Source organism: Tenuibacillus multivorans (assembly GCF_900103915.1).
In the GTDB taxonomy this organism is placed as follows: Bacteria; Bacillota; Bacilli; order Bacillales; family Alkalibacillaceae; genus Tenuibacillus; species Tenuibacillus multivorans.
In genome coordinates, this window is record NZ_FNIG01000002.1 from 191,621 (window position 1) to 249,291 (window position 57,671).

The window sequence follows — 57,671 nt, forward strand, 5'->3', positions numbered from 1 at the left end:
AGAAAGGGATTAAAACTGGAGATAATAATACTGAAAATAAAAATCCGATACAAATCGTGATGAATATAACCGATTGAGGCATAATATTCCCCCTTCCTTTCTAAACCTTATTTCAATAATTGATTAACGACTTCTTCTAACATTAATCCTCTAGAAGCCTTGAATAAAATAGCTGTATGATCTTCCATTTTGGTCCTTAAGTATGGTATAAGCTTGTTCTTATCGTCAAAATGCATGACTTCACCATTGAACCTATCAGGAATACCCTTTAATATATATTCACTGGCATCGCCAACGGTATAAACGGCATCAATCGAATCATCCATGACCTCTCCTACCTTTTTATGCTCCTGTTCAGAGAATGGCCCTAGTTCAAGAATATCTCCTAATACAACGATTCGTGTTGTATAATTCATATGTTTCAATACATCAATTGATGCCATCATTGATGTCGCAGATGCGTTATAAGCATCATTGATTAGAACCGATCCATTTTCCGCTTTATGCTGTTCAAAGCGCATAGAAGGTAATGTAAGTTGCTCAAGGGCATGTTTGACTTCAGAGATGCTAATTCCAAGCTTATCACTTAAAGCAAAGGCATAAGCTGCATTTTTAGCCTGGTGTTTACCTAAAAGTGGGATTTGTATTGGTTCTCCGTTAAGATTAAACGATGTATGTTCATCCATTTGCTCAACCTCTGAAATATAGTAATCATGTACAGGAGAAAAACCACACGAGACTTGTCTTTCAGCCTCTTTTAATAAAGGTTCATCGCCATCAATGAAAACTAAACCATCATCTTTTAACCCTGAGGTAATCTCCAATTTGGCTTTGGCAATACCTTCTCGACTCCCTAAATACTCAATATGTGATTCACCAATATTGGTTATGATTGCATAATCGGGTTTTACAATGTGAGATAGTTCCTCAATTTCACCAAAATTGCTCATACCCATTTCTAAAATCAATGCTTCCGTATCAGTAGCCATACTTAATACGGTTAATGGTAAACCAATATGATTATTTAAGTTTCCTTCTGTTTTCCACACTTTATAGGACGTTGCAAGACAGTTTGATACGATTTCTTTTGTCGTGGTTTTACCATTAGAACCAGTTATACCGACAACAACGGGATCGACACGTTCACAGTAAAATGAAGCTAGCTGTTGCAATGCCTCAACGGTATCTTCAACAAAAAACACCGGAAAATCCTCTGGAATTCCCTCAAGATCTGTTCGGCTTGAAAGCGTTGCAACAGCACCTTGTTCAATGGCTTGTGAAATAAACGCATGCCCATCAAAATTCTCTCCAATTATAGGGATAAACAGACCATTTGTCACAGTCTGACGGCTATCTCTAAACACTTCTTCAATCACTACATTTGTTTCAGCGTTTTGTTGCTTCGGAAATAGTTGCATTAATTCGTTCGTTGAAAACATGTTCATGGTTTTACTCCTTTAATCGATCTTCAATATATGCTTTAGCGATTTCTCGGTCATCAAAATGGTGACGCTGACCATTTATATCTTGATAAGTTTCATGTCCTTTACCTGCAATTAAAATAATATCATCTTTCTCAGCAGACCATATAGCTTGCTTAATCGCCTCTTTTCGATCCGTTATTACACGAAACCGGTCACCACTTAAATGTCCAGTCATATCCTTCAGAATAGCCTTAGGGTCCTCGGTTCGTGGGTTATCAGATGTAAAAAATGTATAGTCGCTATATTTCATCGCAACATCTGCCATTTTCGGCCTTTTTGTTCGATCACGATCCCCACCACAACCAACCACTGTGATAATTTTACATTTTTTAATTTCGGTTATCGACTCGAGTACGTTTTCTAACGAATCAGGTGTATGGGCATAATCAACAATCACGGCAAACGATTGCCCAGCTTTAACTGACTCTACTCGGCCAGGTACACCGTTCGACTGTTCTAAAGCATTCTTGACTGTTTCTGAAGGAATATCATAACATTCTGAAGTTGCAATAGCCGCAAGCATGTTATAAATATTAAATTTACCTGTCATCTTTGAATGTACTTGAAACTTTGAATGAAGTGTAAGGGCTTCAAAAAATGAATCATTCGCACCTAACTCGATATTTTTAGCTCTTACAAAGGCCTCATCGGATAAACCATATGGAACGACGGGAAAACCCGTTGCCTGCATCATCACATCCGCATATCGATCATCGACATTAATAATGGCTGTTTTTCTTTGCTTATAATTATTACCTAGCTGAGAAAATAATAAGGACTTCGCATACGCATAATCATTCATGTTTAAATGATAGTCTAAATGGTCCTGAGTTAAATTGGTAAAGATGACTGTGTCAAATTCAATGCCGAATACACGGCCTAAATGTAAAGCATGCGAAGATACTTCCATTAGGACCGTTTGGATCTGCTTTTCTTTCATCATTTTTAAATGCTTATGCAAAAATAACGCATCTGGTGTGGTATTAGACAATGGATAACGTTCATTAATTATCGTCATATCTATGGTCCCAATAACTGCGGTACGATGACCATGGGCTTTAAAAATGCTGTTTAATAGATACGTCAACGTTGTCTTTCCATTGGTTCCAGTTATACCGATAATATTAAGATCATGACTTGGATGACCATAAAAATAGTCAGCTAATAATGCGAGTGCCTTAACCGTACTCGGAACATAAATGACCGGTAAATTCGTTTTAATATGTTGTTCAGCAACAACTGCATAAGCACCTCGTTTTTCAGCTTCTAAGGCAAAATCATGTCCATCAGATTGAAAGCCTTTAATACAAACAAATAATGAACCTTTTTCAACCTTACGTGAATCCATTTCAATATCAGTTATGTTGATTCGGGTAGGAATATTTGCTGTTTGGTATACTTGGAGTACTTCTAAAAGCTCATGTAAAAACATGGCATCTCCTACCTTCAACGTATTATACTGTACGTCAATATTATAGCAAAACTATGCTTGTATAAGAAAGAAAACTCGTAGATTAACGAGCTTTCTTTCTAAACTCATGTTCTCAAAACACAGAAAAACGTTTTTATACCAATCATTTTTTAATCCGAATCTCCTAGATATACCCGTATGGTGGAACCTGATTCAACTTTTTCACCTCTTTTAGGTGATTGCGATATGACCGTATCCCCATCTCCTTGAACATCAAGCGACAAGTTGTTTAAATAATGTCTCAAATTGTTTTTGCTTTCACCAATTAAATCGGGCACTTCAACCATTGGTACATCAGTCCATTGATATTCTTTTTCCAATCCACCTTCTCGCTTCGGTACATCTTTCGCTCTTAAAGTGTCACCAATAATGGTTCCAACAATTGGAGCCGTTACAACTCCACCGAATTGAACCGTCTCCTTAGGGTTATCAATTGCCACATAGACGACATATTCAGGATCATCCGCAGGTGCAAAGCCCATAAAGGATACGATGTGATTATTCTCCAAGTATCGACCATCAGGACCAACCTTTTGCGCGGTACCCGTTTTTCCTCCTACACGATAACCATCGACATAAGCTCCTCGTCCAGTACCTTTAGCAACAACAGATTCTAATGCACGACGTACCTCTTCTGAAGTTTCCTGAGAAATAACACGTTCTTTCATAACAGGTTCTACATCTTTAATTTTTTCTCCGGTTACTGGATCAACTAAACCATTAACAATCTGAGGTTCGTATAAGTATCCACCATTAATTGCGGCTGATACAGCTGTTATTTGTTGTATTGGTGTCACAGATACACCTTGGCCAAATGAGGTCGTAGCTAATTCAACGGGCCCAATCTGCTCTTCCTGAAACATAATACCTTTACTTTCTCCCTGTAAGTCAATTCCCGTTTTTTCCCCAAAACCAAATTCTTCGATATAAGTAAATAATCGTTCTTCCCCGAGCATCTGACCTAAACTAACAAATCCGGGGTTACAAGAATTTTCGGCTACTTCTAAATAGGTTTGACTACCATGGCCGCCACTAGACCAGCAATGTAATGTTGCTCCACCTACTTTTATGTCACCGTCGTCATAGTAGGTATCTTGATCCAAGTCTACTAATTTTTCTTCTAAAGCGGATGCTAATGTAATAATTTTAAAGGTTGACCCCGGCTCGTAAGTACTAAAAACGGGTAAATTTCGATTGTAAATTTCCGGTGAAACAGACTGGTATTCGGCTGGATGAAAGTTAGGGCGGCTGGCCATCGCTAATACTTTGCCATTATCCGGGTCCATAACAATAGCTAATGCTCCATCTGGATTATACTTCGCCTCGGCTATATCCAACTCGCGCTCAACAATTGACTGAATTTCAGCATCAATCGTTAGTGATAAATGATTTCCGTCTTCTGGGGGCTTATACCTGTTTGATAGCTGACTTAACCGCCTTCCCTTCGCATCTGAGAAGAAGGATAGTGCACCTTGTTCACCACTTAACTCATCATCATAGCTTAACTCCAACCCCATTAAGCCTTGGTTATCGATTCCTGTAAAGCCTAAAACATGGGCAAGTTGTTCCCCATGCGGATAGGATCTTTTCGAATCTTGAGCTAAATATATACCTGGCTCGTTCAACATTCGAATTTGTTCTGCTTGCTCTTCAGACAATTTCCTTCCCTCTGGGTGAATAATTTCAACAGCCGCCACTTTTGTTAAATGATCTAAAGCATCTTCTTTAGATATCGGAATGATGTCAGTTAGTTTTTCAGCAACGGATTCTGGGTTATCAATTTGTCTAGGTACAACCGCCAAGCTTGGCGCTAATTGGTTGTCCACTAAAACCTCACCATTACGGTCTAAAATCTTCCCTCTCTCAGCATAGAGTGGAATATCTCGGCTCCATAATTCTTCTGCCTTTTCAATAATCTCATCTGCCGAAATTAGCTGTACGTAAGCTAATCGGCATACCATTATGATGAAGTAGACAGCAATCAATAAAAAAACAGCGGTCAAGCGTTTTCTCACAGTAATAGCAGCGATTCGTCTCAATGTGTCATTCTCCTTTACGACTATGCTTGTATTAAAACTATGAAAAAACGTATAAAATTAGACCACTGTTTAATGATTACTTATTCCTCTTTTTCGTCTTCTTTGCTCTCATCTTCCTGAGATTTCATTTGTTCCTCCATTGCCTCGTCATGTTGCTTTTGTTTTGATTTTAGTTCAACAATAAGATGACTTTTTTCTGATACTTCGGTTTGTGGGGCTATATTCTGGTTCGTAACAAAGCCATTCCCAACAAAATCGATCTCAAGATCAAGGAGTTCGACTAATGATAAAACCTCTCTGAGCGTCCAATCAGTCAAATCAGGCATCGTTGGCTGGCCATCTGTTTGTAAAATAATATGTTTATTAGGTAAGACCATATCGCCTTCTTTTGGAATCGAATCGACAATTCGATTCCCGTTACCGATAACTGTCACATTAAATCCATCTTGCTTAAGACGATTTACGACTCCATCGGTAGATTGTTCATTAATGTTCTCTAGTTTAACAGAGTCAATATCTTGTTTTGATTCTTGATCAGGCTCAACATCTAAATAATGCAAACTATTTTCCATAACGGTTTTATAAATATAAGATGTTGTTTTCGAACCATTAAAACTGTAATCTATTTCAGGCTGTTTGACAGCAATATACATCGCAAGCTGTGGATCTTCTTTAGGTGCCATTCCCATAAATGAATACGTGTAGTTTTCAGCACCGTCTAAATAACCGCCACCATCCGGATTCGGAATTTCAGCTGTTCCCGTTTTCCCAAACGTCGAAAAATTGTCTAATTGGAAACGTTGCGCCGTTCCAATGTCCGAAGTGACTGTTTTGCCTAATAAATCTTTTAGTTGCTTACCTGTATCTGCAGAAATGGGCTGACCAACGTATTCAGGCTCTTCTTTTTCAAATACAATTTCTTGATTATTAGGGTTGACGATTCTAGATGTAACATAGGGTTTTACCATCTTTCCATCATTAGCAAGCGCTGATGCGGCCTTCATAATTTGAATCGGTGTAAACGTCGAACCTTGTCCAAATGACGTTGTAATTTGTTCCATCGGATAATTGTACAAGATGGAGCCTACTTGTTCACCATTTAAATCAATACCTGTCGCTTCATTAAAATCAAAGGCATGCAGGTATTCTAAGTATTTGTCTGGACCTAAATTTTCCCACAAAAGTTTAGCCATTGCAACGTTTGAGGAGTGTAACACACCTTCTTCATATGTGATTTCTCCCCAACCTTCACCACCATTATGGTCGTGAATATATCTATAGTTCTCATTAATTCGATAACGGCCAGATTGAAAGGTTTCAGATCCGTTATATACCCCTTCTTCAATCGCAGCGGCAAGTGTAAAAATTTTCATCGTTGATCCTGGTTCAAATGAAAAAGAAATCGCATCATTGTACCAGTTTTGCATGTTTTCTCGTGTGTTAGGATCAAAGGTAGGGCGGTTACTCATGGCTAAAACAGCACCTGTCTGCGGATTCATGACGATTCCTATCATTTTCGATGGATTATATTCCTCTTCAACTGTTGTCATAGCATCTTCTAAAAACGTCTGTATTTTTTGATCAATAGTTAAATAGACGTCATGACCATCTAGTGGAGGATTAACTTGTTCGTCAGTATTAAGCAATTTATAACCGTACTTATCCCTTTCATAACTGACAAAACCATTCTCACCTTTTAATTGTTCTTCGTATTCTTCTTCAACTCCGTAGGCACCAACTAGTTGTCCATCCTCATTATCTTGCATAAACCCGATAACTCGTGATGCAAAAGGTCCATTTGGATAATAGCGTTTTAAACGCTCATCAAAATATAAACCTGGTAAGTCTAAGTCCTCAATTTCTTTCTTTTGTTCCTCGGTCAAGTCATTACCAAAGCGTCCAAACTCAACCTGGAATTTATCATTATTTTTTCCATCTTGTAATATGTTTAATAGATTTGATTGATCCATGTCAAGTATAGGAGCTAATTTATCAGCGGTTTGATGTAGGTCAGTAACATGTAATGGTGTTGGGGAATTCCCTGTGTATTCTTCATCTAACACGGCATATAGAGAATAGCTCATCCGATTCCCAGCTAAAACCATTCCTGTACGACCGAGAATGTCACCACGTTCGGCTTCGATGACGCTATCTGTTTGTCTGAATTTCTCTGCATAATCAAGTAAATCGACCGCTTGTACTTCACCAGTAAACTGAATGTACATAAAACGGCCGATGATGATCATAAAAACACTTGTAAAAACGGCGACTAATATAAATGACATGAAGCTTCTCTTTTTAAACTGTTGCACGATTCACCACAACCTTAGTTTGTATGTGATGCTTGTTTGACCTCAGCATTTTTAATGGTTAATCCATGTTCCTCTGCGATTGACCAAATACGGCTAGGTTTACTCATCTGTTTAACTTCTGCTCTTAACGATGTGTTTTCGGATTGTAGTTGTTCAATTTCTTGATTCATTTGCTGAACATCTCGGTTTAAGCTATCTACTGATGACGAATACTGGACAGTGAAGACCATTGCAATCGACACGATGACTAATCCACTTGTGTATAAGACCTTTTCACCTTTTGAAAACCACGACTTTCTTTTAGGTTGCTTCTGTTTTTTCGGTGAAGGAGTCGTACGGACTTTTCTCTCGGGCATCACCGAATATTTTCTAATTTCTTCTGCTGCCATGATTAATGCCTCCTTTGGTCTACTAAGTATTTGTCATCCCATTCCTTAACCTTTTCAGCAATTCTTAATTTTGCTGACCTCGATCTCCTATTTTCCTCTAGTTCCTCTTCACTTGGTACAATGGGTTTGCGTGTAATTAAGCGAAATGGTGGTTCTGCTTCGTCTGGCATAATAGGTATATCCCTGGGAATTGGTGGATTGGAGCTCCACTTCTTCATGGACTGCTTACATATCCGATCCTCTAAAGAATGAAATGTAATGACGACAAGCCGACCACCTATGGATAATTTTCTTGCGGCTTGACCTAACGCTTCTTCAAAAACATTTAATTCATTATTAACAGCTATTCGAATCGCTTGGAAAACTCGCTTGGCTGGATGACCACCTTTCCGTCTTGCAAAGGCTGGAATCGCCTCTTTAATTAAATCAACTAATTCGTAGGTTGTTTCAATTGGTTTGGTCTCTCTAGCCTTCTCAATCTTTCTAGCGATTTGCTTTGAAAACTTCTCTTCTCCATACCGAGAGAAAATTTTAACTAAATCTTCAAAAGCCCAATCATTTACTACCTGATAAGCACTTAGTGAACTTTCCTGATTCATTCTCATGTCTAATGGTGCATTATGTTGGTAACTAAACCCACGTTCGGCCTCATCTAATTGTGGGGAAGATACGCCTAAATCAAAGATGATCCCATCGACTTCTTCAATACCACGTTGATTCAGTTCATTTTCTAATTCCGAAAAATTTTCATGAACTAATGTGACGTGACTTTGATCACCCTTAAATGCTCGTCTCGCATTTTCAATCGCATTCTGGTCTTGATCAAATGCAATGAGCTGTCCTTGATTGGACAATTGCTCGACAATACGTTTAGCATGTCCTGCACCACCAAGCGTACAATCCACATATATGCCGTTTTCCTTGATGTACAAACCTTTAATGGCTTCATCGTTTAATACACTATAGTGCTCGAACATTTAGGCACCTCTTTGTTTTAAATATCAAAATCCATCATGTTTTCCGCTATTTCAGTAAATGATTCTTCGGATTCTTCTACATAGTCTGCCCATTTATCTCTAGCCCATAATTCAATACGATTCGATACCCCAATGACCACACATTCTTTTTCCATATCAGCGTATTTTCTTAGTGGGGCTGGAATATTAATTCGTCCTTGCTTGTCAATTTCGCATTCAATTGCACCTGAAAAGAAGAATCTTGTGAATGCGCGGGCATCTTTCTTTGTTAAAGGTAATTTCTTTAATTTCTCTTCTAATATTCGCCATTCTTCTTGTGGGTATGCGAATAAACAGTTGTCTAGTCCACGGGTCAACACAAATGATTCACCAAGCCCATCACGGAACTTAGCCGGGACTATGATACGACCTTTTGTATCTATATTATGTTGAAATTCACCCATGAACATAGACTTCGCCCCACTTTTTCATATAGTGTACCACAATCCCCCACTTTCCACCACCCATTTTTAAAAATTTATTAATAAAATTAAAAAAGCGTGTTTAGAATTAGCTCTAAACACGCTTCATACCACGTTTTTATATAATTTATAGTGAAGTGGTGAATGGTGGTAAGTAAGTGGTTAAATTTCGACCACAATATGATCCTGTTCCCAATGAGGTGGGACGGTTAACAACTGTTCAGGTAAATCAAGCCCAAAATAGTTTAAGAAATAGACTACATTCCACGTCCGCTCCTGTAACCCGTTAAATGGATAATAATAATGCTGAATTTCATCAAAACACTTTAACGTATGTTGGTTTTTTCGTTTGACCTCTCTTGTTAATCGTTTATTTAAATCATCAAGTTCTTCCTGCATTTTAACTAAATTAGATTGAGCATAAGTTTCTAAATCATCCTGAATTGTTGATGCAACATCCTGAATTGGTTGATGAATCAATGTTAATTCTTGCTTTATATTATCAATGACTTCATCAATTGGGGCTTGCGTTTGACGCTTTAACCAATTCATCTTTTCCTGATAAGTACCATGATTAATAACCGTTTCCAAGGTCAATCCGTAACGCTGCATCCAAGCGTATTGATTTGAGGTTAGTAACGTCATCGAAATCCTCGGTGTAATTATTGGAAATTGTAAATCAAGTGATTCAAACGATTCTTTAAGTACTGACCAATAAGCTATTTCTCCTGGTCCACCAATAAAAGATAAAACAGGGAAAACCATCTCCTGCATCATCGGTCGGGTTACAACGTTATTACTAAAACATCGAGGATCTTGATGGACTAACTCTATTAATTCTGACTGTGTAAATCTAACTTGTTCATCTTTTGAAACCCAATCCTCATCTCGTTTTTCAAGTAACAAACGTTCTCCATTTAAATGATAAAAAAGATGTCCATCCTCAGTTGTTGCATCCAAAGCAATGGAATATCCTTTGTCCTCCTGGTGTTGTAATTGCCTAACCACGCTCTCCGCGATCGGTTGTTGTTTTTCAATGAGTTGAATCATATAGTCCTTTTCAAGCTCTCTTAAACCCTCATGATTTGAATCGACTAACACTAGCCCTTCATTTCTAAATAACCGGTGAATGATATTGGCAAAGAAATCTACATAAGTCGTGCTTTGCTCGATAGCTGTTATGAGCTCATCATAGAGCTTTTTAGTATATTGTGTTTCTTGAAGTGTCAAAAATATACGATCTAACCAATCTTTTAACTCATTGGAGTCAATTTCACGATTTGAAACGGGTGTTTTCTCAGGATGTTTGGCTTTGACTTTTTCCTTCTTTAATTGGTTGCTGTAATAAGTAAAAATATGATTAATTTCTTCAAAGTCATGGTCCTCTCCCGCAATCCAGAAAACTGGTATAACAGGTTTTTGTAAGTGCTCACTTTGCTCCTTGGTTTGAATTATAATTGATATTATTTTATTAATTGTATACATTGGACCTGTTAATAAACCAGCTTGTTGGCCACCGATAACGACAACGGAATCCTTTTGTCGTATCTTTTCAATATTGTCTTCAGCTTGCTTAGACATTCCCCATTGTCGGTTTTGCTTTAGCAGGACATCTGCTAGGTGATCACGTTTATATTCTTGTTGAACGAGATAGTCGTATCTCTTTCTATAGCTTCTCAATTGATAAGGGTCATAATGAAATTGAGTAAATATAGACTCATCACGATTGCGATAATCATTGATTAATTTTGATTGGCGATTTAATGATAGCGTCTGAACGTTCATTTTTATAATACCTTCCTTTAACGATATATCCTAGACTCTGTTTTGTATTTTATCTAATTTAGTTACAAGTTTCACATCATATGTTTATGATTTAAAAATTATAATAAATGCCGATTGGGACTAATATGATGTATCCAATGGCTAGCACTACAAAACCAGCACGCCATACAATTCGAGCTGCCCGCCAAAAATTAACTTCAGTTTTTATTCTCCACTGAACCGTAATGATGATTAAAGCTGCTACCATGAATGAAATTATCGTCCAACCTAAAAACGAATGCTCAAAAATCAAATATAGAAGTGCATTCACCGCCAAAATAAAAAATGCAGTTGTGATATCAGCCGCTATTTTGGTAGATCGAGTTGATTGGTTGGTCATTTTCTTTAAAATATAAAAAATGATAAAAAAAGTTATGTATGGAATCGTAGCAAAAAACGCTATCACAGTCGATATTAAATTCATCATAATCTCCTTCAACGTTGTTCTTTAGCTTTAACCATATTATACATACATTCATGGTACGGTACTGGTTGGTCCGAAACCTTCATAATATAGCCATTAATATAGTCAATTTCTGTTAACTGGCGCTGCTCAATATCTCGCAGCATAGACGAATGGTTATCCTTTGTGTGAATCGCAACTTCTTTAACCTTTTCCCATAAACGATCAAAATCTAACGAAAGAGCATCCGCGCCCTCTTTCGTTAACTTTTTAGCTAGTTTGTTTAGATATGTATTTTCAACAACTTGGCCATTTGGCACTTCGAAAATAGCTGTTAACGGATTAATTACACTATTTATCATGAGCTTTTCATATAATATGCGAAAAAGTTCAGGGTGAATCTCAACCGGAAAAAAGGAATAATCTAAAGCTTCAACTAATCTCACAGCATCATTCCGATTGCTTTCCCTTAAAGAAGCTATCCGAACCTTTCCCTCTCCTTTATGGCTATATTCATAATCACTTAAGCGCATAACACCATGATCACACGTCCCGAGGAAAACTTTTGGTTTTAGTGACTGAACCTTTTCAACATGTCCTAACCCATTTTGTAAAAAAATAACTTTATCGTCATCTAACAGTTTTTTCAAATAAGGGATGACATCATTGAGATGGGTTTGCTTAACACATACTATATACAACTCATGATGACCAATATCATTAATAAGCTTTGTCGAAACATTATATATATTGACATCGGATATCAGTCCTGATTGTTTAATCCTTTCAATTTGTTCAGGCCTTCTTACATATCCCGTCACGGCATGATTGACCGATAACTTTGAAGCGACTAGCATCCCTAGTGCACCCAATCCAATAACTCCAATATTCATGGTATCACCACTTTACTTTTTTCTTTTATTTTATCATGCCTGGCGAGAAGATTCCCTCCTCAAGGAATGTGTAGGGCGTAGCCCAATGAGTAGGGGGGAGATGAATCGCCAGTCCCTGCTATCAGAACCGAAACGTTAAACATCTCGCTATTCGTGAATGGACATGCCCAGAATGTGGTGTTCACCACGATCGGGACATCGACGCCAGTCAAAATATTCGTCACGAGGCCTTACAATCGGCCAATTAAATGGATCAAAACCGCAGGTCCAGCGGGGTTAGCCTAATAAAATAACTGGCAGATACGCCGGTGTTCTTAGGAATCTCCCGCTTCAAACGGTCCGTAAGGTCGTTAAGTGGCGAGAGGTTCAACAAATTATTGTATGATACACATAATCTTGTCGAATAATATATATTAAGGTCCCATTTTCAATTCGTGTGTATTTATATTATAATGATTATAGAATAAACAAGGGGGTAAAACCATGTCCGGGGAAGTTGAACGACTTTTAATTAATTATAAGACCTTAGAGGAATTTAAAAAGTTTAAAGAATATGGTATTCAAGAACTATCTATGTTAGAAGACCTACAACATAATATGATCGAGAACAATAGTGAATCCCCATTCTACGGCATATATTTCGGAAATTCATTAGTGGCACGGATGAGCTTGTATCAAGTTAATCAAAAATATGATTATTATTTTGATCCGAAACAAGATTATCTAGAGCTGTGGAAATTAGAAGTATTAGAAGGATACCGTTATAAAAAATTCGGAAAGAAACTTGTTGATTTTGCTAAAAGCTTCAAGTTACCGATTAAGACGAACGCTAGAATTAACTCTCAAGGTTTTTGGGAAAAAATGGACTTTCAACCAGCTACATACGACATGGAGCGTGACTTTGGGGAAAATCCATTCATTTGGATGCCACAAGGTGTTGATGAGAAAAACTCTTCTGAAAAGAATTAGAACGTATCAAAAGCGTAAGTGCCCGTTTAGCGACGTATGGACTGGACTGAGCCGCAGGAGATAAAGGAAACACGACGAGGGTACGAGTCGATGTTGACTTATCGTACGGAGGTGAGGGAAGTCTCACTAGTCGCTGGGCGCTGGAGTTAGACGCGTCTAGCGTGTAAGAATAGTTGTTCACATACCATCAATATTATAATTTCCTAGATCGCAAAACAATCCGCTCTTCCATCTACAAATAGAGATGGAAGAGCGGATTTAATTTTCTTGGTGGACGTTTTGTTTAACTTGACTAATTTTTTCATAAATCTCGTCAATTAGGCGCTCATATTGTGTTAATTGTTGCTTAAGTTGTTCACTATGTAGTTGATCCTGATTGTGTTTTTTCGAGCCCTCCTGTTTATAATAGTCGCCTTTCATTTGCTCGAGTTGATTAATCACTTCATCAAGAGCTTTTAAGCGAGGTCTTTCATGTTGATAGGACTGACTTCCCTCTACAGTAAAAATGGGTTGTTCGTTTATTTTTTTTCGACTTTGTTTCGCTAAATCAATCGCTTGACGATATTGTTTTCTCAGATTAGCATTCCAGCGAAACCCGCAGGCCTGCGGTGTTCGGGATAAACGTTCACCGACCTCCTCAAAAGCTTTCATTTGTGTTTTACCTTCACGTATATAACGTAAAACGGTTTCAGCTAAAAGTAAATCCTCGTCTTTCGTCCATGCATCCTGTCTCGTCGACATCACTATACACCCCTTAACTCTATTAACTTTAATATTAATCTATGCAAGGATTAAGGGGGATAGAAGAGTTACTTTCCATTTTTAACGAAAAATTGTTTAACGGCCTGTTTATGATCATCACTTTCCCAAAGTTTACTGCAAGCTTTAACCTCCTGATCCATCTGCTCTTTTAATTGATCAAGGTTTATTTTTTGCAATCTCTGTTGCTTCCAGAGTGTCATTTGTTCATAACTCCTATTAATGAATAGCTCTAATAGACCACAATCCGCTTCAATCTTTTCACCCGTGATGACTTTTTGGATAAAACCGATTTCTTTTAATTGCTGCACATCTCGGATATCAGCCTCCACTAACCACTGAAAGGCATCTTGCGGATGAATGCGTTCGTATAGTAATGTGCCGCCACCCCATCCTGTTGATATGCCAAGCTTTCCTTGCACAAAACCGAAATTTCCTTCTTGTTTGGCAAACCGAAAATCACAAGCTGAAGCGATTTCTAATCCACCACCACGCGCTACACCGTTCATCCATGCAATCGTCGGAAAAGGGAGCGTTGTTATTTTATAAAGCACGTTTTTCATCGGTTCTAGTACTTGATACGCTTGATCTGCATCTAAATCACCATGAAAATCATTAAGATCCCCACCAGCACAAAATGCCTTCGTACCACTTCCCGTTATAATCAAGAATTTTAGACGATAAGATTGTATCTTATCTAACCATCTAGTTAATTGATCAACCACTGATAACGAAATCGCATTCATTTTTTCCGGTCGGTTAATCGTCAAAACAGCAAATCCCTCGTCGTATTCCTCAAACAGCACTTCTTTCTCCATCAAAACGCCCTCCTTTGATATGAAATTGGCAACATTTTTTGAACTTGAACACTTAGTACGTAAACTTGAACACTCGCAGATTGAACTCGGACAATCAGAAACGACTCACACTCTTTAACTACAGTTAAAAAAAAGATGCCTCAAATGAAGACATCTCTTACTTCTCAACAACCTCTTTACCATTGTAACTGCCACATGATTTGCATACGTGGTGAGGTTTTGTATATTCACCGCAATTTTGACATTCTACCATGTTAGGTAAATGTAATTTTTTATGCGTACGACGTTGGCGTTTCACTGTTTTTGAAGTTCTTCTCTTAGGTACTGCCATGTGTTACACCCCCTTAAAGTTGACCCACTGTATATAAAGGATCTCAGTCATTTTTGTCATCAAAATAATTTTTCAGTGAAGATAAACGAGGGTCTACCTTCTCTTTTTCTTCTTCTTCATTTTTAGCTTTCAATTGTTCGTGGTCTTCTTCTTGAAGAAGATCCCAGCCAGTTCCCTCAGAAATGATGTTATCCATCGTTGCCTCATCACTATATACTCTTAGAGGTACTTCCAATAGAATATTTTCCTTGATATAAGGCAGTAAGTCAAGCACTTCTTGATCAATATATTGAATATCTTCATCTTCCCGTACTTCGTATTCGACGGTTGTAAATTGATCAATTGCTTGAGTTGAAAACTCATAAGGAACATCAACTAAAGTACGAGCACAAGGTAAAGTCATCTTTCCTTTAATGGTATAACGGAATATTAACGTATCACCTTTTACCGTTACTTCACCTTTAACCTTAACGTCTGTGATCTCCCGAATATCATTGTCCATACGTTCAAGCTCATCAACATTAACTGTATCGCTAAACTCATATGGAGCTTCTCTTTTGATTTTTTGTAATGAAAATTTCATCATATCACCTCAAGGCAACAAGAGTTATTGTAAAAGGAAATTAACCTTTTGTCAATATTTTTTCTTAACAGTCGTGTTTTAACCACAATGAACTTGATTTTATTGTTCCGACCTTCTAAATTAGACATAGAATAGATTTTTTAGGCGGTGTAAAAAATGAAAGCATGCGGTTTAATTGTTGAATATAATCCTTTTCACAATGGGCACGTCTATCACTTACAGCAATCGCAAGAACATACTCAGGCAGATGTAATGGTTGCAGTGATGAGCAGTTCCTTTCTTCAGCGAGGTGAGCCAGCTATAATGGATAAATTTCATCGTGCGAGAGCTGCATTAAGAAGTGGTGTAGACATTGTATTAGAACTACCTTATGTATATGCTGTCCAATTTGCTGATTTATTTGCAAGAGGGGCCGTTTTAACATTGTCGGGCCTGGGTGTCGACGATGTATGTTTTGGTAGTGAAGCTGGAAAGATTGACCCATTCATTAAAGGTTATCAACATTATAAACAACATCAACAAACATTCCAACCACAGCTTCAGCAATCATTAAAGGATGGCCTATCATTTCCACAAGCTAGTAAAAAAGCATATGAGTCCATTGGGCTTACAACTGGCGAAGTAGATTTAAGCCAACCCAATAATATTTTAGGCTTTAGCTACGTAAAAGCTGTCGAAGAAATTAATTCACATATGAAGCCTAGAACCATCCAACGAACAAAGAGTGGTTATCATGATGAACAAATTGAACACGAGATTGCAAGTGCGACGAGTATTAGAAGGGAAATTTTATCGGATCGATCCATAACTTCTAATGCTTTGAAGGCCTTACCATCAGCGACGATCGAACAGCTTGAGGCCTATCAACGTAAAAGTGTCCTATGGCATGATTGGGAAGCCTATTTTCCGTTTTTACAATTACTAGTTGAGACCCGTTCAATTGAAGAAATAAGATCGATTCATGGTGTCATTGAAGGCTTAGAATATCGCTTAAAACAAACAGTTCACGAGGCGGAAACTTTTGAACATTGGATGCAACTTTTAAAAACGAAGCGCTACACTTGGACAAGGCTCCAGCGTGTCTTTGTCCATTTACTGACTAATACAACAGGTGAAGATATCGAATACTATAAAAATTTAAAAGAAGCTCCTTATTTACGTATATTAGGGATGACCAACAAAGGCCGGGAATATATTCAACAACAGAAAAAACAAATTGACATACCTTTAGTGTCCAATATCCAGCAATTGGATGACCCTCTACTTAATTTGGAGGAAAAAGCAACCGATGCTTACTATGCACCATTAAAACCAACTATTAAAAAAAATTTAAAAAAGCAAGAGCTTACAGGTCCAATTTTGATGTAAAAAAGCTACTAAACCCTCATAAAAAAGACAGGGTACTCCCTGCCTTTTTTATTCTGGTAATTGATTTAAATAGTCCAACGCATCTTGGAATGTATCAATTGGTACAATATCCATATCGGTTCCGATTTCTTCAGCTGTTTCTTTAGCGACCTGGTAATTGGAATTTTCTTTACCCCCTTCATTCGGAGCAAAGAAAATATCTGCACCGTTACGATGAGAGGCTACAACCTTTTTGTCAATACCTCCGATACGATAAACATTTCCATCGTAATCAATTTCTCCTGTACCAGCAATTTTTAAGCCCTTTGTTATATCCTCTGATGTTAGTTGATCATAAATTTCTAATGACATCATTAAGCCAGCACTCGGCCCGCCGATACTACCACTATCGAAGTCAATTTTAGGGTTTTCAGATACTTCACGATCGGTTACTAATGATATTCCCAATCCGACACGATCGGGTTCGTTTGGAAATGTTCCTAAAGGAAAACTTACCTCTACTTCTTCACCCTCGCGTACGACTTTAAGATCAATGACATCACCCTCTTGATAAGGTTCGATTAAGTCAAGTAAATCTTGGGCAGAAGATACGTCATTTCCGCTTACTTCTTTAATTTGATCACCTGGCATAAGATGACCTTTCGCCGGCATATCCTCCACAACAGCCATCACATAAACACCTTGATAGTTAATCGTGATATCCTTGTCAGCCGCCTGATATGCGACAACTGTAGCCGCTTCTTGTGAAGATTCCATGGCATGAAGCTGGAGTTCCATGTATTCTTCTTGGTTGGTCCCCTCTGGACGAATATCTTCTAAATCGTAAATTTGGTAATGCGGTCTTAATTGTGCCCACAAATAGTATATAGGTGTAGCTTGACCACCACGAACGGTTACTAAATGTAGCTCTCCTTCACTATCGAATCTTCCCTCTACTTCAACGACATCATCTAAAGCATAAATATCACCAGGTTGATAAATATAATAATCTAATTTAAAATTTGTTAAGAAAAATATTAGAATTAGTAATATGATGAATAAAATAAACTGTTTCCGTTTAATTTGCATGTCGATCCTTCCAATCTGCAATTACTTTTTTAATTTTATCGATGTGTTGATAAGCCTCTTCCTCACCTTTTTCGATGATTTTACCAATTTGAGTATAATTCCTTGAGCTAAAGGCATACACTTCAGGACGCATGACAACATCGGCATCCATCATCCGGTAATTAGTAATCTCATTTTGCATAATATCAATACTCTGCATAATAATATCATAAATCGAATAAACTTCTGTATTTTTTTCAAATTTTGAACAATCAACTGCAATGATTATGTCCGCTCCCATATCTTTGACAACTGATATTGGGATACGATCAATTACTCCACCATCAACTAATAAATGATCGCCATCTTTTTCCGGAACGAACACACCTGGAATTGAAATACTTGCACGAACCGCCTTTGCTGCATCTCCTTTCTCAAAAACAACTTTTTCACCACTATATATATCAGTTGCGACAATAGCCGTCGGGATGGGAAAGTCCTCTATATTCTTTCCATATGTAAACATACTAATATATGATTTGAGGAGCTCTCCTTGAATTAACCCCTTTTTAGGTACGGTAAAATCCAAAAAGTACTTTCGTTTAAAGGTATTGGCTAGTTGATAAAGGCTTTTGACAGATTGACCCGCTCCATAAAAGGCTCCGACTAATGCACCCATGCTACTACCTGCAATATAATCTATAGGTATTTGATGTTCCTCTAAAATTTTAATCACACCTAAATGAGAAAATCCCCTAGCGCCTCCTGAGCTTAAAGCTAGACCTATCTTAGGTTCGCTCATATTTCTCCTCCTGTTCAACTGTAGCTTGTATGCATAAATAATGGACTACCTAGCGTATAGTGTATAAGAAAAAATTTTATGTTATCCCATTATATTTTACTATTCGATATTCTATTCGTACAGCAAGTGATATCTAGACTTAGGAGGAGAGTTCGTGGCTGATATATTTCGAACGATAGCTTATTCTATTAGTACAATTTTTTTGGCAATAGCCATCATCGTATATCCTGATCAATCATTCGATGCTTCGATTCGCGGTATTACACTTTGGTTAGAAGTGGTCTTTCCATCGCTACTGCCTTTTTTCATTGTGGCTGAACTATTACTTGCATTTGGTATCGTTCGTTTAATTGGAATGATCCTTGAACCTTTAATGCGACCACTATTTAATATACCTGGATCAGGGGGTGTTGTCATCGGAATGGGATTAGCTAGTGGATACCCCTCGGGAGCAAAGATTACATCAAGATTAAGACAAGAAGGTGTTCTGACACAAACGGAAGCAGAACGTCTCGTGTCCTTTACGAATGCTTCTAACCCTTTATTTATATTTGGCGCAATTGCTGTCGGTTTTTTTCACGATCCGAAAACGGGGCTGCTATTAGCCTGTAGCCACTATATCGGAGCTGTACTTGTAGGCCTGTGCATGCGTTTTTATCGATATAACGATGACCATAAAATGAAGAATAATGAAAAAGTACATTCTGATTCATTTTTTAAAAGAGCTTGGAGAACCTTACATGAAGAACGCATTAAAGAGAATCAACCTTTAGGTCAAGTTTTAGGACAAGCTGTTACATCTTCTATTAAAACGTTATGTGTTATCGGTGGATTTATTGTCTTATTCTCTGTTATTAATAAATTGTTATTTGAAACGGGTGCGACGAATAAAATCGGCTATATATTAGGACAACTCTTCGATCTATTCTCAATCCCTGAATCCTTATCCTTACCGTTTATCGCAGGTTTATTTGAAATTACATTAGGTGCTCAAATGATCTCCAATACTGAAAATTTAACATTACTTATTCAACTAGTCTTTGTCAGTGCAATCATGGCGTTTAACGGATTCTCTATTCAAGCTCAAGTCGCCAGTATTTTAGCTCCAACAGATATCCGATTTGCACCTTATTTTTTCGCTAGAATCTTACACATCTTTTTTTCGATTTGGCTAACAATCATTCTTTTTAAACCTTTATATTTAAACCGCAGTGCTTATGCACCACAGGATATTGCGGTCGATTCCGAAGCTGGCTCTATTCCTTCATATTTTTGGATGGATGTTTGGAATTGGCTCGAGCAATATGGCCAATGGATTTCCTTGAGCGCATTATTAGTGGGATGTATCATTCTATTTTCACAATTAAAAAGAGCCTACTAAATTAGGTTCTGTTATGAGATACAATCTTTATTTTGAGACCCGCAAGTTATTTCACGACAATTCACATTAAAGTCACACAAAAAAGGCACTTTGGATAAATTCCTAGTGCCTCTTGAATATTGATCCCTTATTGAACTAATGACTCCGTTGGTATAGTGATTGGTCTCCTTATCCATGAGTTTAATCTAATATACTGATTTTCTAGCCTCTAAACTGCTTTGAACCAACATCTTGCTGAAGGTATTTTCTTGTTCACACTACATATATAAGCTACCTCAATTACTATATCTTATATCCGAAGGCACATCTATAGATTCTTCTAGTTTTTTAGCCTGATGAAAAAATGTTTCCCAATCCTTACTTATTTGTGAATTCATTTTTAACCCCGCCTCATTTAGAGAATCTCTTAATGCTGCATAGTATTCTTTATGTTCATCTGTAAGATTAACAAGCTCATAGGGTTTATCGAATGTAAATTTATTCAATTTATCAGCTAAACTTTCTAGAATTTCACTCTCTTCCTCATTAAGAACGTGTAAATTTTTTCCGTTCATTAAGCCCATTTCAAGCCCATTAACGATTTCTCTCATTTTAACAGCTACGATTTCAGAATCCTCCCAATCATTCTCCTCCTGATAATCGATTAAGCCTTCCAATCTTATTAATTTATCCTGTACTTGAAAAATAAATATATTCTCATTTTCAAGATTAATATTTATATATCCTATTAATACTACAATAACTAAAATTATGTTAAGAATTATAGAACTAAAGAACATAATTTTATGATTGTTTTTCATTATAATTTTTCCCACCTTTTTATAATCCACTTCATGATAAAATATTTAGAAGATAATGAAAAGGGATGATAGGTAATAATCGGCTTTTTTATGATCTATATTTTTGCTTTAAGGCTTCAGCAACTACTTCCGGAACGAGATCGGTGACATCCGACTGATACTTAGCCACCTCTTTTACAATACTAGAACTTAAGAAGGAGTGCTGGTTATTCGTCATCATGAAAAATGTTTCAATATCCTCCTCTAACTTACGGTTCATAGATGTGATTTGCATTTCATACTCAAAATCACTGACCGCACGTAAGCCTCGTAAAATGACATCAACATTTTTTCTTTTGGCATAATCAACGAGTAGACCCTGACTCTCATCACAGGATACATTTGGCAAATCACGCGTCGCTTCTTTTATCAATTCTAAACGCTCGTCCACTGAAAATAAAGGTGATTTCGATTGATTTTTGAAAACTGCGACAATGACGTGATCAAAAATTTTCGAACCGCGTCGAATAATATCTAAATGCCCATATGTAATTGGATCAAAGCTTCCGGGACAAATAGCTGTTTTTGGCATATATGTTCCTCCTATTTTTGGTATCGATAAATGGTTAATTCAGTTTGTGAGCTGTATTCTTCTCGCCTTACCATTGTATATCTATCAAAAGAATCTGGCAATTGTTCATCTTGAGAATGTTCACAAATAATTAAAGCTTGATTTTCTAATAACTCAAATTCATCCAATGCTTGACATAAATCCTCAAAAGATACCTTTCCATAAGGGGGGTCTAAAAATACATATTGAAACGTTTTGCCGCGTTTACTAGCGGCTTTAATAGCACGAAAAGCGTCATTACGGTATATTTGACATTGATTGTGAACGTCGAGTATTCGGGCGTTCTCGCGAATGGTTTGAATAGCATGGTACTGTTGATCGACAAAAACGACGTCGTCCATGCCACGGCTAATCGCTTCAAATCCTAACCCGCCGCTTCCAGCAAATAAATCCAGTGCACGTCCTCCATCAAAAAATGGACCAATCATTTGGAATAAAGCTTCCTTTACTTTATCTATTGTTGGCCTAGTTTTATGATTGGGTACTGCTTTTATAGCGTGTCCTTTATATTTTCCTGCGATTACTCTCATTTTAATCACCAACTTAAAAAACTTTTATATTTTTATGTATAAATTTTAACCTAATTGGTCAAAATTAATTCTAGAACGGAACTAAGAGGAATCCGTTCGATTCGGAGAAAGTCTTATCATTCCCCATAAGACCTTCTTCCGGTTTCTCCTCTCCCTTTTTGTACTCTCTCTGTGTTTTTGCAGAGAGTTGTGGCTCTTCTTTTAATTGAGGATTAAAAGAGAGCCACTTTTTTTACGCTTTTAAAATGGTTTAATTTCATTAAAGGATAAAAGACTTCTCTTAAAGGCCCGTTTTTCCTTATTGATTGATATTGATATTGTTTTGACCTACATCAATTGAAAAAGGAAATATTTGAGACGCAAGTGATGTGTTAATATACAACTTGTTATTAATATCCACCAGTAGTTGTTCATCAATCTGATAATTCGCTTCATTAATAATATATAAATCGCGTTCAGGATAAAAACGAAAACGATTAGTGCCATCATGAACAAGTAGTTCTTCATCATTAGTTTTAGTCAAGGTCATCCCGGTTATTTCGATTAAAGATTCTAACGGTAAATACGACTGTTTTTCGTAAATAATACCCTGCCATTCCTGATCAACTGGTTTTTGATTTAAAGTAATAATTCTTTGGTCCATTCCATAAAACGGCGTAAATTTTTCCTTTGAATGATTCAACGTAAAAAAGTTCGTATGAATGTCTAATGGTAACAATGATTGCTCTAATATATTGGCTAAATGATTATCTGATTGGTCGAGATTTAACAATTCATCTAACCATTCATCTTTTTTGTTACCCGTTACAGATTGTCTTAAACTCTCAAGCATTTGTTTGCCTTTACTCGTTTGTAAATCCGTAGTAAAAAAATAAGCATTAACGACATCTAATAACAAACCGCTTTCTTCTTTCTCATCCGTTAAGCTCAATAATTTTGAGGTCAATAATGATGAGACAATGTGTCTTTTTTCACTACTATTTAAAACAGAAAGGCTTTCTAGCTTTAATGGATCAAGCTTAGGGCTCACAATAAAAATTTGCCTTACATCTTGAAAACCTCGATTTAATAAATCATTAAAAGGCTGGAGTTTTATCGGAATCGATGACACAAGATTAACTCGGTCGTTCAAACTATAGCTATCATATTGTCCCTTTATATTGACCAATGGAATGTCGGTATCGGATTGAAAGGTCCATTCCTGGTACCGAATATGGTCGAGTGTTTCTGAAAAGGTTGGCTGTTGATGCGTAAACCAATGGCTATTAACTCCACTTGGACTAGTTAAGGTTGTTTTTACTGGAGTCTTAATAAGGCCATCTTTATCATAAACCTCAGGTAACCAACTTAAAAAGTAGTTTATCTCTTCGTTCTGTAAAGGAAGATGATAGGATAAGATCACAACTTGCTTTTGTTCGAGCTTAAGTTGGTTCTCATCCTCTAAACACACTTGACCTTCTGAAAGGTTACAGGTGAAATGTTTGGCATGTTCAGGCTGATTAATGGTATATGTATCAGATGGTAGATGTTCAATCAATACCTGAACAGAAAGTTGACTCTCATTCTCTTTTAACTCAATATTTATGGTAGGTTGTTGCTGTTGTTGGTGATCGACTTGGCTAGATTGATAATCAAGCCATTGATACGCCCCTAATACTATACTGACAATTATCATAAATGCTGTCATAACTATCAATCTCATAAGCCATCTTCCTTTAACGGTAGTCGACTCTATTCTATCAAAAGCGACAACAAGTTTCATAAAGAAATCTCATCGAGTGTTAATTTTTTATTGGAGCAGTACTCTACGTGCCAATAACGTCTAATCATGCTACATTTAAACGGGAGGTAAAAACAGTTAACAAATAATTAGAAAAATCTTATAATTTATGGTAATAATTAAAGTAACAATTTTTCCATTATTATGAGGTGAGAGAAATGAATCAGCAAAAAGTAGGCATTGGAGAAGCGGCAAAAATATTAGGTGTTTCAGACCAAACACTTAGGAATTAGGAGAAAAAAGGTTATATTGAGGTTGAACGAACTCCTTTGGGGCACCGTCGTTATTCCATGGAACAACTTCTTCAACACGGGGAAAAATCTAAATCATTAGAAGCGAAACATGTTGCTATTTATGCTAGAGTTTCAACAAAGAAACAAGCAGATGCAGGGAATTTAGTACGACAGAAATAACGTCTAACTGAATATGCTGTTGCTAATAATTACAAAATTAATCATATTTTTGAAGATGCCGCTAGTGGTTTAAATGAAAACCGTAAAGGATTATCCAACCTTCTAAAAGCAATAAAGGAAGAAGAGAACTCTTATCTAATTATTGAATATAAAGATAGACTCGCACGTTTTGGCTATCATTATCTTGAGAATCATTTAAATGGGTTAGGTTGTAAGATTATTATTCTTGAAGAAAAAAGTATAAATGGAGAGCAATAACTAGTTGAGGACTTAATCGCCATTACAACATCATTTTCAGCACAAATTTACGGTAAACGTGTCTCTCAAGAAATAGAAAAAACGTTAAAGCGAGGTGTAAACGATGAAAACAGTTCGGATGATTAAACTTCATCCCAATACAGAAGAAAAGAAGCATTTAGATGATCTGATGCGTGTTTTTTCTTCGATGAAACGATATGCATTTAATCGATTGCTTGAAGGTCAATCTGTTGGCTATTTAAACAAGACCATGCCAGCTAAGTTTAAGGTGAATAAACGGTATGCGGAAGATGCTGTATTGTTAGCGCAATCGATCATTACTAGTCAACAAGAGTTACTACCTCAACGTATCGAAGATACGGAAGCAAAGATTCAAAAAACAGAACGAAAGATTCATGATTATCAAACAGGTCGAAAAACACCTAAAGTGGTGGATTTAGAAACTTGCTTAAAAGGACTAGGAAAGCGCGCCGAAAAACTACAAGCCAAACTTTACGATTTACAACAACATCAAGAAAACAGCACAATCCCTACTGTCATCTTTGGAGGGCGTAAAAACTTCATAGAGCGTAGGAAATGAAATCTGACTAATGAAGAATGGAAAGACCTTCGCACTAACGAATTATATGCTCGTGGTGATAAAAGTAAGAAAGGGAACCTTAACATCCGCTTAGTACATCGTGACGGTACATTTTATTTTGATATCAGTGATCCGTTACGTAAGGAAGAAGGAAAACGACAAGCACCTCGTTTCGAGGTAGAATCTTCGATTCCAGATAAATATGTTCAAGACATCATCGCTACGGTGATGCCGGATGAAGTTCATGTAAAAGGAAAAACGATGGAATTCTATCAAGCATATACGGTTCAAATTAAACGTAAAAACGGAGATTATTACGCCCATTTCATCTACGATGAAACAGAATATGGAGAGGTATTAGTAAGCCGGACAGACATCTTAAAAGACGTTGTAGCTGGTATTGACATTAATATTGACCACATTTCAGTTAGTTTAGCTACAAAGCAAGGCAACTTTATTGAAAGTAAGAATTTTTACTGTCATGAATTGGAGTATGTGGGTTCAAATAAGCGTGACAATATAATTGGTGAGACTGTAAAAGCATTCTTTGAATGGTTACTCTCAAAAAACGTTGGAGCGATTATCATTGAAAATATGACATTGAGTCAACAACATGATACAAACCGAAAGTTTAATCGTTTAACACACAATTTTAAGAAGAAAAAGTTAATTGAATGTATCATTCGTCGAGGGTTACGTTATGGATTTTTAATCAAAAAAATCAATCCTGCTTATACGTCCGTTATTGGACGATTCAAATATAGCAAAAAATATGGAATTTCTGTTCATGAAGCAGCCTCTTTTGTGATTGCGCGAAGAGGCTTAGGATTTAAAGAAAAAATGCCGAAGGCATTGATACATGAATTAAAGAAAAAAGTAAAACCGCATTTGATTGCAAAACTTGGTTCCATGGAAGAAACCGAAAAGCAATCCGAACAAGGAAAAAGGCGGCGTAAGTATCTAGGAATGTTGCTTCATAAAATAAACAATTTTAAAGACATCCATTTATGGTCATTATGGAATATCGTTCGTAAAACTTTATGGTTAGACCAACATCAAATGAAACTGAAGGAGGTGTAACCTGGGGCTAAAATTTACTTGACTTGCGGTAGCTGATCTACGGAAGAAATGGTTTTATCGCAAGCAGCCGTCCCTAACAGGGAGCCGTAGATTGTCTTGTACAGTAGGTACATGACAGAGGGTGAGAACCCTCTTCTAACGGAGTGGAGTGAGAATCTTCACGGTATGTCACGTTTTCTTGGTTCAGTGGCGATTTAGATTTTTATAGATTTTAGTAACCAGGAATGATCATGACACAACGAATCATAAAACTAGGTGAGGGGTATGGTGATGTGTTTGAATTATTTACATTAATGGAAGCCATGCCAGATCGAGTAGACCGACTACTGGCTTTACACACCATTAAAAACGATGAAGAAAGGACTTCATTAGCCTGTATATTTAAACCGACAAATCAAGGGAATTTCCATCCGATTTATATCTGTTTAGAAGGTATTCCTAAACCTAATGACCAAAGAAATAAGCGATATGAAATGTTTAAAGCGTTAAGTGAACAGTTTGATAAACCTATCGTTGAATTTACTGTCCCTCCTTCAGAAACGTATCACGAGGAAGAACAATATTTTCAACAAATCATCGCTGTTCTACGATTAAATCATTTGTTACCACCCATTTAAAAAGAGCTAAAACGGCGATGCCGTTTTAGCTCTTCTAGAATACACTCTTCATTTCATATTCCTTATCCTTCTTCGGAACCTTTGTTTGATATACAGTATCAATATAAGGTTTATAGGAAATTTCAACATTTTTTACAAAATTCAAACGTCGAATTTGTTCCAGCGTGTCTTCGATTTGGTCTTGATCAACATATATAAGTAAGTATCTCTGCTTTCTTGATGCATAAATGAGATGCCCATAACGTCTTAATCGTTTAGCATATTTAATATGTTTAACCCATACGATAATTCCTTGTCGTTTTGTTATCATGTTAAGACCTCATTTCGTACCAAATTAAGAGGCTTGGCAACCGCATTGTCCACCACTACCACAGCCGCAACCAGAACCAGTATCTTTTAACGCAACCCCATCTCGTGGCGCTTTAATATTTTCGCTCACTGAATTAGCAATAATTTCAGATACATCATCCAACAATCCTTGTAAAAGCGTTTCAGACTGTTTATAAATCGCAACCGTATCATGCATATCCAAATCGCGTTTAATCGTTCTGACTTCCTTCATAATTTTACTATAATCGGGATGATAACGTCCGAAGCGCTGGACATCTTCATAATGGTCCTTTGTATTCGTGAAATTTTGCATCAGCTCTTGAGCTTTAGGATCAAGGTATAAATCTTCTTTTCTTTGTTGATATATATCAAAGTCTTCTGATTGCTTTATCATTTGGCCTAGTTTTTCTGCCTGCTCTAAAGCCTCTATAACTTCTATATTAGCGAGCATAAACCCACCTCCGTATATCTTATCTTATCAAAAAGTTAACCAAATGACTACCTTATTGTTTGATCATAAGCATAGCCTTAATATAGTGAAGAAAGTGGCGTTTATGCTACAAAACCCTAGAAGAACTGGTTGTGGTTACTAAAGGGGTTCTGGCCTTGATTTTGACTGAATGGGTTCTGGCTCGGTTGGTTTACTTGATTTTGACCTTTTGTTTCTTTTAGAAACTTTTGTACCTGATCAATCGTTTTAGACAGGTTATTAACCTGTTTTTCAAGCTGTTCAAAATCAATTTTAGATATGGTATCAAAAACATTAGATAATTTCTTCATATAATCATTTTTAGAGCTATTACTTGAAGCTGTCTTTAGTTCATATCGGTCCCAAAATTGATCATCATCGCCATCATGACGCCATATATCGAATAATTGCTGCCATGTATATTTACCGCTTCTAACCTCTTCAACAATGCCATCACGATCTTGTACAAACTTCTTAAATTTTTGAACTTCATCAGGTAATTGAAGACTCAATATGATCACATCCTTCATAATACTTGCTGTAATATTATAATTTCAATTGGGTGAATGTGTGTCTACTTATGACAAATAATTTGACTAAATTGTTACACATTCACAATATTTACTTAGAAATAATTGATTAATTCACTTTTTCATAATATGATGAATTTAAGATGATACTAATGTTAGAGGTGAAGGAAATGAAATTAGAAAACACTGAAATTCAAGACACTGTATTAGATTTACAACCACTCACATATATTATGGAAAGAAATGGTTTTGTTCTAGCAGGTCAATGGGATTACGAACGCGTCACATATGATTACAAAGTTAACTCACCAGAAAAAAACATCACTTATTATATTCGCGTTCAAGGTCATGCAATTGAAGGTGATGTAGATTCAGGTAAAGCTGTTATTAAAATACTTACACCTTTATTAGGAATACACCATTACCCACATGGTGTTGAATATGGTGAAGAACAAGGCTTCCCTCAAAACATCATTGATAAGGCTGAACGTATCCTCAATAATGTTGATGATCAACTTAAGCAATTCCAAGCAGAAACTAATTAATTTAATGCACACTCTGACAGGTAGGTTGGTGTTTAACACTTGGCCTACCTGTAAACACTATATGATATAAAACTTACCAAGGACCATCTACAATGATGTTAGAGTTGAAAGGGGACTTAAATGCAATTGTTCAAAAATGTAACCAAAAAACAGTGGACAATTCTAATTTATATCGTTTTATTATTACTGTTTGCCTACTTCATCTTGCCGATTTCAGTCCCACTCATCTTAGCTTTTCTAACTGCTTTATTTGTGAATCCACTTGTTCGGCTTTGCACAAGGCGTTTCCGCGTCAACCGAAAAATAGCAGTTTCAATTGTCTTTATCCTACTCATCAGTATTCTTGCTACCATTGGTACGTACACAACGATAAAAGCCATTGGGCAGATTAAAAATATACAGGATAATATTCCAACCTACATAAGCGAAATTGAAACAGAACTAACTGAGTTAAGAACTAAAGTAGAGGATTATACAGAGGATTGGCCGGACGAATTTGTTGAACAGGCTGAAAATCAAGTTTCAACGACTTTATCAAAGTACGGAGAGCAGCTTGAGGAAATTGATTACATTGATAATATTACACAGCTCTTTATGAAGGTTCCAAACTTCTTAATTAATTTACTAGTCTATCTCATCGCCCTATTCCTATTTATGCTAGAGTTACCAAACATAAGAAATAAGTTTTATAGTATAATGACAGATGAGACTCAAGAAAAGTTTAAATTCATGAATGCCCGCTTATCTTACGTTTTATTAGGCTTTTTAAAGGCCCAATTTTTAGTGAGTTTAATCATATTCACCGTTACCTTAATTGGTTTATTAATCATTACGCCTAAAATAGCATTAATCATGTCCATCATAATATGGCTTGTCGACTTAATCCCGATTATTGGTTCCATAATTGTATTAGGGCCATGGTCACTCTATATGTTCTTTACGGGAGATATCATGTTAGGTACACAACTTGCAGTATTAGCGATCATTCTTTTAGCCATTAGAAGAACGGTGGAACCGAAAGTGATGGGGCACCATATCGGGTTGTCTCCATTACCAACACTTATTGCAATGTTTTTAGGGTTACAATTAATAGGCTTCTTAGGATTTTTCCTCGGCCCAATATTCGTCATTCTATTTAACTCAGCAAAAGAAGCTGGCATTATCAAATGGAACATGAAAATATAAAAGCGTTCTGATAAGTTATCAGAACGCTTTTTTTAACCCAAAATGGCCCTAAATAAATTCGTACTATAGCCACCTTCATATATAATGTAAAGCAATAAATAAACGACGACACCTGTGATGGCTGTACCGAACCAGATTACGCTTGTTACAGGTCCGATTTTTCGATGTTTCGTAATGTTTCGTTTAAACGCTAAAGTTAATGTAATTATACCGAATATAGCTCCTGTAGTAGCTAGAATGATATGAAAGATCAAAAACACAGTATAATAGATTTTAACATCGTCTGGTCCACCAAAGCTTGTATTACCAATAAATATCGTTCGAGACATGTACAAAATGAAAAATGATAGAGCGAATACAGCCGCGGTAATCATCACATTTTTGTGTTGCCTTCTTTTATCCTTTGAAATGAGAACCCATCCGATTGCTACACATATAGCGCTTAGTACAATGAATAATGTACTAATTGTTGCCAAAAATGGTATATTCATGTTCATCAACCTCTTTCAACATTAGGGGTTATCTTTTGCTGTGATGGTAATGGATCAATCTCGCGACTTTCACTATTATACCAATTAAAGAAGACCTTCGCTAAAACACCACCATAAACGACTTCCTGTAAAACCTTCATAATAATACCCGCTGCTTGTTGGTCGTATACTAACGGCATATTTAGGAAAATTTGCGGACCACCTAAACTCATACCTTGTAATACATCAACTGGAACACATAGCGCTAACGCCGTCATAAACGCATCTGGTTCAGAATAAGTCGCATATAACGGGGAATCAGCGAAAATAATTAGAGCACATGCTGGTGTTATTAAGAAGCCATTACCGAAAATATAAATGATTCGATATAATGGTCTCATGAAAAATTGTTCTTTTAATGGACTTAATAACGGCCACCACATACAAAACGCAGCAAATAAAATAATTAACGTAACGCTCCAATGAATAAAGTTATTCGTTTTTGAAAAATCTAGAATGGCTGGGATATGATAGAGCGAAAACAATCCATTAAAAAGGATGATCGCAATTAATGGTTTAGTTAATAAAGTTAACACCTGTTTGATGCCTTTCGTATTAAATAATTTTCGCCACCATTCAACAGGTAAACCTCTAATGATTAATATTGGAACCAGTAGATAGAAAATCGCCATTTGAATCATATGTGCCATCAATACAATGTGCGATAATAAATAAACAGGAGATCCCTTTACAACGTAAAACAGGAATAATGCAATATAAACACCAATCTTCTGCTTCACTGTTGGAGCTTTGTTAACCCCTGCTTTATGCTTTAAAGGGCCAGTAAATAAGTAATATAATAAACCTAAAACAATCGTTATAATCATGATTTCTGGATTCCACAACGCTTCGAACCCAAAGATTTGAATTTTATCCCACATGTTTTATCACCTCGAAGGTCGCTACTTTCAAATTTAAGTATACATGAATCTAACTGATATCTCGACTAATTCCACCATCGTTAATAAAATTGTTGAATTTAAAAAGAGCTATACGCTTAAGAAAACGTATAGCTTCCTCTATCATTTTATTTTAATCCGAACAGGCTCTTCTATCCAATGTGGATAGGCGCTCAATTCAACTGTCACGATTCCTTCTGTTCGCTCGATGGATTGACCATAAGTATCTCTTTCCTCACCATCAACGATTTCGGTCGTGCCATGACTATGATTTGTTTCAATCTCATTTCCAGACTCATTTATGACTTGACCAAATGGAACACTATAAAATTCTTCATTGGCCTTCATACTCAACGTCAAATAACCATGCGATTCATATTCAAAATCGACAAATTGGTTATATGGATCAAATAATATTTTATCTTGATCCAAATCTAATTTGAGATACGCTTCGTCTTTTGGCAGTGCTTGAAGCTTAGAAAATTCTAAATATAGTTCATCTGGTATATCAAAATAGTTGCTCTCCAAATAGTAAGAGATATAACCTTCGTCATCAGGTCCTGTACGTGTTGTTCCGTTTGAAATACCACCCCATTCTTCACCACTTCCATCAACTAAACGCATATCTTCAATGCCAAAAATTTTCATATCATTACTAGCGTCGTATTGAATTTGAACAGCAGTTCGAGTTGGATGGATGTCTATAGATTCAATCAATATACTCTGACCTTGGACGGTAACTTCCTCATTGATGTCATATTGTATCGGGTCAGGATTTTTTTGTGCTTCGAAAGGTATAGAAAAATGGATACCGTTACTCGGACTTAGTTTTGCATTAAACACAAATTGTTTGGCCTTAATTGGTTCTTGGCTAAAATATTTATACGTTCCACTAAATTCATTATTGTCACCCTTTTCCGGAGAACCATATGATGAAGAACCACCAGGTAATCTTTCACCATTTGAGTCCGTAATTGATATATCGCCCAAGTACAATCGTCTCTTCGATTCATCACTCTTTATCGTATAGAATACAATTAGTCCATGTTGATCCCGAATGACACCATCAATGGTTAATTCATAATCCCCCTGTTTTTGTGACATACCAATCGGTTCATAATAATCATGATCATATGCAGTTTCTAACCCCTTATCCTGCGATATTAATTCCACAATCTTATTAATTCCTGGTACTTGAGAAACTTGCTCTTGAAAACGCGGTGAGAAATTTATTATGGCTATAAAACCAAATAATAATACAGCAGCTGTCGTGATGGCTGTCATCATCACAGGTTTTAGTTTTGAGCCCTTTTGTTTTGCTTTTTGGAAACCTTGATCAATCGCAGCATCGATTTTATCCAAATTAGAATCAAACTCTTGATATTCTTCTTTCCATTTTTCTAATTCATGCTCAATTGAATCTTTCATTCATGCCACCCTCCTTGTCATCACCTAGATCCTTCTTTAACTTTTTTAAAGCAGAGTGAATATTCGTCTTTAACGTACCTTCTGGTTGACTAAATTGCATAGCTAATTCTTTATAAGTAAAACCGTGAAAATATTTTAAATAAATCAGTTCTTGTTCATGATCATTTAATTGTTTGATCGCATCATCTATCCATACTTTTTGGAAATCAGAAGAATGACTTGCACGTTCAGCCTGACGCTTAAATGGAAGATATCGTTTTTGTTTTTTTATTACATCCTGACAATAGTTGATCATGATTCGAATCAACCATGTCTTTAAATACTCTGGCTTTTTAAGTTGTTTTCTCTTTTTATACGCGCGATATGTAACCTCTTGGATAGCTTCTAAAGCATGATCCTTATTTTTCAAAAAGGCTAAAGCTGTTTTATATAAATCCACACGATAATGCTTCATCGCCAGCAAAAACACATCATCGTCTTGATGAAATTGATCCAAGTCAATAGAATCCAATACAACCCCCTCCTTTTCTCTATCTAAACATTAGACATATTTATAGACATTTCGTTTTAAAAAATTATATTTTTAACACAAAAAATAAAAGCCAGTACAATGACTGGCTTTTACTTTACTAGCTTTAACTTTTAATCGCAATTAGTTTTTCATTTTTGGATCCAGTGCGTCTCTTAATCCATCACCAATTAAGTTAAATCCTAATACGACCAACATAATGGATATACCAGGGAAAATTAATGTCCATGGTGCTAGTTGTATAAAATCTCTGGAATCCGCTAACATTTTCCCCCATTCTGGATTGGGAGGCTGTGCACCAAGTCCTAAAAACCCTAAAGCTGCCGCCTCAAGTATAGCTGTACCAAAACCTAATGTTGCTTGGACAATAATAGGAGCTAAACTATTTGGCAAAATATGATTAAAAATGATCCTACCATTCTTTAACCCTTGTGCCTTTGCAGCTAAAATATATTCTTCTTCACGTAAGCTGATCACTTTAGAACGAACTAATCGTCCAAAAATTGGTATATTAATAATAGCGATGGCTATTAACGCGTTTTGTAATGAAGGGCCAAGAATTGCTACAACGGCAATAGCTAATAGAATACTAGGGAATGCTAATAAAATATCAAAAATCCGTGAAATTAGCATATCAATCCATTTTCCAAAATATCCTGAGACAATTCCTAAAAATGTACCAAATATTAAGGCACCAACAATAGCAAAGAAACCGACCGCTAATGAGATACGAGCACCATAGGCGATGCGTGTAAAAATGTCACGCCCAACATCATCTGTACCTAGCCAATAGTCACTATTTGGTGGTGTTAATCGGTCCTTTAAAAACTGTTCATCATAGCCATATCCTGTAATGAATGGCGCTATAATCCCTAATATTAAAAAGAATAAAATGATAACTGTACCGGTAATAGCTAAAGGACTTTTCCGTAATTGTCTAAATGCATCTCTCCACGGTGAGATGGCTTGGATTTCCTCAGGGTCTTCATGAAATTGTACGGGGTTGGAATCTATTTCTTCAGACTGTTGCTTCTTTTCTTCAGTGCTCATTATTATCCCCCCTAATATTTGATCCTAGGGTCGACATATGCGTATAACAAGTCGACGATCAAGTTTATCAGTACAAAAATAAATGCGATAACTAAAATTCCGGACTGTATCACTGGATAATCACGATAGGTAATTGCATCGTAAACATAACGACCAATCCCTGGCCAACTGAAGATCGTTTCGGTTAAAATCGCACCACCTAGTAATACACCAGTTTGTAAACCTATAACAGTTAAGACGGGTATTGTCGCATTTCTAAGCGCATGTTTATAAATCAGTAGAAATTGTCCTGATCCCTTCGCTCTTACAGTACGGATATAATCTGACTTCATCACTTCTAACATGCTTGAACGCGTCATACGAGCAATAATAGCCATGGGGATTGTCCCTAATGCAATACTAGGTAAAACAAGATGTTTTAAAGAAACAAACAACCTTTCAAAATCCATATGTAAAATCGAATCTAACACATAAAAATGCGTAATAGGATCAATTGGGTCTCGACTACTTTCCCTTCCACTAGAAGGTAACCAGCCTAATTCTTGAGCAAATAACCATTGTTCCATTAACGCCAACCAAAATATTGGCATAGAGACACCAATTAACGCGAAAACCATTGCAAAAAAATCAAACCAAGAATTTTGCTTCCACGCACTAATAATTCCCGCATTAACACCAATTACAATGGCAAATATCATGGCAAAGATTGTTAACTCTGCTGTAGCTGCTAACTTTGGCAGTATTTCCTCAGAGATACTTGCTTTCGTCTTGAGGGAAGTGCCTAAATCCCCTTGTAAGAGATCCGCCATATAAATACCATATTGGACAACTTTTGGTTCATTTAACCCTAAATTCTCTTCAAGATTCTGAATAGCCTCTTCAGTAGCTGTTTCACCCAAAATAACTTGGGCTGGGTTACCGGGAATTAAATGAACAATTGAAAACGTGATAATGGTCATTCCTAATAATACTGGTATAAGAATTAATAATCGTCTTATCGTATAGGCAAGCATGTTTTCACCTCAATCATTGTCACTACCTAGCTGAACATTAAATAATAGAAGGTAGTAGAGGTAGCCCTACTACCCTCTAATCTTTAATTACTTAGTTCTACTTCTGCTAATGATTCACTTGTTGAAGGATGAGGTACATAGTTTTCAACATAACTAGCTGCTGCTAAGACAGGTCTTGAATGAACTAATGTAACCATAGGTGAATCTTCTGAAATTAAAACCTGTGCCTGTTTATAAAGATCCGCACGCTCATCCTGATCAATCGAAACTTTTGCTTGATCAAGTAACTCGTTTACTTCTTCATTTTCATAGAAAGTACGGTTACCTTCTCCAACGTTATCTCCATGTAATAAACTACTTAAGAAATAATCAGGATCACCATTTGTACCTGACCAACCTAGCATAAACATTTCTTGTTCACCATTAGATGTTTTTTCAAGATATGGCGCCCATTCTTCTCTAACAATGTTTACTGTAATGCCGATTTGAGATAAGTCTGCTTGAATAATTTCTGCTACCGTTTCTGGATCTGGCATGTATGGACGAGCTACTGGCATAGTCCATAAATCAATTTCTAAACCGTCAGCATAACCTGCTTCTGCTAATAATTCCTGTGCTTTCTCAAGGTCATATTCATAACCTTCAACCTCATCATTGTAGCCTAAATAACTTGGTGGAACTGGGTTTTTAGCTGGTACGGCATAGCCATTATATAAAGCATCTGCAATTGCCTCACGATCAACTGCGTGATTAATAGCTTGACGCAATTTCTTATTATCTAAAGGTGCTTTTTGTGTATTAAAACCAAGATAACCAAAATTGTTTTCTGCACGCGTATATAAATCTATACCTTCTTCCTGTTCTACAATATCGGCATCGTCTGGGTTAAGACCATCCATAATGTCAAGCTCGCCAGAACGAAGCGCGATTAAACGTGCGGAGTTATCTGGAATAACTTCAAAGATAACGCGATCAAGTTTTGGTAATCCTTCTTTCCAATAGTCCTCGTTTTTCTCTAGAACAATTTGGTCATCTCTCGTCCAGCTTTCAAATTTAAATGGTCCAGTTCCTACAGGATTTTCGTTAATAGCTGGGCCATATTCTTCTAAAGCTGCTGGAGATGTGATGGCAAAATAACTCATCGCCATGTTTTGAAGGAAGAAACCAAGCGGTTGTTTTAATACAAATTCAATTTCATGATCATTCACCACGTTAATTTCATCAATGACATGGTCTTCGTCACCTTTAAATCCACCAAACATCGTTCCATAAATAGCATAGGTATAACCTTCTTCTGTAAATGCATATTCATGCTCTGGATCAGCCCAACGCTCGAAGTTAGTTTTAACAGCTTCGGCATTAAAGTCTGTGCCGTCATGGAATTTAACCCCTTCTTCTAGATAGAATGTGTATGTTAGTCCATCGTCACTAACTTCCCAATCATGAGCTAAGCCTGGTACTACTTCAAAGCTTTCTTTGTCAAAATCTAATAAACTTTCATAGATTTGCTTTGTAACACGAGATGATTCACCATCTGTTGTACTCGCAAAGTCCAAACTCTCTGAATCACCACCGCGACCAAAGACTAAAACTTGCTCACCTTCTTCAGCATCAGCCTCTTCAGATTCTGATTCAGATTCAGACTCCGAATCAGTTCCACTTTCTTGTTCGCCAGTTTCATCATCTGAAGGTTCCTCAGTCTCACCTGATTCATCATTACATGCTGCCAGAATTAACATAAAAGATAGCAGCATGATAAATAAAAATGAAAACTTTTTCATTCCTTTACCCCCTAAAAAATTTATTATATTTTAGATAACATTTTGGCTTGTCTATTCGTATAGATGGCAAGCAACAAAATGTTGATCTTCAACTTCTTTAAATTCTGGTTTGATCTCTTTACAAACATCCATTGCCATTGGACATCTTGTATGGAATGGACATCCGCTCGGCGGATTTGAAGGACTTGGTACGTCTCCTTCAAGGATAATCCGCTCTTGTTGTTCATCTGGGTCTGTTATTGGCACGGCTGATAACAAGGCTTGTGTATAAGGATGCTTAGGATCTTCATAAAGTTGGTCCTTGGTTGTTAATTCAACCATACCCCCTAAATACATAACACCCACGCGATCACTAATATGTTTAACCACACTCAAATCATGTGCGATAAATAGATAGGTTAAATTATATTTATTTCTCAGTTTCTCCATTAAATTCAATATCTGGGATTGAACTGAAACATCTAAAGCTGAAACAGGCTCATCACAGACAATTAACTTAGGGTTATTCGCTAAGGCTCTAGCAATACCAATACGTTGTCGCTGTCCCCCACTAAATTGGTGCGGATACCTTGAAGCATGGTAAGCCTTTAGGCCAACATCTTCTAATAACTCCTTAACACGCTCCTGGCGTTCTTCTTTCGACTTCATGCCGTGAGTGAGCAAAGGCTCACTTATTATTTTTTCAACTGTATGTCTAGGATTTAAGGATGCATAAGGATCTTGAAAAATAATTTGCATATCTTTTCGTAGCTTCCGCATTTCTTCATCACTAATGTTAATGATGTTTTGCTCTTCAAAAAATACTTCACCATCAGTTGGTTCTATTAAGCGAAGAAGTGCTTTTCCTGTTGTTGATTTTCCACAACCTGATTCACCAACAATACCTAAAATCTCTCCTTCGTTAACTGAAAACGAAACATCATCGACGGCTTTAACCTCTCCTAGCTTTTTTCCCAATACACCGCCAGTGATATCAAAATATTTTTTAAGCTTTTTAACTTCTAAGATCGGCGTTGGCAAATTCCTCTACTCCCTTCTCTTCATCGTGTAAAAAGCAACGTGACTTTCGGTCTTCACCTAAAGAATATAATTCGGGATTAGCTTTAAAGCATCGATCAAATGCAAACTCACACCGAGATGCAAAACGGCAACCAACCTGCTCCATACTTGGCTTCATAACTGTTCCTGGAATAGAATAAAGCTTTTGCTCACGTTCATTTAACTTCGGTAACGATCGAATTAATCCCTTTGTATATGGGTGTTGTGGATCTTTAATTATTTCGCGAACGGTCCCTTCTTCTACAACCTGGCCTGAATACATGACGACGACACGATCACAAATTTCAGAAACAACACCTAAATCATGAGTAATTAACATAATGGAAGTGTCATTTTCTTTATTTAAATTTTTCATTAAATCTAGGATTTGTGCTTGAATCGTTACATCTAAAGCAGTTGTTGGTTCGTCTGCAATTAATACTTCAGGATTTAGTGCCATGGCCATTGCAATCATAACTCTTTGTCTCATTCCACCTGATAGTTGATGTGGGTATTCATCAATCACTTCTTTTGCTCGAGGAATACCTACTTGATGTAACATTTGTATGGCCCGTTCATTGGCTTCTTTTTTATTAATTTTTTCATGTAAACGAATGCCTTCAATTAATTGATTTCCAATCGTAAATAATGGATCTAATGAGGTCATTGGCTCTTGAAATATCATAGCTATAGAATTACCACGAATTTTACGCATTCTTTTTTCACTGGCTTCGGCTAAATTTTCACCCTTATAAAGGATTTCCCCACCAACAATTTTTCCAGGAGGCTTTGGTATTAGCTGCATAACAGATAATGAGGTTACGCTTTTTCCACACCCTGATTCGCCAACTATTCCAACGACTTCGCCTTTATGTAATTTAATGCTAACGCCATCAACAGCAGGAACTTCACCGCTATCTGTAAAAAAGTGTGTATGTAGATCATTTAATTCTAGCACGACATCTTCCAATGTAACTCCCCCTGCCTTTTTTAATGAAATATTGCTATTTTTCGGAACTATGTGATTATTAATATACTGAAAATTATGGATATATTCAAGTAAATTTTTAAAATAAACGAAACTAATTTTCCTTACTTGGATTTGTGGTGAGGGATTAAATAATTGTATAAAAAAAGTAGGTGTAAGTCTCAACTTACACCTACTTTTAGATTTCTTACCACCATACAATGGTAGTTAAAGCAAGTATGGTTAAAAATGCTGCGAAGATTCCAGAATAGATCATTAGGGCTGGCATTTCATGTCCTTCCTGATTCAAATGCATGAAATAATACAGCTGGAAAGCAACCTGTACAGCTGCCATGATTAATATGATTGGAATGGTAAACATCGCACTAACATCAGCCATGACTAAACCAAAAGCAATTAATGTAAATGCAATCATCATAACGAACGTCAGTACGTGATGTTTCATTTCTTCCTTATGCTTTTTTCGATAAAATTGTTGTTTTTCACTTGTGGAATTGGTGTTATCTGCCATAGTTTAGCCCACCTTTCCCATTAGATATACAACTGTAAAGATAAATACCCATACAACGTCAATGAAGTGCCAATATAAACTGGCAATATAGAACTTCGGTGCGTTATAAAGATTAATTCCTCGCTTACTATTACGAATCATTAGTGAGAGAAACCATCCTAGACCAAATGCAACGTGTGCACCGTGGAAACCTACTAATGTATAGAAAGCTGAAGAAAATGCTGATGTCGTATACCCAAATTCATATCCGTGTACATAGTGATAAAATTCGTAAATCTCAAATCCAAGGAAAATCAATCCCAGTAATACTGTGATTCCTATCCACAACTGCATTTTCTTAAAATCATTATTCTTCATATGATACATCGCATAAACACTAGTTAATGAACTAGTTAGAAGTACGATTGTCATAATAAAGACAAGCTCTAAACCAAATATTTCTTCTGCAGATGGGCCTTGAGCATTTGAATTTTTTAGTGCTAAATAAGTTCCAAATAAACTTGCAAATAATACGGTTTCTCCGCCAAGGAAGAACCAAAAACCCATAAATTTATTGCGGCCTTCAAGGGTGGCTCTTTCAGGGTTTTGCGGCAAGTTTTCTGATTTTAACATATCATCAGCCATTAGAACCATCCCCCTTTTCATCTTCTAAGTCCTCTTTATGAATATGATATCCTAAATCATCTTTGAAGGAACGATATATCATGCTACCGAAAAATAATCCGAAGCCAATTGCAGCTAAGAACCAATAAGATCCTTGGAACATGACACCGAACCCAGCGATAAATAATCCGAGTGACATCACAAACGGTACAAAAGAGTTATTAGGCATGTGAATATCACCTAATGGTTCAGCAGGCTGCATTTTACCGTTACCTTCAGTTTTCTCAATCCATAAAGGATCTAAACCACGAACAAGTGGTAACTGTTTAAAGTTATAGAATGGTGGTGGAGATGGTATAGCCCATTCTAAAGTACGGGCATCCCATGGGTCTCCTGATACTTTTTTACCTTTAACTTGAGTCATAACCATATTGTAGACAAATACAATTGTACCCACAGCCATTAAGAAGGCACCAATCGTACTAATAAAGTTAAATGTGTCTAAACCTTGACCTTCACCGAATACCCAATAACGACGTGGCATTCCCATTAAACCTAGGAAATGCTGGAAAAAGAATGTTAAATGGAATCCAATAAAGAATAACCAGAAGAACCAATGGTTTAATTTTTCGTTTAGTAACGTTCCGAACATCTTAGGCCACCAGTAAATTAAACCTGCGAAAATACCTAAGACAGTACCACCAACGATAACGTAATGGAAGTGTGCTACGACAAAATAAGAATCGTGATACTGGTAGTCAGCTGCAGCTGATGCCAACATAACACCTGTCATACCACCAATTGTAAACGTTGGGATGAACCCAAGTGCAAATACCATTGGTGATGTAAGTCGTATACTACCGCCCCATAAGGTAAATAACCAGTTAAAAATTTTAATACCTGTTGGTACGGCGATTGCCATGGTTGCCACCGCAAATATTGAGTTAGCAATTGGCCCTAAACCTACTGTAAACATGTGGTGTGCCCAAACCATGAAACCGAAAAATGCGATTAATACTGTTGCAAATACCATAGATGAATACCCGAATAATCGTTTCTTCGCAAATGTTGGTATAACCTCACTAAACACCCCAAAAGCTGGCAAAATTAAGATATAAACTTCAGGGTGACCAAAGATCCAGAATAGGTGCTCCCAAATAATCGCATTACCGCCCAATTCAGGATTAAAGAAGTTTGCACCAAATAAGCGGTCAAATGTTAATTGGAATAAACCAACAGTAAGAGCTGGGAATGCAAATAGAATAAGTACACTTGCAATTAACGTTGTCCATGTAAACAAAGGCATTCTCATATAAGTCATGCCTGGTGCACGCATATTAACGATTGTAACAATAAAGTTAATACCGGCCATTAACGTACCGAAACCGGCTATCTGTAAACCAATTGAATAAAAGTCAACACCATGTCCTTCTGAAAAGATTGATAATGGTGCGTATGATGTCCAACCAGCATCAGGAGCTCCAGTAACGAACCATGATACGTTTAGCATAACCCCACCAAAGAAAAATAACCAAAAACCTAACGAGTTAACAAATGGAAACGCAACATCTCGCGCACCAATTTGGAGCGGAACAGCAATATTCATTAAAGCAAATAGTAATGGCATCGCGGCTAAGAATATCATAGTTGTTCCGTGCATCGTTAAAACTTCATTATAGAATTGAGCCGATAAAAAATCATTATCGGGTACAATTAATTGAATACGAATAAGCATTGCTTCGAGTCCGCCGAGGATAAAGAAAAAGAATCCACCGATTAAATAAAGAATCGCGATCTTTTTATGGTCAACGGTTGTTAAATAGTCCCATAAAACAGACCCAAAGCCAGCTTTTCTAGCTGTAGTGCTCACGCTATAAACCTCCCTTAAAAATAATATTCACCTAACTATTGATCATCTGTCTGTTCTTCATTATTTTCTTCATTAGTTTGTTCTGTATTTTCTTCATTTCCTTGTTCTTCTGTGTTTTCACCATTTTCTTCTTCAGTTTCTTCCTCTTCTTCAGGGAATAATGAGCTTAAATCAGAGTCTTTATAAACCCCATCTTCAGCATTTTCTGTTGTTATATCACTAGGACTTAAGGTCATTAAGTACTCAGCAATTTTACTTGCTTCTTCATCGGATAATTCATAAGGAGCTGAAGTCATTAAGTTTCCTGGCTTCATATCTTTACCTTTAGTTTGAATCCATTCAACTATATTTTTCTTATTGTAATCCTCTACACCAGCTAATTTTGTTCTATCTCCAAAATTAGTTAAGTTAGGTCCCATTTTATTTGGGTCAGCACCAATAGCGTGGCAAGTCATACAGTTATCTGCAAATAATTGTTGACCTTCTTGTGCTGTAGCTGATTCAGGCACCTCTTCACCCGTTACGCCTTGCATATCTTGAACCCATTGTTCAAATTCGCCAGGACTTACAGCCACTACTTTAAAGTCCATTAGTGAGTGTGAAGGACCGCAAAGCTCAGCACATTTCCCCCAGTAGACATCTTCTTCTTTAGCCAAAAGTGTCATCTCATTTGTGTTACCTGTTGGGTTTACGTCCATCTTACCTGCAATGGTCGGTACCCAGAATGAGTGAATAACATCCTGTGAAGTCATGGATAAGTATACTTTACGATCAGTTGGAATATATAATTCCTGACTAGTTGAAACTTCTAATCCCTCATATTCAAAGTGCCACCAATATTGGGCACCTGTAACGTTAATCCATAACGAATCTTCTTCTTCACCTTCCTCATTAACCTCAGGTGAAGTATCAGCAAGTGCAAACGTGTATTGAATAGTTGGCACTGCTAATATGATTAACAAAATAATCGGAATAACAGTCCATAGTGTTTCTAGTGCGTGATTTCCTTCTGTTTGCTTTGGAATAAAATTTGGATCGTCATCTTTTTTACGACGATATTTAATAATAACAAACGTGTAAATCACCATTACGACTACAAATACAAATAACATGATGACAATACTTAGAATCATCAAGTCAAAAATCATTTCTGAGCCTTCACCTTTTGGTTGAAGAGCACTTAGAAATGGTTCACCACAACCTGATAAAACAAGCGAAAGTACGATCAAAGCAGAAATTGCTTTGAGTTTACTCATCCACCCTTTCATCATCGATACCTCTCTTTCTCTTAATTAAATTCTTAGGAAGTTGATTACATTATATAAATATAATTAAGAAAAGGAAAATCTTTTCTTAATTTACTTAACTAAATCATTGCTGGGATAGTTGCTAATACTAATCCGACAAAAAAGAACGTTAAATAATTTAATGAATAGATAAACATCCATTTGGCCCATTTATCGTCGTCTTTCATCTTAAAGCCATAAAATGCAATGGCTAGCCACCCAAGATTTAGAAGGGTCGCAAACACGACAAATATAGGTCCTAAAGAAAAGAAGTAAAATGGTAAAGGCAATAAACAAATAGTATAAATAAGTATTTGTCGTTTTGTTATATTATTGCCATAAAGAACAGGTAACATAGGTATACCTGCTTCACTATATTCCTTGCGTTTACGTATAGCCAACGAGAGAAAGTGTGGTGTTTGCCATATAAACATGACTAAAAACAAGACAAACGCAACTGGATGTAACGTTTGATCCACAGCAGCCCAGCCGATAAGTGGTGGAGCTGCCCCCGAAAAGCTTCCAATGACAGTATTAATGGTATACCTTCTCTTCGACCATATTGTGTACATAACGACATATGCAAACCAACCAATAAATGCTATTAAAGCGGCTATAGGTGTTGTCAAATATAACAATAATAACCCAAGGACGGTAAAACCAAACCCTAATGCTAATATAACATTTAATGAAATAGTTCCTGTAATCGTTGGTCTATTTTTAGTTCTAGACATCACTTGATCGATATCACGGTCATACCAATTATTTATAACACATCCCCCAGCAATCACAAGTCCTGTCCCAAGCATGACCAGGAGGAATGTTACCCAATTACTCAAAAACTCCTGATTAGTAAAATAAAGGGCTAACCAAAAGCCTGCAAAAGTCGTAATTAAATTTGAATTAATAATACCTATTTTGATTAAGGCTAAAAAATCTGTCCATAACGCTTTTATATTCGTTGATCTATCATCTAGATCAGATAAGGTTGAATGTATTGAACGAGGCTCACTCATATTATTCGCCGTCCCCTCATTTATCATTAACTAAAGTTTAAAAGAAATTAATTAATCTATTACTTTATGGTTCATTTGATATTGTATCATTTAATTATCTTTACATCTATTTAACCATATAAAATCAATTTTAGGTGTGAAAAATGTGTGAAAAAAACATTCAACAGATAAATTAGCATACTTCACTTATAAAAGACATACGTTAAAGGCTATTTTTCACAAAAAGTACAAAAATAAAGGAAGTGTTATAATTTTGTAAAGAATTTCATTTCCATCCGACAATAATTTATATTACGATAGTTATTGGGTATTTGGCAACAAAGCGAGGTGATTAACATGAAAAAAATCTTTAAACATAAATCAATTGCACTTATATCATTAATCACCATGCTATTCGTATTGGTTGGTGGTGCTCTCGTCACCAAAACTGGATCTGGATTAGGCTGTGGTCGCAGTTGGCCACTTTGTAATGGTGAATTAATTCCTTCCAATATAACCTTTGAATTACTAATAGAATTCAGTCATCGCATGGTTACTGGGGTTGCTATTATATTTGTCGGTTTATTGTGTATAATTGCTTGGCGTCATTATCAGCATGTTAAAGAAACTAAATTTTTTGTGATTATAACCATCTTATTTTTTGTCCTACAATCTCTATTAGGTGCAGGAGCTGTCCTATTTGAACAGACAAGCTTAATTAAAGCATTACACTTTGGTGTATCTCTAATATCCTTTACGACTGTTTTTCTATTAACCTTAATTATTTTTAACTTTGATGAAAAATTCCATACGGATCAAATAACGATACCGCGTAAACTACGTGTTCAATATTATAGTTTGTTTGTGTATACACTCATTGTCGTTTATTCAGGTGCGTTAGTCAGACATAAATCAGCAAGCCTCGTTTGTCGAGACTGGCCGTTTTGTTTTAATGACCAAGCGTTACAAATCGGTCATTTTACCATCGAACAATGGATTCAGATGGGGCACCGTACATTAGCTGGCCTATTATTTTTATGGGTTATTGGATTGTTAATCTATATTTGGAAGCATCACTCCAAGCATGCTTTAATTAAAAATGGCTGGTTAATCGCAAGTGGATTATTAACTTTACAAGTTATTTTAGGTGCATTAGTCGTTGTTACAAAAATGAATACGTTTATTGCACTTATGCACGCTTTAATGGTTTCTTTATTTTTTGCTCTTCTTTCCTATTTCATTCTACTTTCGAGAAGAAGCGCAAAAAAATAAGGGCTAACAATCCGTTAGCCCTTATTTATTATTCAATTTCAATCAGTAAATCTCCACTTACAATCGCTTCACCATTCTTTACATGGATGCTTTTCACAACTCCTTCAAATGGAGCTTGGATCGTGGTTTCCATTTTCATGGACTCTGTAATCATTATATGATCATTTTTACTAACCTTCTCCCCTTCTTTAACGAGAATATTGACTACAGTACCTGGCATCGATGCCCCAATATGTTCAGGATTATTCTGATCAGCCTTCTGACGTTGTAGCTTTACATCTTCAATGTTTTCATCTCGAACGACTACTTCACGTGGTTGACCATTCAATTCAAAGTAAACGACACGATGTCCACCTTTTTGAGCTTCACCAATTGAGACTAGCTTAACAATTAAAGTTTTACCCTGTTCGATTTCGACGGCTATTTCTTCACCCAGACGTAAACCGTACAAAAATGCCGGCGTATCTAACACGGAGATATCTCCATATTGTTCAGCAAAGTCTTGATATTCCTTAAAGACTTTCGGATATAAAGCATAAGAAATAATCTCTAAATCTGTAACCGGACGGTCCAACTTAACATAAAGCTGTTCTTTTAACGCCTCGAAATTCTCATACTTCAAATGTTCTCCTGGGCGACTCGTAATCGATTCCTTCCCTTTTAGGATAATTCGTTGTAATTCTTTCGGAAAACCTTGATAAGGCTGTCCGATATAACCTTGGAAAAATTCAATAACGGAATCTGGGAAATCTAATGAATCTCCCTTTTCATAAACATCATCAACTGTTAAATCATTCTGAACCATAAACAAGGCCATATCTCCAACGATTTTAGACGATGGCGTTACCTTAACAATATCACCAAACATATCATTAACTTTACGATACATAGCTTTAACCTCATCCCAGCGATCGCCTAAATCAAGCGCTTTGGCTTGCTGTTGCAGATTACTATATTGACCACCTGGCATTTCATGAAAATAAATTTCAGAATGTGGCGCTATTAATCCATTCTCATAAGGGGCATAAAATTCTCGTACATCTTCCCAATATCGAGCTAGTTGATCATAGGCTGTAATATCTAAGTTTGGCTGTCGATCATGGTGCTCCAAAGCGTAATATAAACTGTTTGCACTTGGTTGTGACGTACTACCTGCCATAGTACTAACTGCCACATCAACGGCGTTTACACCCGCTTCGATAGCCTTAGAATACATATATATACCATTGCCACTCGTATCATGTGTATGCAAATGAATTGGAATGTCTATTTCTTGTTTTAAAGCTGAAATCAATTGATACGCTGCTTCAGGCTTCAACAATCCAGCCATGTCTTTAATACCTAATATATGAGCACCCTCTGCTTCTAACGCATTAGCAAGCTTTAAATAATAATCTAAATCATATTTTGGTCTTTCAGGATCAAAAATATCTCCGGTATAACACATAGAAGCTTCGGCTATTTTTCCTTGCTTTAATACAGCTTGAATCGCCGGTTTCATCCCTTCGACCCAGTTTAAACTATCAAAAATTCTAAATACATCAATTCCCATTTGTGCACTTTGTTCAACGAAGTTTTCAATGACATTATCCGGATAGTTTTTATAGCCGACAGCGTTACTTGCACGTAAAAGCATTTGAAATAAAACATTTGGCATTTTCTTTCTAAGCTTACTCAGTCGTTCCCAAGGATTTTCGCGTAAAAATCGGTAAGACACATCAAAGGTTGCCCCTCCCCACATCTCAACTGAGAATAGATTTGGAAGTAATTTAGCAGTTGGTTCAGCAACTTCAAGTAAATCCTGTGTTCTTACTCGAGTCGCTAATAATGACTGATGTGCATCACGAAAAGTTGTATCCGTAAGCTTAACCTCTTTCTGTTCTTTTAGCCACTGTGCGACAGCTTCTGGCCCATTTTGCTCCAAAAGCTGCTTAGTTCCATTCGGAAATTCAGCATTGACATTAAAGCTAGGCTTTCTCGGCTTAGCAAAAAGAGGCTTTTTCTCCTTACCACTTTTAATGGGACCGTTGACCGTAGTATAACCCAAATACGATAAAAGCTTGGTTCCTCGGTCTTTTCGTTTAGGAAATACAAATAGTTCCGGTGTGGAATCAATAAAAGTGGTGTCATAGCTGCTATTAATAAATTTCTCGTGTAATATGACATTTTGTAAAAATGGAATATTCGTTTTAATTCCACGTATTCTGAATTCCTTTAAGTTCCGGACCATTTTTTTAGCTGCTTGTTCAAAAGTTAAGGCCCATGTCGATACCTTGACGAGCAGTGAATCATAATGTGGTGAAATTACAGCACCCTGGAACCCATTCCCGGCATCCAGTCGAACGCCAAACCCACCACCGGTTCGATAGGCCATAATTTTTCCTGTATCTGGCATAAAGTTATTTAATGGATCCTCTGTTGTGACTCGTGATTGAATCGCATAACCATGGGTTGAGATGTCGCCTTGCCTCGGAATGTCAATCGGCGCATCATGGAGCCCGTATCCCATTGCAATATGCAGTTGTGTTTGGACAATGTCTACTCCCGTTATCATTTCTGTAATCGTATGCTCCACTTGAACACGTGGGTTGACTTCAATGAAATAAAATTCATTTTCTGTCACTAAAAACTCGACTGTTCCCGCATTCACGTAATCAATCGTTTTCATTAACTTAACAGCCGCTTCACAAATGTCATCTCGCTGATTTTCTGCAAGGGAAACACTTGGTGCTATCTCAACAACTTTTTGGTGACGTCGTTGGATAGAACAATCCCGCTCATACAAATGAACAATATTGCCCTTTGAATCACCTATCACTTGAACTTCAATATGTTTAGGATTTTCAATTAATTTTTCAATATAAACTTCATCACTGCCGAATGCAACTCGCGCTTCAGATTTAGCACGATCATAGGCGTCCTTAAGCGCTTCCTTTGTGCGAACAATTCGCATGCCTCGTCCACCACCGCCTAAGGCAGCTTTAATCATTATTGGAAATCCGTATTCAGCAACAAATTCTTCGACCTCTTCTACGGAAGTAACAGGTCCGTTCGACCCTGGAATAACAGGAATATCTGCATTAACTGCTTGATGTCTGGCCTTGACTTTATCACCAAAAATATCCAGTAAATGACTAGCAGGGCCAATAAATGTAATGCCTTCTTCCTCGCACCGTTTAGCAAAGTGTACATTCTCGGACAAAAATCCATATCCAGGGTGAATCGCATCAACGCCGACTCGTTTAGCAATCGATATAATCCCTTCAATATCGAGATAAGCATCGATTGGTTTTTTACCAACACCGACTAAATAAGCTTCATCGGCTTTGTAACGATGATAGGAACCTGTGTCCTCTTCAGAGTAAATAGCTACCGTCCGTATATTAAGCTCCGTACATGCTCGAAATACACGGATAGCAATTTCACCTCGGTTAGCAACTAAAACTTTGTTGAAAGGCTTCAATTGAGTCATGTTGAATAGAATCCTCCATTTCACAGCAGTTTGTTTAATTCTCTTTATAATCCTATTCAACAAAATGACTCAATTCCCTTTCGATTCTGAATATTTATTCATTTTTTATGATGTGTTATTAAAAATAAAAAGCTCAAACATAAGCATTCATGCTTTGTTTGAGCTTGCAGTTACGATGATTTTGATTTATGTTCTTGATAAGCTTCATGCAACGCACTAAGCTGTCTCTCAAGATTTTCAAGAATTTCCTTTCCTGTTGATTCATTGATTAATTTAAGTCTAACAGCAAAATCAACCTCACGAGAAAGGCCATACATTTGTGTATCTAAAACCTCTTCATATAGAGGACATTGAGGCATTGTTAAATTATCCATTTGAACTCTTATTAGTTGTAAAATTTGATCCGCATCTGCCTTTAAGAGGGCTAGTGCTTGTTGATCTTCTTCAAGCGCTACATTAGATGACACGGTAATTCCCCCTCACAAAATAAGCTTCCTACTTAATTATATTATAGGTTATAACTATAAAATGCAAGAAAACTTGTCTTGAATAAATTTAAAATATTGACCAATGTTTTTCTTCAGCCAGCTTTTCTAAAAAGCGAATCCCAACCACGCTATTACCCTTATCATTTAAGGCGGGGCCGAAAACAGCAATACCACCAGATTCTTTGATGACACCCATGATGGCTCCTGAAACACCACTCTTAGCAGGAATACCGACATTGATGGCAAACGTCCCTGATTCATTATACATACCACAAGTGACCATGAACGTTTTACAAATCCGAGCAACCTGATCTGGAATAATTTCCTCATTCGTGTCAGGATCCTTTCCATCGTTAGCAAAAACAGCACCTATTCTAGCGAGCTGCTTCACGTTCATTTGAATGGCGCACTGCTTAGTGTAGACGTCTAATAACTCTTCAATACTACCTGTAATGACACCATGCTGCTTCATAAAATAACAAAGCGCCCGGTTCAAAAAGGCCGTTTCATACTCCGATTGTGCTACCTCATGATCAAATGTAATCGATTCATCATTCGCCATTAAGCGTATTAAGGTTAGGATTTCCTCAACCATATCGGTCGAATTACGTCCACGAATCATATTCGTAACAGCTAAGGCGCCTGCATTGATCATCGGATTGAACGGTTTAGCAGGCTTTTCTACCTCTAATTTTGCAACCGAGTAAAATGGATCACTCGTCGGTTCTTTGTCGACTCGACTAAAAACAGCTTGCTCTCCTTGCTGGATAAGTGCTAAAGCAAGCGCTATCACTTTAGAAATACTTTGAATGGTAAAATAGTAATCAGCTTGTCCGGCATGAATGACGTCATTTTCTTTTCCTAAGGGATAAAAAGCTACAGCATTAGTTTCGGGTTGCTGATTCGCTAATGCTGGAATATAGTCAACGACCTTACCATTATTAGCATAAATTTTGACATGTTCGAGCCAATCCACTAAATCATTCCTATCAAGATTTATCATAAAAAATAACCCCTCCTTCGTGCATTGTACGTCAATCTCCGTTATACTCGTATATGGACAAGATATAGTTCAAGAATATGAGGTGACAGAATGTTAATTGTACAAATTGAAGGCAACGTTAAACATCCCATAACCCTAGATCCAACTGTATGGATTTTTGATGATCGAAAAATTTTATTAGAAGAAGCGTTTAAACTTAAGCAAGATGGCGCTGAAAATGATTCTGCTCAAGATGATATGCCTTGGAACAGAGATCAATATCAACAACAACTGAATCCTCCAATTAATAATAGCATAAACAAATTGGAAGGGAAAAAAGCGTTAGAAAATAGTTATTTAATGCCGATAAATTATTTTTTACCTAACTCCAAACCGAATGAGAATGCAATGAAAGCTATTTTACATACTGACAATGGTGAAAAGGAAATTACGATTGAACAATTAAATCAATCCTTATTATTATTCGCACTAGATGGAAAACCATTAAAAGAAGATGGGCCTGTTCATTTATATTTTGGCGATGGATCAAATCAAAATACACCATTTAAAGGAATTAACAGAATAGAAATTATGTAAAAGTATTAATAATTGACTGTTTAACCAGTCATACTAATAACCTCTAGCGTTTAGGGGTTATTTTTTTTGTTATAAATTACCTATCATGAATACTCCTTCCCATCGCAAACTAAAGAAAAAAGGAGTCTGTATATGAAATATAAAAGCTTAAATATTATGATGTTCATCATTTTATTTTCAGCTGGCTGTATGTCCCAGCAAGGGGGTAACAATACCATTGATAATGACTCTGAAGAACTGCAACAGCTGAGTGACTCAGAGCTTGAACAGTCAGACAATCACTCTAACCAAGAGGCGGCACAAAGACTGGCTGATATCGCATCAAGCGTACCTGATGTCAATGATGCAAACGTATTGGTTTTCGGGTCGTATACCATTATTGGACTCGATGTTAATGAAGATTTAGACCGTTCAAGAGTGGGGTCGGTTAAGTACTCTGTATCAGAAGCCGTTAAACATGATCCGTACGGTCGTTATGCATTGGTCGTTGCTGATGGCGACATTATGACAAGAATTCAAAAAATGAACACCATGATAAGACAAGGTGAGCCAACAGATGCGGTTATTGATGAGATATCGAATGTTGTTGGACGATATCTTCCTGAAACGCCTACAAAAGAAAAACAACCTAAAAGAGATGAGCCATCCAATACAAGAGGCGACGCTGACGAAGATATAACAAATATTCAAAAAGAACAAGGAAATACACAAAACAATCAGTAAACATAAGAAAGAACCGTCTTAGCGCGGTTCTTTTCTTATTGTTTATACTCATTATAATACTGTACACCGAATTGCGAGCCTTCAGACACCATTTTAGTATTCTCGAAATGATCCTCTTCAGGTCTACCCGCTATAATCAAAGTTTCTGGTTCATAACTAAATAAGTTTCCTCTAAACCGCTTAATGGATTGAGTCAATTTTACACGCCTTTTTTCATCCGAGAAAATATACGTCAAAACTCCTGTGAAGATGGCTATTAAAGTTGAAACGAAGCGTTTCTTGTCCACTATATCCCTCCTCATCGATTTATTAACTGTCTTCCCTAATCAAATTTTTTAAAACATGTTAATACTCGAACGTGTTACAATAGTATTGAACGAGGTGATATGATGAGAGTAAAATGTGTACTTTGCGATACAGTAGAAAATATTGATTCTTACTCATTATTAGCGAAAAAATTAAGAAAACGTCGAGTTCAAACATACATTTGCCCTAAATGCTCTGAACGCATAACTGAAAAAACAAACGAACGTAAACAAGGTGGAAACTTTAAACTATATGAGGAACCACAACGTGACCCGCATATATAATTAAAGTTGCCCAGATATTATAACTGGGCAACTTTTTTATTCCGCATCTTCATGGTTATCTCGTTCACGATGAAGTCTAAATCGGTAAATGCCTAAAACAATTGATGTAATGATTAAAACTTCTACAATTGGTAAATTAAAGAGTGCAAAAGGCATTAATATAAAACAGCCTAAAGTTAATAAAATATAAACAATCATTGATTTCATTAAAGGTAATCTCTTAGCAAAGCCAAGCTTATATGTAATTATAGCTAAAATAACAATTGTAAGATACAAAAACCAAAAGCCTTGCGTTCCACCAATATCAATAAGGAAAAATTCTTCTATTGGTCGAAATTTGAATTGATTGTCCACTAGATTTTGTGAGTTTTCATCCATGTTATATCCTCCTCAAAACATTTCCACCTAAAATCATACATGAATGAAAAACAATAATCTATATTATAAAATCATGTTTTCAAAATTTGTCACATCGTGTACACTTTATTATGATGAGGTGAAAATGTATGAAACATAATCAACTAATGTTTTTATTAGCCGTATTAGTCGTACTTTGCTTTTTATCAACAGCAATTTTTATTAGTTATCGAAACCTTTGGCTCGTAGGCCTAAGCTTATTAGCTGGATTCTCCCTTATGGGTTTAGGATTAAAATTAAAACGAAATTATCAAAACAGAAAATATCACTAGAAAACGCTTGCTTTGTCACAAGCGTTTTTTAAGTGTCTTTTTCTTGGATAAAGGACAATAATGACTCGTGAATGGATTTGTTTGAGCAAATAACCGTGTTACCCATTAGCATATCGATGGAACTCCCATCCACGCGGGTTGTTATACCTCCAACTTCATCAACAATGATTTTCCCAGCTGCAATATCCCACGGCTGAAGTCGCATCGTAATGTAAGCATCAATAATCCCTTCCGCAATAAATGCAAATTCTAATGCAGCCGAGCCATAAGATCTAGTCCCTTTAACTTTTCTAACTAACTCATGAATTTTCTTTTCGTCCAAACGTCTATTAGGGATGGCCCAAAAATTATTTAACCCCACTAAAGCCTCCGTCAAAGTTTTATCAGGATCAATTGGCTTTAATCGTTGGCCATTTTTATAGGCGCCTTCACCTCTAATACCTTCATAGACAACGTCAGACATCACATCATAAATTAGGCCAATCTCACCGATTCCGTCATGGTAAATTCCAATAGAAATAGCGAAAAAGCGTTGCTGATGAACAAAATTCATCGTCCCGTCGATGGGATCTATAATCCATACTGTTCCGTCAAGTGAATGGACTTCTTCACCCATCCCCTCTTCGCCTAAAATTTTATGGTCGGGGTATTTTTCAGTAATATTATCGATAAAGAACTGCTCTGTTTTTTGGTCAATTTCCGTCACTAAATCTTTACGATCACGTTTCGTATCAATTCTATATGGTTGTTGCATCGATGTTTTAATTAATTCTCCTGCTTCGAGTAACCATTCTTTTGCTTGATCTAATAAATGATCTCTATAGTTTTCAATCATACATAGACCCCTTTTATCTTGATTTTTTCTAAACGTTGTATATCATTATAAACTAGTTTTAACATATGCTAAAATAATTTACAGAATAACCACAAAGGAGTGATGATAAGTGGCTCAATTTTTTGACGGGTTCACTCAACAAGATTTTGAAACTTTCAACATTGATGGACTTGACGAAAGAATGACAGCTATTCAAAAACGAATTCATCCAATCAATCGGTGAAGTAATAGCGGACGACCTATCGGCATTAGTTGGGAATGAAATGTTTTTACATATAGCTAAACATGCAAGAAGGACAGTAAATCCACCTTCGGACACTTGGTCGGCATATTGTCACGATAAACGGGGTTATAAAAAGCATCCCCATTTTCAAGTCGGACTGTGGGACGACCATTTATTTTTATGGTTGGCGTATATATACGAAATGCCAAATAAAAGCGATATTGGTGACAAGCTCTTGAAAAATATTGATTTGATTACGTCAAGTATTTCGAACGATTACGTTATATCTTTAGACCATACAAAAAAGGAATCTAAAACGTTGGAAGAAATCGACCTTCGAAAATCCCTTGAACGTTTTAAGAACGTGAAAAAAGGCGAATTTCTAATTGGTAAGCATATCGACAAAAATGATCCGATATTGAAAAACGGCGACGCATTATTGAACGAAATATATAAGACCTTCGAAACATTATCTCCAATTTATAGATTATCCATGAGATAAAAATATGACGCCTTTCCCTTTACGGATTTGGCGTCTTTCTTCGTCTATATATTTCATTAAAATTTCATTCAATTAGTCGTTGAACTAGACTTGGATTATTGAGGGTCTTCTTTCCTATGTGCGTCTATTCATACTTGTTCCCTACACATAAACGTCGTGACGTTAGACATCTTACCGATGGAGGACGTTTTGTAACCGTTTATTGTAAAACCTTTTTGCGTTTCTTTATTTTCCCGTAAACCGTAAATTCCTTTTATCGTCTGGACAATCACTTCACGAATAATGAGAAAAGCCGATACAAGTAGGAAATAAAGAAATACAAAATTCACAGCTACCATCCACCAAGGGTAGAAATGACCGCCTAAATGTTGTAGTTGTGCTTCCGAAAAAAATGTTCTTTCTAACGCAAAAGGTAGAAACCCTAATATAATTATCGCTAATAATACATGCGACATAATCCGTTCGATACGCAAGAACTTTTCCATATAAAAACTCCTATTAATCTTTATAATGTATCGTAACATGATTTTATAGATACATTAAAACATATTTTAATGCTATACAACCTTGCAAAATCGATACCGATAAGTTAAAGGAACTCGGACAACCCCGAGTTCTTTTTTACATCGAAACAGTCTCTTGTTCATCTAGCTTTTTCGCAGCCTGAACCACTTTGTAAGGCACATAGCCTGAATGTTTTTCAAATTGTTTAAATAACGATTTTTCTTCCGCCTTTGATGGAACAACCTGTTTAAAGTTTTTGTAGTTTGTTAAGACATCTTTTGACTTAATTCCTTTTTCGTAAGCTGTCTCAACAACTCGAAAAAACTCAATGACGTTAATCACTTCATCGGTTGACCAATCAAGGTCTATTGGATAATGATATTCCATGTTAAACCTACCTTTTAAAGAAAATTGGCTACAAAGCTGTCCATTTATTTTGAATCGTACTTATTTCCTGTTTTATCGATTCAAATAATTCCTTCACAGTCGGTATATGATTGATTCGCATAGCTACTTGACCAGCCCATGCAAAACCTTCATCATGTTTTCCCTCATGAATATAACGTTTATTAGCTTCACCACTAATATAATCTTTTAAACCTTCATAACCGGCTTCCTGTTCCTCTAATTCTAGGATTTGATCCGTCCATTGATTACGAAGCGCCCTAGCCGGTGCACCGATTGATTTTTTAATCATTACGGTTGACTTTTCATCAGCATTGAGCAGCGTTTGTTTATAGGATTTATGAGCATGAATACATTCTTGTGTGGCAATAAAACGAGTCCCCATTTCAATACCGTCAGCACCTAAAGCTAAGGCTGCCATTAAGCCTCTTCCATCACTTATACCACCTGAAGCGATCACAGGGATTTGTACGGCATCAACGACTTCTGGTGTTAAGACAAATGTTCCAATATCATCCTTACCTAGATGTCCACCACCTTCATGACCGACCACCATGACGGCATCTGCACCAAGTTCTTCAGCCTTAATCGCTTGTCGTTTTGCTGCAACAAGGACTAACTTTTTTGTATTAGTCCCTTCAAACATATCAAGGACAGGCTTAGGATTACCTCCTGTCACTGAAATAACAGGTACCAGTTCATCCACTGCCACTTGTACCATGTTTTCAAATGGTCGTCCGTGCTGACCAATGGCGAAGTTAACGCCAAATGGTCGGTCTGTTAGTTCACGTACTTTATGTATCTCCTGACGTAAGGCATCTTCATTAGGTAAACTCATCGCCGTAATTTGCCCTAATCCACCAGCATTTGATACAGCAGCTGCCAAATCTGCATAGGCTAAATGAGCTAATCCACCCTGTATGATCGGTAATTCAATCGATAATAAATCCGTTACTTTAGTTTTCATAAACTGCCTCCGATCTTTTAACGTAATAGATCTGAAAAAATCCGAACGCTAGGCGCTCGGATTTTTCTCTTTACTTTTATTATAACAACAATCGCAGTGATTGCTATAGATTTTCGTTACTTTATTATGATCAAAATAGTCGATTACTTTTAAACATTTAGCACACACAATAGTCCCCATCTTTTAACCTCTCCTTTAAATTAAGGTATAATAAATGTGTTATTTATAGTATATTATGTCATACTAATAATCGCAATAGGTTACTATTATTATTTTAATAAAATAAAAAGACCGTCACAATTGTAACGGACTTTTAATATTAATTTTCGGATATCTTAATTAAATCTGGATCAAGAAATTCATAGCCTTGTTCCTTTAATCCTTCAATAATATCAGGAAGAGCTTGATACGTCCATTCTCTGTCATGCATCAGAAGGTTAGCGCCATTACTTAAATAAGGTGTATTGACCATAATATCTGCGAGTGCTTCTTTTTCCAAATAACCTTCCATAAAATCATAGCCATAGGACCAATTCATAAGCAGCATACCTTCATCACGTACGAGCTGCTTAGCATAATCCGTATTAACACCGTGTGGCGCTCTAAAGAACTTCGGCTTTTCTCCCGTTATCTCTTCAATTAATTCATTCAAACTGAGGATTTCTTCACGCTGTTTTTCTTGTGAGACGTCGTCAAGCTTCGTGTGACCATATGTATGGTTTCCAATTTCAAAGCCCATGTCATGAATGTTTTTTACAATCTGTTGTTTTTCTTCGCTCTCGATAAAAATCCCATTCACAAAAAAGATGGCAGGAATGTCCTTCTCTTTTAAGGTTTTCGCAATTTCTAATGCATGCTCATCC

Annotated in this window: 64 protein-coding genes and 2 pseudogenes (2 of these 66 running past the window's edge); 17 read left to right on the top strand and 49 right to left on the bottom strand. The window is 36.6% G+C overall.

From position 1 onward, the window contains the following. The 11 genes from mraY to BLP77_RS03685 all read right to left on the bottom strand — a co-directional run. Window positions 1-82: the start of a phospho-N-acetylmuramoyl-pentapeptide-transferase gene (gene mraY, locus BLP77_RS03635; RefSeq protein ID WP_093855760.1), read on the bottom strand. Its footprint begins 905 nt before the window's first position; only the first 82 of its 987 coding nucleotides appear in the window; the start codon lies at window positions 80-82; the stop codon falls past the left edge of the window. A 25-nt stretch (window positions 83-107) separates the two neighbouring features. Continuing rightward, the gene (locus BLP77_RS03640) at window positions 108-1,445 is read right to left on the bottom strand and encodes a UDP-N-acetylmuramoyl-tripeptide--D-alanyl-D-alanine ligase (RefSeq protein ID WP_093855761.1); all 1,338 of its coding nucleotides are present in this window, start codon (window positions 1,443-1,445) and stop codon (window positions 108-110) included. Window positions 1,446-1,449: 4 nt separating this feature from the next. After that, window positions 1,450-2,916 (bottom strand): UDP-N-acetylmuramoyl-L-alanyl-D-glutamate--2,6-diaminopimelate ligase, encoded by a 1,467-nt coding sequence (locus BLP77_RS03645; protein ID WP_093855762.1) that lies wholly within the window; start codon window positions 2,914-2,916, stop codon window positions 1,450-1,452. A 149-nt stretch (window positions 2,917-3,065) separates the two neighbouring features. Further along, entirely contained in the window at window positions 3,066-4,994 is a 1,929-nt protein-coding gene (locus BLP77_RS03650) for a stage V sporulation protein D (RefSeq protein WP_093855763.1), read from the bottom strand. An 80-nt stretch (window positions 4,995-5,074) separates the two neighbouring features. After that, window positions 5,075-7,279: a penicillin-binding protein gene (locus BLP77_RS03655; protein ID WP_093855764.1), complete on the bottom strand. Its 2,205-nt coding sequence runs from the start codon at window positions 7,277-7,279 to the stop codon at window positions 5,075-5,077. A gap of 41 nt (window positions 7,280-7,320) precedes the next feature. After that, a complete protein-coding gene (gene ftsL, locus BLP77_RS03660) occupies window positions 7,321-7,695 on the bottom strand; it encodes a cell division protein FtsL (protein WP_093855765.1) in 375 nt (124 codons plus the stop codon). A 2-nt stretch (window positions 7,696-7,697) separates the two neighbouring features. After that, the gene (rsmH, locus tag BLP77_RS03665) at window positions 7,698-8,672 is read right to left on the bottom strand and encodes a 16S rRNA (cytosine(1402)-N(4))-methyltransferase RsmH (RefSeq protein ID WP_093855766.1); all 975 of its coding nucleotides are present in this window, start codon (window positions 8,670-8,672) and stop codon (window positions 7,698-7,700) included. A gap of 17 nt (window positions 8,673-8,689) precedes the next feature. Then, window positions 8,690-9,121, bottom strand: coding sequence for a division/cell wall cluster transcriptional repressor MraZ (gene mraZ, locus BLP77_RS03670; RefSeq protein ID WP_093855767.1), 432 nt, complete (start codon window positions 9,119-9,121; stop codon window positions 8,690-8,692). Window positions 9,122-9,295: 174 nt separating this feature from the next. Then, window positions 9,296-10,918, bottom strand: coding sequence for a bacillithiol biosynthesis cysteine-adding enzyme BshC (gene bshC / locus BLP77_RS03675; RefSeq protein ID WP_093855768.1), 1,623 nt, complete (start codon window positions 10,916-10,918; stop codon window positions 9,296-9,298). A gap of 91 nt (window positions 10,919-11,009) precedes the next feature. Continuing rightward, window positions 11,010-11,381, bottom strand: a complete 372-nt coding sequence (locus BLP77_RS03680; RefSeq protein WP_176752947.1) for a DUF3397 domain-containing protein — start codon at window positions 11,379-11,381, stop codon at window positions 11,010-11,012. Between the two features lie 11 nt (window positions 11,382-11,392). Beyond that, window positions 11,393-12,253, bottom strand: coding sequence for a ketopantoate reductase family protein (locus BLP77_RS03685; RefSeq protein ID WP_093855770.1), 861 nt, complete (start codon window positions 12,251-12,253; stop codon window positions 11,393-11,395). 104 nt (window positions 12,254-12,357) lie between these two features. On the opposite strand from BLP77_RS03685, the gene BLP77_RS03690 reads away from it, so the two are divergent. Further along, entirely contained in the window at window positions 12,358-12,501 is a 144-nt protein-coding gene (locus BLP77_RS03690; protein WP_093855984.1) for a zinc ribbon domain-containing protein, read from the top strand. A 235-nt stretch (window positions 12,502-12,736) separates the two neighbouring features. Then, window positions 12,737-13,222 carry an N-acetyltransferase gene (locus BLP77_RS03695; protein ID WP_093855771.1) on the top strand — a complete coding sequence of 162 codons (486 nt, stop codon included), beginning with the start codon at window positions 12,737-12,739 and terminating at the stop codon, window positions 13,220-13,222. A 258-nt stretch (window positions 13,223-13,480) separates the two neighbouring features. Here BLP77_RS03695 and BLP77_RS03700 read toward each other — a convergent pair whose 3' ends face one another. From BLP77_RS03700 to BLP77_RS03715, 4 genes are all read right to left on the bottom strand, one after another. After that, window positions 13,481-13,963, bottom strand: coding sequence for an RsfA family transcriptional regulator (locus tag BLP77_RS03700; protein ID WP_281180288.1), 483 nt, complete (start codon window positions 13,961-13,963; stop codon window positions 13,481-13,483). Between the two features lie 68 nt (window positions 13,964-14,031). After that, window positions 14,032-14,799 carry an enoyl-CoA hydratase/isomerase family protein gene (locus BLP77_RS03705; RefSeq protein ID WP_093855773.1) on the bottom strand — a complete coding sequence of 256 codons (768 nt, stop codon included), beginning with the start codon at window positions 14,797-14,799 and terminating at the stop codon, window positions 14,032-14,034. Window positions 14,800-14,956: 157 nt separating this feature from the next. After that, window positions 14,957-15,130 carry a 50S ribosomal protein L32 gene (gene rpmF, locus BLP77_RS03710; RefSeq protein WP_093855774.1) on the bottom strand — a complete coding sequence of 58 codons (174 nt, stop codon included), beginning with the start codon at window positions 15,128-15,130 and terminating at the stop codon, window positions 14,957-14,959. 43 nt (window positions 15,131-15,173) lie between these two features. Then, window positions 15,174-15,713: a YceD family protein gene (locus BLP77_RS03715; RefSeq protein ID WP_093855775.1), complete on the bottom strand. Its 540-nt coding sequence runs from the start codon at window positions 15,711-15,713 to the stop codon at window positions 15,174-15,176. A 156-nt stretch (window positions 15,714-15,869) separates the two neighbouring features. On the opposite strand from BLP77_RS03715, the gene BLP77_RS03720 reads away from it, so the two are divergent. Continuing rightward, window positions 15,870-17,081: a nucleotidyltransferase gene (locus BLP77_RS03720; RefSeq protein ID WP_093855776.1), complete on the top strand. Its 1,212-nt coding sequence runs from the start codon at window positions 15,870-15,872 to the stop codon at window positions 17,079-17,081. A gap of 48 nt (window positions 17,082-17,129) precedes the next feature. Here the strand turns inward: BLP77_RS03720 and BLP77_RS03725 are convergent, their stop codons facing one another. Both BLP77_RS03725 and BLP77_RS03730 read right to left on the bottom strand, forming a co-directional pair. Beyond that, window positions 17,130-18,149 (bottom strand): SepM family pheromone-processing serine protease, encoded by a 1,020-nt coding sequence (locus tag BLP77_RS03725; RefSeq protein WP_093855777.1) that lies wholly within the window; start codon window positions 18,147-18,149, stop codon window positions 17,130-17,132. Beyond that, window positions 18,139-18,930 carry a patatin-like phospholipase family protein gene (locus tag BLP77_RS03730; RefSeq protein ID WP_093855778.1) on the bottom strand — a complete coding sequence of 264 codons (792 nt, stop codon included), beginning with the start codon at window positions 18,928-18,930 and terminating at the stop codon, window positions 18,139-18,141. The genes BLP77_RS03725 and BLP77_RS03730 overlap by 11 nt, the downstream gene beginning before the upstream one ends. 154 nt (window positions 18,931-19,084) lie before the next feature. Between BLP77_RS03730 and ylbJ the strand changes: the two genes are divergently transcribed. Next, the gene (gene ylbJ / locus BLP77_RS03735) at window positions 19,085-20,311 is read left to right on the top strand and encodes a sporulation integral membrane protein YlbJ (protein ID WP_093855779.1); all 1,227 of its coding nucleotides are present in this window, start codon (window positions 19,085-19,087) and stop codon (window positions 20,309-20,311) included. 275 nt (window positions 20,312-20,586) lie between these two features. On the opposite strand, the gene BLP77_RS03740 is transcribed toward ylbJ, so the two are convergent. The 4 genes from BLP77_RS03740 to BLP77_RS03755 all read right to left on the bottom strand — a co-directional run bounded on the left by BLP77_RS03740 (window position 20,587) and on the right by BLP77_RS03755 (window position 23,953). After that, a complete protein-coding gene (locus BLP77_RS03740) occupies window positions 20,587-21,111 on the bottom strand; it encodes a hypothetical protein (RefSeq protein ID WP_093855780.1) in 525 nt (174 codons plus the stop codon). An 88-nt stretch (window positions 21,112-21,199) separates the two neighbouring features. Then, entirely contained in the window at window positions 21,200-21,682 is a 483-nt protein-coding gene (gene coaD, locus BLP77_RS03745) for a pantetheine-phosphate adenylyltransferase (RefSeq protein WP_093855781.1), read from the bottom strand. A gap of 11 nt (window positions 21,683-21,693) precedes the next feature. Further along, window positions 21,694-22,251 carry a 16S rRNA (guanine(966)-N(2))-methyltransferase RsmD gene (gene rsmD / locus BLP77_RS03750; RefSeq protein ID WP_093855782.1) on the bottom strand — a complete coding sequence of 186 codons (558 nt, stop codon included), beginning with the start codon at window positions 22,249-22,251 and terminating at the stop codon, window positions 21,694-21,696. A gap of 298 nt (window positions 22,252-22,549) precedes the next feature. Further along, window positions 22,550-23,953, bottom strand: coding sequence for a hypothetical protein (locus tag BLP77_RS03755; RefSeq protein WP_093855783.1), 1,404 nt, complete (start codon window positions 23,951-23,953; stop codon window positions 22,550-22,552). A 368-nt stretch (window positions 23,954-24,321) separates the two neighbouring features. Here BLP77_RS03755 and BLP77_RS16100 point away from each other — a divergent pair, with 368 nt between their 5' ends. The 5 genes and pseudogenes from BLP77_RS16100 to BLP77_RS03775 all read left to right on the top strand — a co-directional run bounded on the left by BLP77_RS16100 (window position 24,322) and on the right by BLP77_RS03775 (window position 26,979). Further along, the gene (locus BLP77_RS16100; RefSeq protein WP_281180289.1) at window positions 24,322-24,444 is read left to right on the top strand and encodes a hypothetical protein; all 123 of its coding nucleotides are present in this window, start codon (window positions 24,322-24,324) and stop codon (window positions 24,442-24,444) included. 12 nt (window positions 24,445-24,456) lie between these two features. Next, a pseudogene (locus BLP77_RS16225) lies at window positions 24,457-24,702 on the top strand (recombinase family protein); the annotation flags it as partial. Between the two features lie 103 nt (window positions 24,703-24,805). Further along, complete coding sequence (locus BLP77_RS15980; RefSeq protein ID WP_245686794.1) at window positions 24,806-25,282, top strand: transposase; 477 nt, start codon at window positions 24,806-24,808, stop codon at window positions 25,280-25,282. A 261-nt stretch (window positions 25,283-25,543) separates the two neighbouring features. Continuing rightward, window positions 25,544-26,362 (top strand): IS200/IS605 family accessory protein TnpB-related protein, encoded by an 819-nt coding sequence (locus BLP77_RS15985; RefSeq protein ID WP_245686795.1) that lies wholly within the window; start codon window positions 25,544-25,546, stop codon window positions 26,360-26,362. Between the two features lie 230 nt (window positions 26,363-26,592). Next, window positions 26,593-26,979, top strand: coding sequence for a DUF7147 family protein (locus BLP77_RS03775; protein ID WP_093855784.1), 387 nt, complete (start codon window positions 26,593-26,595; stop codon window positions 26,977-26,979). A 34-nt stretch (window positions 26,980-27,013) separates the two neighbouring features. Here BLP77_RS03775 and BLP77_RS03780 read toward each other — a convergent pair whose 3' ends face one another. The 3 genes from BLP77_RS03780 to ylbD all read right to left on the bottom strand — a co-directional run bounded on the left by BLP77_RS03780 (window position 27,014) and on the right by ylbD (window position 28,290). Next, entirely contained in the window at window positions 27,014-27,289 is a 276-nt protein-coding gene (locus tag BLP77_RS03780) for a YlbG family protein (protein ID WP_093855785.1), read from the bottom strand. A gap of 24 nt (window positions 27,290-27,313) precedes the next feature. Further along, window positions 27,314-27,760 carry a YlbF/YmcA family competence regulator gene (locus tag BLP77_RS03785; RefSeq protein ID WP_093855786.1) on the bottom strand — a complete coding sequence of 149 codons (447 nt, stop codon included), beginning with the start codon at window positions 27,758-27,760 and terminating at the stop codon, window positions 27,314-27,316. Between the two features lie 116 nt (window positions 27,761-27,876). Next, entirely contained in the window at window positions 27,877-28,290 is a 414-nt protein-coding gene (gene ylbD, locus BLP77_RS03790; RefSeq protein WP_176752948.1) for a spore coat protein YlbD, read from the bottom strand. Window positions 28,291-28,478: 188 nt separating this feature from the next. Here ylbD and BLP77_RS03795 point away from each other — a divergent pair, with 188 nt between their 5' ends. Together BLP77_RS03795 and ytvI are read left to right on the top strand one after the other, a co-directional pair. Beyond that, a complete protein-coding gene (locus BLP77_RS03795; protein WP_093855986.1) occupies window positions 28,479-28,853 on the top strand; it encodes a YugN family protein in 375 nt (124 codons plus the stop codon). A gap of 126 nt (window positions 28,854-28,979) precedes the next feature. Continuing rightward, complete coding sequence (gene ytvI / locus BLP77_RS03800) at window positions 28,980-30,038, top strand: sporulation integral membrane protein YtvI (protein WP_093855987.1); 1,059 nt, start codon at window positions 28,980-28,982, stop codon at window positions 30,036-30,038. A 32-nt stretch (window positions 30,039-30,070) separates the two neighbouring features. Here the strand turns inward: ytvI and BLP77_RS03805 are convergent, their stop codons facing one another. The 14 genes from BLP77_RS03805 to cyoE form a co-directional block, all read right to left on the bottom strand. Continuing rightward, window positions 30,071-30,523: a DUF420 domain-containing protein gene (locus BLP77_RS03805; protein WP_093855988.1), complete on the bottom strand. Its 453-nt coding sequence runs from the start codon at window positions 30,521-30,523 to the stop codon at window positions 30,071-30,073. An 11-nt stretch (window positions 30,524-30,534) separates the two neighbouring features. After that, the gene (gene ctaG, locus BLP77_RS03810) at window positions 30,535-31,449 is read right to left on the bottom strand and encodes a cytochrome c oxidase assembly factor CtaG (RefSeq protein ID WP_093855788.1); all 915 of its coding nucleotides are present in this window, start codon (window positions 31,447-31,449) and stop codon (window positions 30,535-30,537) included. A gap of 141 nt (window positions 31,450-31,590) precedes the next feature. Then, entirely contained in the window at window positions 31,591-32,895 is a 1,305-nt protein-coding gene (locus BLP77_RS03815; RefSeq protein ID WP_093855789.1) for a DUF4179 domain-containing protein, read from the bottom strand. Then, window positions 32,879-33,406 (bottom strand): sigma-70 family RNA polymerase sigma factor, encoded by a 528-nt coding sequence (locus BLP77_RS03820; RefSeq protein ID WP_093855790.1) that lies wholly within the window; start codon window positions 33,404-33,406, stop codon window positions 32,879-32,881. Before BLP77_RS03820 ends, BLP77_RS03815 begins: the two co-directional genes overlap by 17 nt. Window positions 33,407-33,547: 141 nt before the next feature. Beyond that, a complete protein-coding gene (locus BLP77_RS03825) occupies window positions 33,548-34,474 on the bottom strand; it encodes an ABC transporter permease (protein ID WP_093855791.1) in 927 nt (308 codons plus the stop codon). 11 nt (window positions 34,475-34,485) lie between these two features. Further along, entirely contained in the window at window positions 34,486-35,487 is a 1,002-nt protein-coding gene (locus tag BLP77_RS03830; RefSeq protein WP_093855792.1) for an ABC transporter permease, read from the bottom strand. An 83-nt stretch (window positions 35,488-35,570) separates the two neighbouring features. Further along, a complete protein-coding gene (locus BLP77_RS03835) occupies window positions 35,571-37,268 on the bottom strand; it encodes an ABC transporter substrate-binding protein (RefSeq protein ID WP_093855793.1) in 1,698 nt (565 codons plus the stop codon). Between the two features lie 51 nt (window positions 37,269-37,319). After that, complete coding sequence (locus tag BLP77_RS03840) at window positions 37,320-38,288, bottom strand: ABC transporter ATP-binding protein (protein ID WP_093855794.1); 969 nt, start codon at window positions 38,286-38,288, stop codon at window positions 37,320-37,322. Next, window positions 38,263-39,276 (bottom strand): ABC transporter ATP-binding protein, encoded by a 1,014-nt coding sequence (locus BLP77_RS03845; protein ID WP_093855795.1) that lies wholly within the window; start codon window positions 39,274-39,276, stop codon window positions 38,263-38,265. Before BLP77_RS03845 ends, BLP77_RS03840 begins: the two co-directional genes overlap by 26 nt. Before the next feature lie 205 nt (window positions 39,277-39,481). Then, window positions 39,482-39,805, bottom strand: a complete 324-nt coding sequence (gene ctaF / locus BLP77_RS03850; protein ID WP_093855796.1) for a cytochrome c oxidase subunit IVB — start codon at window positions 39,803-39,805, stop codon at window positions 39,482-39,484. 3 nt (window positions 39,806-39,808) lie between these two features. Further along, entirely contained in the window at window positions 39,809-40,429 is a 621-nt protein-coding gene (locus BLP77_RS03855) for a cytochrome (ubi)quinol oxidase subunit III (RefSeq protein WP_093855797.1), read from the bottom strand. Next, window positions 40,422-42,278, bottom strand: a complete 1,857-nt coding sequence (gene ctaD / locus BLP77_RS03860) for a cytochrome c oxidase subunit I (protein WP_093855798.1) — start codon at window positions 42,276-42,278, stop codon at window positions 40,422-40,424. Before ctaD ends, BLP77_RS03855 begins: the two co-directional genes overlap by 8 nt. 35 nt (window positions 42,279-42,313) lie before the next feature. Beyond that, window positions 42,314-43,546 (bottom strand): cytochrome c oxidase subunit II, encoded by a 1,233-nt coding sequence (gene coxB, locus BLP77_RS03865; protein WP_093855989.1) that lies wholly within the window; start codon window positions 43,544-43,546, stop codon window positions 42,314-42,316. Between the two features lie 98 nt (window positions 43,547-43,644). Next, window positions 43,645-44,580 carry a heme o synthase gene (gene cyoE, locus BLP77_RS03870; protein WP_093855799.1) on the bottom strand — a complete coding sequence of 312 codons (936 nt, stop codon included), beginning with the start codon at window positions 44,578-44,580 and terminating at the stop codon, window positions 43,645-43,647. Between the two features lie 336 nt (window positions 44,581-44,916). On the opposite strand from cyoE, the gene BLP77_RS03875 reads away from it, so the two are divergent. Further along, complete coding sequence (locus BLP77_RS03875) at window positions 44,917-45,831, top strand: COX15/CtaA family protein (protein ID WP_176752949.1); 915 nt, start codon at window positions 44,917-44,919, stop codon at window positions 45,829-45,831. A gap of 28 nt (window positions 45,832-45,859) precedes the next feature. Here the strand turns inward: BLP77_RS03875 and pyc are convergent, their stop codons facing one another. From pyc to glsA, 3 genes are all read right to left on the bottom strand, one after another. Further along, the gene (gene pyc, locus BLP77_RS03880; protein WP_093855800.1) at window positions 45,860-49,303 is read right to left on the bottom strand and encodes a pyruvate carboxylase; all 3,444 of its coding nucleotides are present in this window, start codon (window positions 49,301-49,303) and stop codon (window positions 45,860-45,862) included. A 170-nt stretch (window positions 49,304-49,473) separates the two neighbouring features. Further along, window positions 49,474-49,770 carry an Fpa/YlaN family protein gene (locus BLP77_RS03885; RefSeq protein WP_093855801.1) on the bottom strand — a complete coding sequence of 99 codons (297 nt, stop codon included), beginning with the start codon at window positions 49,768-49,770 and terminating at the stop codon, window positions 49,474-49,476. A gap of 88 nt (window positions 49,771-49,858) precedes the next feature. After that, window positions 49,859-50,794 carry a glutaminase A gene (gene glsA, locus BLP77_RS03890; protein WP_093855802.1) on the bottom strand — a complete coding sequence of 312 codons (936 nt, stop codon included), beginning with the start codon at window positions 50,792-50,794 and terminating at the stop codon, window positions 49,859-49,861. Between the two features lie 90 nt (window positions 50,795-50,884). Here glsA and BLP77_RS03895 point away from each other — a divergent pair, with 90 nt between their 5' ends. Both BLP77_RS03895 and BLP77_RS03900 read left to right on the top strand, forming a co-directional pair. After that, complete coding sequence (locus tag BLP77_RS03895; RefSeq protein WP_093855803.1) at window positions 50,885-51,370, top strand: hypothetical protein; 486 nt, start codon at window positions 50,885-50,887, stop codon at window positions 51,368-51,370. Window positions 51,371-51,502: 132 nt separating this feature from the next. After that, complete coding sequence (locus BLP77_RS03900) at window positions 51,503-52,093, top strand: YhcN/YlaJ family sporulation lipoprotein (protein ID WP_093855804.1); 591 nt, start codon at window positions 51,503-51,505, stop codon at window positions 52,091-52,093. A gap of 35 nt (window positions 52,094-52,128) precedes the next feature. Here BLP77_RS03900 and BLP77_RS03905 read toward each other — a convergent pair whose 3' ends face one another. Beyond that, window positions 52,129-52,380 carry a hypothetical protein gene (locus tag BLP77_RS03905; RefSeq protein ID WP_093855805.1) on the bottom strand — a complete coding sequence of 84 codons (252 nt, stop codon included), beginning with the start codon at window positions 52,378-52,380 and terminating at the stop codon, window positions 52,129-52,131. Window positions 52,381-52,482: 102 nt separating this feature from the next. On the opposite strand from BLP77_RS03905, the gene BLP77_RS03910 reads away from it, so the two are divergent. Then, window positions 52,483-52,683, top strand: coding sequence for a YlaI family protein (locus BLP77_RS03910; RefSeq protein ID WP_093855806.1), 201 nt, complete (start codon window positions 52,483-52,485; stop codon window positions 52,681-52,683). Window positions 52,684-52,719: 36 nt separating this feature from the next. Here the strand turns inward: BLP77_RS03910 and BLP77_RS03915 are convergent, their stop codons facing one another. After that, window positions 52,720-53,061, bottom strand: a complete 342-nt coding sequence (locus tag BLP77_RS03915; RefSeq protein ID WP_093855807.1) for a YlaH-like family protein — start codon at window positions 53,059-53,061, stop codon at window positions 52,720-52,722. Between the two features lie 128 nt (window positions 53,062-53,189). Between BLP77_RS03915 and BLP77_RS03920 the strand changes: the two genes are divergently transcribed. Continuing rightward, the gene (locus BLP77_RS03920) at window positions 53,190-53,372 is read left to right on the top strand and encodes a DUF5325 family protein (protein ID WP_093855808.1); all 183 of its coding nucleotides are present in this window, start codon (window positions 53,190-53,192) and stop codon (window positions 53,370-53,372) included. 28 nt (window positions 53,373-53,400) lie between these two features. Here BLP77_RS03920 and BLP77_RS03925 read toward each other — a convergent pair whose 3' ends face one another. Beyond that, window positions 53,401-54,207 (bottom strand): inositol monophosphatase family protein, encoded by an 807-nt coding sequence (locus tag BLP77_RS03925; RefSeq protein WP_093855809.1) that lies wholly within the window; start codon window positions 54,205-54,207, stop codon window positions 53,401-53,403. A gap of 181 nt (window positions 54,208-54,388) precedes the next feature. Between BLP77_RS03925 and BLP77_RS03930 the strand changes: the two are divergent. Next, window positions 54,389-54,932, top strand: a pseudogene (locus tag BLP77_RS03930) (DUF1054 domain-containing protein). A 128-nt stretch (window positions 54,933-55,060) separates the two neighbouring features. On the opposite strand, the gene BLP77_RS03935 reads toward BLP77_RS03930, so the two are convergent. The 5 genes from BLP77_RS03935 to BLP77_RS03955 form a co-directional block, all read right to left on the bottom strand. Continuing rightward, window positions 55,061-55,417, bottom strand: a complete 357-nt coding sequence (locus BLP77_RS03935) for a hypothetical protein (protein ID WP_093855810.1) — start codon at window positions 55,415-55,417, stop codon at window positions 55,061-55,063. Window positions 55,418-55,553: 136 nt separating this feature from the next. Further along, on the bottom strand, window positions 55,554-55,823 hold the full coding sequence (locus tag BLP77_RS03940; RefSeq protein ID WP_093855811.1) for a UPF0223 family protein: 270 nt from the start codon (window positions 55,821-55,823) through the stop codon (window positions 55,554-55,556). 28 nt (window positions 55,824-55,851) lie between these two features. After that, complete coding sequence (locus BLP77_RS03945; RefSeq protein WP_093855812.1) at window positions 55,852-56,808, bottom strand: NAD(P)H-dependent flavin oxidoreductase; 957 nt, start codon at window positions 56,806-56,808, stop codon at window positions 55,852-55,854. A 48-nt stretch (window positions 56,809-56,856) separates the two neighbouring features. Next, complete coding sequence (locus BLP77_RS03950) at window positions 56,857-56,988, bottom strand: GapA-binding peptide SR1P (RefSeq protein WP_093855813.1); 132 nt, start codon at window positions 56,986-56,988, stop codon at window positions 56,857-56,859. Between the two features lie 139 nt (window positions 56,989-57,127). Continuing rightward, window positions 57,128-57,671, bottom strand: the 3' portion of a protein-coding gene (locus BLP77_RS03955; protein WP_245686796.1) for a polysaccharide deacetylase family protein. Its footprint extends 362 nt past the window's final position; 544 of the gene's 906 nt are visible here — the last part of the coding sequence; the start codon falls outside the window, past its right edge; the stop codon is at window positions 57,128-57,130.

What these genes read in the sequence shown, in the direction of transcription:
- BLP77_RS03640 (WP_093855761.1), bottom strand. Translation starts at nt 1,445, where the DNA reads ATGAACATGTTTTCAACGAACGAATTAATGCAACTATTTCCGAAGCAA.
- BLP77_RS03645 (WP_093855762.1), bottom strand. Translation starts at nt 2,916, where the DNA reads ATGTTTTTACATGAGCTTTTAGAAGTACTCCAAGTATACCAAACAGCA.
- BLP77_RS03655 (WP_093855764.1), bottom strand. Translation starts at nt 7,279, where the DNA reads ATGTCATTTATATTAGTCGCCGTTTTTACAAGTGTTTTTATGATCATC.
- ftsL (WP_093855765.1), bottom strand. Translation starts at nt 7,695, where the DNA reads ATGGCAGCAGAAGAAATTAGAAAATATTCGGTGATGCCCGAGAGAAAA.
- rsmH (WP_093855766.1), bottom strand. Translation starts at nt 8,672, where the DNA reads ATGTTCGAGCACTATAGTGTATTAAACGATGAAGCCATTAAAGGTTTG.
- mraZ (WP_093855767.1), bottom strand. Translation starts at nt 9,121, where the DNA reads ATGTTCATGGGTGAATTTCAACATAATATAGATACAAAAGGTCGTATC.
- bshC (WP_093855768.1), bottom strand. Translation starts at nt 10,918, where the DNA reads ATGAACGTTCAGACGCTATCATTAAATCGCCAATCAAAATTAATCAAT.
- BLP77_RS03680 (WP_176752947.1), bottom strand. Translation starts at nt 11,381, where the DNA reads ATGAATTTAATATCGACTGTGATAGCGTTTTTTGCTACGATTCCATAC.
- BLP77_RS03685 (WP_093855770.1), bottom strand. Translation starts at nt 12,253, where the DNA reads ATGAATATTGGAGTTATTGGATTGGGTGCACTAGGGATGCTAGTCGCT.
- BLP77_RS03695 (WP_093855771.1), top strand. Translation starts at nt 12,737, where the DNA reads ATGTCCGGGGAAGTTGAACGACTTTTAATTAATTATAAGACCTTAGAG.
- BLP77_RS03700 (WP_281180288.1), bottom strand. Translation starts at nt 13,963, where the DNA reads ATGTCGACGAGACAGGATGCATGGACGAAAGACGAGGATTTACTTTTA.
- BLP77_RS03705 (WP_093855773.1), bottom strand. Translation starts at nt 14,799, where the DNA reads ATGGAGAAAGAAGTGCTGTTTGAGGAATACGACGAGGGATTTGCTGTT.
- rpmF (WP_093855774.1), bottom strand. Translation starts at nt 15,130, where the DNA reads ATGGCAGTACCTAAGAGAAGAACTTCAAAAACAGTGAAACGCCAACGT.
- BLP77_RS03715 (WP_093855775.1), bottom strand. Translation starts at nt 15,713, where the DNA reads ATGAAATTTTCATTACAAAAAATCAAAAGAGAAGCTCCATATGAGTTT.
- BLP77_RS03720 (WP_093855776.1), top strand. Translation starts at nt 15,870, where the DNA reads ATGAAAGCATGCGGTTTAATTGTTGAATATAATCCTTTTCACAATGGG.
- BLP77_RS03725 (WP_093855777.1), bottom strand. Translation starts at nt 18,149, where the DNA reads ATGCAAATTAAACGGAAACAGTTTATTTTATTCATCATATTACTAATT.
- BLP77_RS03730 (WP_093855778.1), bottom strand. Translation starts at nt 18,930, where the DNA reads ATGAGCGAACCTAAGATAGGTCTAGCTTTAAGCTCAGGAGGCGCTAGG.
- BLP77_RS03740 (WP_093855780.1), bottom strand. Translation starts at nt 21,111, where the DNA reads ATGAAAAACAATCATAAAATTATGTTCTTTAGTTCTATAATTCTTAAC.
- coaD (WP_093855781.1), bottom strand. Translation starts at nt 21,682, where the DNA reads ATGCCAAAAACAGCTATTTGTCCCGGAAGCTTTGATCCAATTACATAT.
- rsmD (WP_093855782.1), bottom strand. Translation starts at nt 22,251, where the DNA reads ATGAGAGTAATCGCAGGAAAATATAAAGGACACGCTATAAAAGCAGTA.
- BLP77_RS03755 (WP_093855783.1), bottom strand. Translation starts at nt 23,953, where the DNA reads ATGAGATTGATAGTTATGACAGCATTTATGATAATTGTCAGTATAGTA.
- BLP77_RS16100 (WP_281180289.1), top strand. Translation starts at nt 24,322, where the DNA reads ATGGAACAACTTCTTCAACACGGGGAAAAATCTAAATCATTAGAAGCG.
- BLP77_RS15980 (WP_245686794.1), top strand. Translation starts at nt 24,806, where the DNA reads ATGAAAACAGTTCGGATGATTAAACTTCATCCCAATACAGAAGAAAAG.
- BLP77_RS15985 (WP_245686795.1), top strand. Translation starts at nt 25,544, where the DNA reads ATGGAATTCTATCAAGCATATACGGTTCAAATTAAACGTAAAAACGGA.
- BLP77_RS03775 (WP_093855784.1), top strand. Translation starts at nt 26,593, where the DNA reads ATGACACAACGAATCATAAAACTAGGTGAGGGGTATGGTGATGTGTTT.
- BLP77_RS03780 (WP_093855785.1), bottom strand. Translation starts at nt 27,289, where the DNA reads ATGATAACAAAACGACAAGGAATTATCGTATGGGTTAAACATATTAAA.
- BLP77_RS03785 (WP_093855786.1), bottom strand. Translation starts at nt 27,760, where the DNA reads ATGCTCGCTAATATAGAAGTTATAGAGGCTTTAGAGCAGGCAGAAAAA.
- BLP77_RS03795 (WP_093855986.1), top strand. Translation starts at nt 28,479, where the DNA reads ATGAAATTAGAAAACACTGAAATTCAAGACACTGTATTAGATTTACAA.
- ctaG (WP_093855788.1), bottom strand. Translation starts at nt 31,449, where the DNA reads ATGTGGGATAAAATTCAAATCTTTGGGTTCGAAGCGTTGTGGAATCCA.
- BLP77_RS03815 (WP_093855789.1), bottom strand. Translation starts at nt 32,895, where the DNA reads ATGAAAGATTCAATTGAGCATGAATTAGAAAAATGGAAAGAAGAATAT.
- BLP77_RS03825 (WP_093855791.1), bottom strand. Translation starts at nt 34,474, where the DNA reads ATGAGCACTGAAGAAAAGAAGCAACAGTCTGAAGAAATAGATTCCAAC.
- BLP77_RS03830 (WP_093855792.1), bottom strand. Translation starts at nt 35,487, where the DNA reads ATGCTTGCCTATACGATAAGACGATTATTAATTCTTATACCAGTATTA.
- BLP77_RS03835 (WP_093855793.1), bottom strand. Translation starts at nt 37,268, where the DNA reads ATGAAAAAGTTTTCATTTTTATTTATCATGCTGCTATCTTTTATGTTA.
- ctaF (WP_093855796.1), bottom strand. Translation starts at nt 39,805, where the DNA reads ATGGCAGATAACACCAATTCCACAAGTGAAAAACAACAATTTTATCGA.
- BLP77_RS03855 (WP_093855797.1), bottom strand. Translation starts at nt 40,429, where the DNA reads ATGGCTGATGATATGTTAAAATCAGAAAACTTGCCGCAAAACCCTGAA.
- coxB (WP_093855989.1), bottom strand. Translation starts at nt 43,546, where the DNA reads ATGAAAGGGTGGATGAGTAAACTCAAAGCAATTTCTGCTTTGATCGTA.
- cyoE (WP_093855799.1), bottom strand. Translation starts at nt 44,580, where the DNA reads ATGAGTGAGCCTCGTTCAATACATTCAACCTTATCTGATCTAGATGAT.
- BLP77_RS03875 (WP_176752949.1), top strand. Translation starts at nt 44,917, where the DNA reads ATGAAAAAAATCTTTAAACATAAATCAATTGCACTTATATCATTAATC.
- pyc (WP_093855800.1), bottom strand. Translation starts at nt 49,303, where the DNA reads ATGACTCAATTGAAGCCTTTCAACAAAGTTTTAGTTGCTAACCGAGGT.
- glsA (WP_093855802.1), bottom strand. Translation starts at nt 50,794, where the DNA reads ATGATAAATCTTGATAGGAATGATTTAGTGGATTGGCTCGAACATGTC.
- BLP77_RS03895 (WP_093855803.1), top strand. Translation starts at nt 50,885, where the DNA reads ATGTTAATTGTACAAATTGAAGGCAACGTTAAACATCCCATAACCCTA.
- BLP77_RS03900 (WP_093855804.1), top strand. Translation starts at nt 51,503, where the DNA reads ATGAAATATAAAAGCTTAAATATTATGATGTTCATCATTTTATTTTCA.
- BLP77_RS03910 (WP_093855806.1), top strand. Translation starts at nt 52,483, where the DNA reads ATGAGAGTAAAATGTGTACTTTGCGATACAGTAGAAAATATTGATTCT.
- BLP77_RS03915 (WP_093855807.1), bottom strand. Translation starts at nt 53,061, where the DNA reads ATGGATGAAAACTCACAAAATCTAGTGGACAATCAATTCAAATTTCGA.
- BLP77_RS03920 (WP_093855808.1), top strand. Translation starts at nt 53,190, where the DNA reads ATGAAACATAATCAACTAATGTTTTTATTAGCCGTATTAGTCGTACTT.
- BLP77_RS03925 (WP_093855809.1), bottom strand. Translation starts at nt 54,207, where the DNA reads ATGATTGAAAACTATAGAGATCATTTATTAGATCAAGCAAAAGAATGG.
- BLP77_RS03935 (WP_093855810.1), bottom strand. Translation starts at nt 55,417, where the DNA reads ATGGAAAAGTTCTTGCGTATCGAACGGATTATGTCGCATGTATTATTA.
- BLP77_RS03940 (WP_093855811.1), bottom strand. Translation starts at nt 55,823, where the DNA reads ATGGAATATCATTATCCAATAGACCTTGATTGGTCAACCGATGAAGTG.
- BLP77_RS03945 (WP_093855812.1), bottom strand. Translation starts at nt 56,808, where the DNA reads ATGAAAACTAAAGTAACGGATTTATTATCGATTGAATTACCGATCATA.
- BLP77_RS03950 (WP_093855813.1), bottom strand. Translation starts at nt 56,988, where the DNA reads ATGGGGACTATTGTGTGTGCTAAATGTTTAAAAGTAATCGACTATTTT.